Below are 54,008 nucleotides of genomic sequence, written 5' to 3' on the forward strand. Positions count from 1 at the left end.
CGGCCAGCAGCTCGCGGAGGGTGTCACTGGCCGGGTCGTCGCCCAGCGCGGTGACGAGGGTGACCTCGCGGCCGTCGGCGGCGGCGAGGAAGGCGGCGAGGGCGGCGCCGCCCGGGCGGGTGGCACGCCGGACCCCGCTGACGACCGGTACGGGCGCGTCGGGGGCGAGGCGCTCGGCCCGGCCCGTCAGGTCGTGGTCGAGCAGCGCGTCCCCGACGACGAGCAGCGGTGCGGGGGCGGTCATACGGCGTCCTCCCCCGACGCCGTCCAGCGCCGTTGCCGCTTCCGCCCGGCGGCGCACCGCTCCCGGTCCCGCTGGGCGACGGCCTGGTCGAAGGCCTCGCACAGCATGTGCACGGTCACCAGGTGCAGTTCCTGGACGGTGGCGCCGGTCGCCGCCTCGACGCACAGGGCCTCGTCGGCGGCGGCCTGCAGCGGGTTGGGCGCGGGGCCGGTCAGGGCCCAGACGGTCATGCCGAGGCGGTGCGCCTCCTCCGCCGCGACCAGCAGGTTGGCGCTGGCGCCGCTGGTGGACAGCAGCATCAGTACGTCGCCGTCGCGGCCGTGGGCTGCGACCTGCCGGGCGAATATCTCCTGCACGCCGTAGTCGTTGGCGATGGCGGTGGTGGAGGAGGTGTCGGCGTGCAGCGCGAGCGCGGAGAACGCCGGGCGGTCCTCGCGGTAGCGGCCGACCAGTTCGGCGGTCAGGTGCTGGGCCTGGGCCGCGCTGCCGCCGTTGCCCGCGACCAGGAGCCGGGCGCCGCCACCGAGCCGGCCGGCCAGGGCGGTGCCCCAGCGCTGGATCAGCGGGGCGTCCTCGCGGAATCCTTCGAGGGCCTTCATCAGGTCGTCGCAGTGCGTGACATCGGTGACGAGTTTCATCGGACGACTCCCGAGAGCGAGGGGACGGAGGAGACGGCGCTGTAGACCCGGGCCACGCCGTCGGCCACGCGGTCCCAGGTGTAGCGGTCCAGGACGCGCTGCCGTCCCTGGGCCCCGTACCGGGCGAGCAGGGCCGGGTCGTCGAGCAGGCGGCGGATGGTCGCGCCGATGTCGTGATCCCCCTCGGCGGAGGCGTCGGCCGGGACCAGGACCCCGGTGTGACCGTCCACCACGGTGTCGAGCTGGCCGCCGACGGCGGTGGCGACCACGGGGGCCCGGCAGGCCATGGCTTCGACCGGGACGATGCCGAACGGCTCGTAGCGGGGCAGGGACAGCACCAGGTCGGCACTGGACATCAGGCGGGGCATCGCCTCGCGGCTCACCCCGCCCAGCAGCGTCACCCGGTCGGCGACCCCGTACTCCTCGGCGATCGCCCGGAGCCGCTCCGCCTCCGGTTCGGCGGCGAGCAGGGCCTGTTCGGGCCCGCCGGCGACGAGGAGTTCGGCCTCGGGAACGTCGGCCAGGGCGCGGATGGCACGGTCGAAGCCCTTGCGCGGGACGAGCCGGCCGACCGTCAGCAGCCGCCGGGGCGCGGACCTGTCGCGCTCGGCGCCGGGGACGGGGGCGAACTGGTCGGGGTCCACCCCGCAGGGCACGACGGAGATGGTGCGCCGGGACAGACCCATGGCCTCCAGTTCCGCCACCTCGTCCCGGCAGGTCGCGATGATGGCGTCGGCCTCGCGGCCCACGGCGGTCTCGATCGCGATGCGGTCGGCCGGGCTGGTGTCGGCGGCGCCCTGGTACCGCTTCTTCACGGTGCCCAGGGCGTGGTAGGTCTGCACGACCGGTATGCCCGGGTCGCGGGCTCCGGCGAGGGCGGCCATGCCGGACATCCAGAAGTGGGCGTGCACGACGTCAGGCGGGTCAGCCGCCCACTCCTGGGCCAGCCAGGCGCCGAACTCCGGCATGTAGGGCAGGAGTTCGTCCTTGGGTATCGGGGCCGGCGGTCCGGCCGGTACGTGCACGACCCTGACGCCGTCGGGCGTGGTGACCCGGTCCGGCAGCCGAGGGGCGTCCCGGCGTGTGTACACGACCACCTCGTGGCCGCGGCGGGCCAGTTGCCGGGCGACCTGGGCCACGTACACGTTCTGGCCGCCCGCGTCCGGTCCGCCGAGCTCGGCCAGCGGGCTGGCGTGCTCGGACACCATGGCTACGCGGCCGGCCGAGGGGTAGCTGTGGCTCATCGGGTGACCTCCTTGATCAGGCGCTCCCAGTCGTCGCGGAAGCGCCGCTCTCCGTAGCGGGCCTGTGCCGCAGCCCGGGCGGCCTCCCCTGTCTGCCGGGCGTGCGCGGGATCCGCGAGGAATCCCCGCACCGCGTCCTGAAGCACGTCGAACCGGTTGGAGACCACCCCCGCACCCTCGGGCACGGCCTCGCGCACCTCGGTGGTGTCCAGAGCCACCACGGGCATGCCGAGGAACATCGCCTCCAGCAGGGACAGTCCGAGCGAGGTCCAGCGGACGGGGTGGACGTAGAGGCGGCACCGGGCCATCGCCGGGTGCAGTTCGCCCTGGGGCAGGTCCCGGCTGCGGCAGCGGTCGGGCGGGAGTCCGAGGTGGTCGGCGAGTCGCTCGGTGCGCATGCCGAACACGTCCAGCGGCGCCCAGCGCGCGAACGCCGGCAACAGGTCCGTTCCGGTGGTACGGCCCCGCCGTACGGGCTCGTTGACGACGACCGCGGCGCGGGGCTCCTCGCCGGTCCACAGGGGGCCCGGGTCGATGATCCCGTGCTCGATCACCTCGGTCGGCGCCCGGCCGTTGTCCCACATCAGGCGGTTGAAGTGGGTGACGTGCACGAGGGTGACGTCGGTGCGGCCGGCGAGCGGGTGGCGGGTGCCGACGGGGGTCTCGTGCGGGCTGTTGTGCTCGACGTACACGGCGGGCACGTCGATGCCGGGACGGCGGCCGGTCCATCGGTGGGCCAGCTCCAGTTCGTGCGGCCGCTGGAGCACCATCAGGTCGATGCCGGCCTCCCGCAGCCCGGCCGGGCTCAGCTCCCGTACCGAGTCCGGCCACTGCCAGGTGCGGGCCCGCCCGAGGCCGTCCGGTCCGCGGTCGGGCAGTACCGGCACGAGGTAGGTGTACGGCCCCTGAACGAACGAAGTCAGCCACGAGCCGTGCACATGCCAGACAAGGACGTTCATGCGCTCTCCTTGTTCACGCGCTCCTTGAGGAGTTTCTGCACCGCGCGCACCACGTCCTGGGCCGTGACCTCCTCCAGGCACGGATGGCCGGGGACGGGACACTCCCGGGCCCTGCTGTCGGCGCACGGCGCCCGCTGGTCGCCGAGGAGCACGCACGGCACCCCGTACGGGGCCCACCGCCCGGCCGGGACGACCGGCGCGAACAGGGACACCACCGGCGTCCCGACGGCCGCCGCCAGGTGGGCGGGGCCGGTGTTGCCGCACACCACGGCGTCGGCCATGCGCAGCACGCCCGCCAGGGTGCGCGGGTCGGTGCGGCCACCGAGGTCCGCCCCGGTGTCGCCGCTGACCCGCCGGGTGAGCTCCCGCTCGCCGGGACCTCCGGTGACCACGACCCGGTGACCGGCGTCCGTGAGCAGGGCCACCGCCTCCGCGCAGCGCCCGGGGCTCCAGGCCCGGGCGGGCGCGCTCGCGCCGGGGTGGACGACGACGTACGGCCCGTCGCCGGTCAGCGCGACGGTGTCCGGTGGCGGCACGACCCGCAGCCGGCCGTCGTCGCCCGGCCGCGGCAGGAAGCCCATCGCCGCGGCGGTGTCGAGCGCGGCCTCGGCCTCGTGCCGGCCCGGCAGCCGCCGGTGCCGTACGTCGAGGAGCCGGCCGGGGTGGTCGACGCTGTCCGCGCCGATCCGCCCGACTCCGGCCAGCCGCAGCAGCAGGGCCGTGGGCAGCGGGCTCTGGTGGAAGGAGGTGAGGACGAGGGCGGTGTCGAAGGCGCCCTCCCTCAGGCGCCGGACGAGCCCGTCGACGTCCGCCTCGTCCACGGCGGGCGGGTCGAATCCCTCCCAGGGCGCCTCCCACACGATCACGTCGTCGACACCGGGGAGCAGCCGCGCGGCGGGCTCACCCTTCGGCCCGCAGACCATCGTGACGTGCGCACTGTGCGCGGCGACCGCCCGCACGGCGGGCCCGGCGAGCAGCACGTCGCCGAAGCTGTCGAGGCGTACGACCAGGGACTTCACGGGCGGTCACCTCGCTTCCCCGCGGTGAGGATCCGCCGTACGGCCGTGAGCACGTCGGTGGCGGTGCTGGGGGCCGCGGCGACCTCCTCGGGGCGGGTCGCGGCGTTGGGGACGAGCACGCCCTGTGCGCCCGCGGCCCGGGCGGCCAGGACGTCGCCCTCGATGTCGCCGATCACCGCGCACTCCCGCGGGTCCACGCCCAGGCGCCGGGCCGCCTCGAGGACCAGGCCCGGGCGGGGTTTGCGGCAGGCGCAGCCGGCCTCGGGCGGGTGCGGGCAGTAGACCCAGGTGCCGAGGCCGCCGAGCAGGGCGTCCGCCCGGTCGTTGACGCGGCGCACGTCGGCGTCGGTGAGCAGCCCGCGGCCGATGCCGGACTGGTTGCTGACCACCCCGGTGGGGATGCCCGCGGCCCGCAGCAGCGCCACGGCCTCCCGGGCGCCGGGGAGCAGCCGCACCCGGCCGGGGTCGCCGTTGTAGGGGACGTCCTCGACGAGGGTGCCGTCGCGGTCGAAGAGGACGGCGGCCACGGAGGTGTGGCCCGGGGGCCGGGGGTGCACGGGGTCCTCCACGGCGGCGGGGTCTTCCAGGACGGCCGGGTCCGCGGACCAGGCACGCGGGGTGTGCTCCCCGGCGGTGGCGTGCACGGTCCGCTCGATCACGGCGTGCTCCCCGGGCGAGTGCCGCGCGGTCCCGGCGTTCACGGCGTGCTCCCCGGCAGCGTCACCCGCGATCCCGGCGCCCGGGGCGTCATCGCCGACGGCTCGGCCCGCCGTTCCCGCGCTCGTGTCGCGCTGCCCAGCGGGGCGGCGCCCCGATGCCGTACCAGTCCGGTGAGCCAGTGGCGGACCGCGAGCGGGGGGATGACCACGCTGGTGGCGGCCATGGTGAGGATCTCGGACGTGGTGCGGGGCCCGGGGAGGATGCGGGCCAGCGCGAACTCGGCGGTGCCCAGGGCCCACAGGGCGCCCGCGGCTCCGGCGGCGCGGCGGCGGCCGGTCAGGGCGAGCACAGGGGCCGCGAGGGCGAGGGAGGTCACCAGGGCGTGCCGGGGCAGCCGGCCGCGCGGGGCGCGGGCGCGGTCCCACCAGTCGCGGCCATGGAGGTGGTTCATCAGCGCGTCGTCGGCGTTGCCGCGCTGGGCCCGTACCGACACCCACCGGTCGGCCGTGCGCACCGGGTGGCGGGTGGTGCGCCGCCCGCGGTGCAGCGACCAGCCGGCTGCCAGTACCCGCAGCGCCAGGTCGGCGTCCTCCCGGAAGGCGCTGCGGAACCGCTCGTCGAAGCCCTGGACGCCGGCCAGCGCCGCCGTCCGGTAGGCCATGTCGGCGGTGGCCCAGGCCGCCTGTTCCAGCCCGGCGGTGCCCCGCTCCCAGTCGGTGGGCCGGCGGTCGGCGGGCAGCGGTACGGTCAGGCGGCCCTGGATGCCGCCGGTGGTGGCGGAGGCCTCCGCGAGGTCCTCGGCGAGGCGGTCGGACCAGTCGGGCAGCACCTGGACGTCGTCGTCGAGGAAGACGGTCCAGGGCGTGGCTACCGTGCGCCACCCGGTGTTGCGGGCGGCGGCGGGTCCGCGTCCCCCGCTGCGCAGCGTGCGTACGCGGTCGAGCAGGACCCCGGCCCCGTCCAGGGGCAGCGGCGCGCCGGGATCCGGGCGGTCGTCGACGACCACGACCTCCTCGGGCGGACAGCCGGAGGTCGCCGCGGCGAGCGCGCGCAGGCAGCCGGCGAGGCAGTCGCGCCCGATCGTCGGGATGACGACGGAGTAGGCGGGGGTGCGCGTCGTGTGAGCGTCCGTCATGCGAACACCTTCTTCCGCCGGATCGCGAACGGGCCGAGGGCAAGCAGGTCGACGGGCGCGGAGCCGAAGCACTCCAGGGCGTCGCGCGGGTCGTCGACCATCGGCCGGCCCGCCGTGTTGAGGCTGGTGTTGACCACCACGGGCAGTCCGGTCCGCCGCTCGAACCCGTCGATCATCCGGGCCACCAGCGGCTCTTGCGTGCGGTCCACGGTCTGGATGCGGGCCGTACCGTCCACGTGGACGACGGCCGGGATCCTCTCACGCCACTCGTCGGCGACGTGATGGACGAACAGCATGTACGGGCTGGGCAGCGGCCCGTCGAACAGCTCGGCGGCCCGTTCCGTCAGCACCATGGGGGCGACGGGCCGGAACTCCTCGCGTCCCTTCACGGCGTTGAGGCGCTCCAGGTTCCCGGCGCGCCCGGGGTGGGCGAGCAGCGAGCGGTGGCCGAGGGCCCGGGGGCCGTACTCGCTGCGCCCCTGGAACCAGGCCACGATGCCGTCCCGGGCGAGCTCCTCGGCGACCGCCTCGGCGATGTCGTCGGGCTCCTCGTAGGGGACGGCCGCCCGCTCCAGCCGGGCGCGCAGTTCGTCGTCGCTCCAGCCCCGGCCGAGGGCGGCGGTCGGCATGGCCTCCACCGTCTCCTTCTGGTGGGCGACGTGCAGGGCGGCGCCCAGCGCGGTGCCCGCGTCGCCGGCGGCGGGCTGCACCCAGATCCGCTCGAAGGGGCCTTCGCGATACATCCGGGTGTTGGCCACGCAGTTGAGCGCCACACCGCCCGCCAGCGTCAGCACGTCCTCGCCGGTCCGGTCGTGCAGCCACCGCACCAGGCCGAGCAGGACCTCCTCCAGGCAGGCCTGGGCGCTGGCCGCGATGTCGGCGTGGTCCTGCGACCAGGGGCCCCCCGCCGGACGCGGCGGCACGAGCGACGCCCAGGGCACGGGCCGGGCCCGGAATCCGCCCCGGCCGTCGAGGTGGACGTACTCGCGCAGCCGGCCGAGGAAGCGCGGCTCGCCGTAGGAAGCGAGCGCCATCACCTTGAACTCGTCGCTGCTCCGCAGGAATCCGAGGTGCTGGGTGAGGTCCTCGTAGAACAGGCCCATGGAGTCGGGCAGCGACTGCGAACCCAGCACGGTCAGTTCGCGGTTGACATAGCGGCCGGCGAGATGGGAGCCGCATTCGCCGCGCCCGTCCAGTACCAGCACGGCGCAGTCCGGGTACGGCGAGGCCTGGCCGGCCGAGGCGGCGTGCGCGACGTGGTGGGCGACGAACCGGACCTTCTCAGGGCCGAGTCCGGGCAGCGCCTCGGCGAGGAACTCCGGTGCCCGGCGGGCGTATTCCTGGCGCAGGTGGTCCCAGGGGTCGTTCAGGCCCATCCGGTCGGCCGGCCGGGCGAGTTCGGGGTCGTAGGAGTAGGCGACCGCGTCCAGGTCGGACGGGGTCAGGCCGGCCTGGTCCAGGCACCATCGGGCGGACAGTTCGGGCAGTTCCCAGGCGGAGAAGGGGACGGGCCGCTTGCCGTGCTTGCGCCGGCTGAAGCGCTCCTCCTCCGCGGCGGCCACGATCCGGCCGTCCACGACGAGGGCCGCGGCGGGGTCGTGGAAGAGGGCGTTGATTCCCAGGACGCGCATGCAGTGCCTCCGTGGCGGCGTGGTGGGCGAGTTGCCGAAACGTGCGGGTGACCTCTCGAAAGCCGCGGCCGGTGCCTCAGAGCTGCGGGGCCGGTTCGCGGGCCGGATGGGCGGCGGCGAAGTAGGCGATGGTCTGCTTGATGCCCTCCTCCCAGGGCACGCGCGGCGTCCAGCCCAGCAGTTCACGGGCGAGGGTGGTGTCGGGGCGGCGGCGCTGCGGGTCGTCGACGGGGCGGTCCACGAACTCGATGCGGGAGGAGGAGCCGGTCAGTTCCACGATCCGGCGGGCGATGTCGCGGACCGGGACCTCGTCCGTGCCGCCGATGTTGACGGGGCGTACCGAGCGGCTCGCGGCGACCAGCAGGATGCCCTCGACGGTGTCGTCGACGTAGCACAGGGAGCGGGTCTGGCTGCCGTCGCCGGCCACGGTCAGCGGTTCGCCGGCCAGTGCCTGGCAGACGAAGGTGGGTACGGCGCGGCCGTCGTGGGCGCGCATGCGCGGGCCGTAGCTGTTGAACAGGCGGACGATTCCCGCGTCGGCGTCCTTGGCGCGCACATGGGCGGTGACCAGCGCCTCGGCGAACCGTTTGGACTCGTCGTACACGCTGCGCGGACCGACCGGGTTGACGTTGCCCCAGTAGTCCTCGCGCTGCGGGTGGACGAGGGGATCGCCGTACACCTCGGATGTCGAGGCGAGCAGGAAACGTGCCCCGTCGCGCTCGGCGAGGGCCAGCATGTTGCGGGTGCCGACGCTGCCGGCGTCGAGTGTCTCCAGGGGCAGGCGGAGGTAGTCGGCGGGTGAGGCGCAGCAGGCGAAGTGCAGGACCAGGTCGTACGGTCCCGCGAGCCGCCGCGGCGCGTCGGGCGCGCAGACGTCGCACTCGACGAACCGGAAGCCGGGGCGGCCGTCGAGGTGGGCGATGTTCTCGCGCGAACCGGACAGCAGATTGTCGACACAGTCGACTTCGACCCCTGCATTCAGCAGGTGCTCGCACAGGTGGCTGCCGAGGAAACCGGCTCCGCCGGTCACCACGGCCCGTCGCCAGGGGGCGCGCGTCGGCACTTCGTTCATGGAAGCTCCTTCGTCCGCGTCACGGGCCCCGCCGAACGCGCAGGGGCGCACGAGGCCGGCAGCCGGGCGCACCGCGCCCGGAGCGGGAAAGAAGACTGTGGGGAAAGTGAAAGAACCGGTCTTGGGGTCAGGGGTGTGGCAGTGCCACCGCTGTGGCCGCCGTGGTTCCGACGGCACTGACACGGGGTTCCCGTATGAGTAGTTTTCACACCTTGATGCCTATTGTGCGAAACCCCGGCGGTACACGCGATTCGTGTGAGTTCGCTGCGGCCGGGCACTCGGGGGCTGGAGGTGAAGGACATGGGACACGGTGGAAACGTCGTCGACGAACTGGTGACCGATCACCGGGAGGTCGAGGAGCTCTTCGGCAAGATCGAGGCGCTGCCGTCCGGTGACAAGAAGCGCAAGGTGTACGCCGACCAGGCCACGATGGAGCTGGTGAGGCACTCGGTGGCCGAGGAGGCCTATCTGTACCCGGCGGTGCGGGAGCACGTGGACGGCGGGGACGCCCTGGCCGACAAGGAGCTCGAGGACCACGCCAAGGCCGAGCAGATCATGAAGGATCTGGAGAGCTGTGACGCGGACCACCCCGACTTCGACCGGCTGATGACCTCGCTGATGAGCGAGATCCGCATGCACGTGGCGGACGAGGAGCAGAACCTCTTCCCCAGGCTGCGCGCGGCCTGCTCCGCGGACGCGCTGAACGAACTGGGGGACAAGGTCCGTCAGGCGAAGAAGACGGCGCCGACCCGGCCCCACCCGGCCGCCCCGGACAAGCCCCCGGCCAACAAGATGCTGGCACCGGGTGCCGGGCTGGTCGACCGGCTGCGCGACGCGCTGTCGGGGCGCGGCAAGATGGACTGACGTCCCGGCGTCCGGCCGGTCTTCGGCCGGTGCGGAGACGGGCCCGTCGCTTTGCGGCGGGCCTTTTCCACGCGTCTCCCGCGTGCCCCGCAGTCGGCTTCACCCCTTGAATCCAGCAGCGGGGCGTTTTTGTGAGCAAACGCACTCGGTGGGGCAAGTACCGTGCGACCCCGTGCAGTTGGCCCTTTCGCCGGCTGGACGCGGGTGGGCGGTGTCATCGACTCGGCCGTCCCGTCTGCCACCATGGTCGGCGCCGTGACCGACTCGGTGGAGCGGCCGCGCAGCGCAGCCGGCGCCCTTGAAATTCCGCCGGTCCCCACCGACTCCCGTCTGCCGAGTACCGCACTGTGCCTACCACCCCTGCCCTGCCCTCCCCTGCGCCGAGAACCGCCCCCGTGCCGCCCCGGAGCCCGTCGCGCTCCCCGTGGCGGTCGCTGAGACACCGGAGCATGCGCTGGTGGTCGGCCGCGAACTTCGTGTCCAACGCCGGTACGTGGATGCAGCTGACGGTGCAGAACCTGCTGGTGCTCCAGATCACCGGATCCGCCGCGGCGACCGGTCTGTCGATGTCCGTGCAGGCCGCTCCCGCGCTGTTCATGAGCCTGCTGGGCGGCGCGGCCGTCGACCGGTGGCCGCGGAAGCTGACGGTCGCCGTGAGCCAGGCCCTCCTCGGCGCGGTCGCCTTCACGACAGCCCTGCTCGTGGCGCTGGACCAGCTCGACATGACCGCCCTGCTGGTGCTGGCCGCCGTGACCGGCGTCATCGCCACCGTGGACGGACCGGCGTGCGCCCTGCTGGGCAACGACCTCGTACCGGCGGAGGACCTGCCCTCCGCCATCGGCGTGGGCGCGCTGGTGCACAGCTCGGGCCGGCTCGTCGGCACCGGCCTGGCGGGCCTGACGGTCGGCTTCCTCGGCACGGCCGCCGCGTACGCCGCCAACGGTCTGTCGTTCGTGTTCGTGGCGTCGGTCGTACCGTTCCTGCGCCCGAGGCAGGGCACGGCGACCCGCCCCACGGCCACCTCCGCACCCGCTGCCGCCGCGGACATGACCGTGCGCGAGGGCCTGTTCTTCTTCGCACGCCGGCCCCGCCTGGTCGCGCTCGCCGCCGTCACCGGGCTCAGCTCGGTCTTCGGCCGTAACTACGGGCTCACCCTGGCCGTGCTCGTCACCGGGCCGCTCGCGGGCGGCGCGGGGGCCTTCGGCACGGTGTCGACCGTCCTGGCGGTCGGCGGCATCCTCGGGGCGGTCCTCGGCGCCCGCATGCGCCGGCCGTCCGTCCGGCTGGTGGGCATGCTGGCGGCCTGTGGCGCCCTGCTCCAGGTGGCGGCCGGACTGTCCCCGTCGCTGGCCGTCCTGCTGGTACTGGTCCTGCCCATGGCCGTGGTGGAGTCCGTCTCCGACACCGCCGGCACGGCCGTCCTGCAGACCGACCCGCCCGCCCATCTGCGCGGTCGCGTCCTCGGTGTCTGGAGCAGCATCGGCACGCTCTGGAGCCTCGGCGGCCCGCCGGCCCTCGGCCTCCTCATGGAACACGCCGGCGCCCGGGGCGCCCTCATCACCGGCGGCCTCCTCGTCGCGGCCCCCATAGCCACCGGCCTGCTCCTCCGCACCCGCCGCACCCCGACCCCGGTCACTCTGCCGACCCGCGAGGGCGACGTCACGGGGAAGGCGGCCCTGGGGACGGCGGCCTGAGGGGCGCCTCCCGGGGATCTGCGGGCGGCGGCCCGGGCCTGCGGGGGCCGGTCAGGGACAGGCGCCTCGGGTCACGCCGCTACGGCCCGTCCCGGCCCGAGGCGGTGCAGGAGCTGGGCGTGGTGGAGGTCGGCGACGGGGGCGAGAAGGTCGGGGTGGCGCAGGAGGGCCGCGGCCCGGCGGTCGGCCTCGTCGGGGTCGATCAGGCGGCGGAACTCGACCGGAGTGCCGGTGGTGTGCTCCCCCTCGGTGAGCGCGGCCACCGCGAGGGAGGCCAGTCCGGGGTCGGTGAGCAGGCCGGCCGCCCAGCTGGCGACGACCTCGTCCACCCAGGTGCGCCAGGCCCACGTCTCCGGCGCGTCGGCGTCGGTGACCTCCGCGCCGGTGATCCAGTCCAGCGCGGCCGAGCCGCCGGGGCCCGCCATGCCGACGAGGGCGGCGTCCATGGCGGTGGGGTACCGCAGCCAGGCGGCGACCGTGACGGCCTGCCGCGCCTGCACCTCGCACAGGACGGAGGCCAGCGCACCTCCGCTGGGCGGGTAGGCGCGCGTCAGCCACTGGGTGGTCGCCGCTATGAGCGGGGAGAGGTCTGCGAGCACTGCGGGGCCGTCCGAGGTGATATCGGGGGAACTACCGGGGAGAGGGGACTCCTTGAAACGGTAGCCCGGCCGGGCCTCGACCGATGACGTGTTGTCGGCCACACCGGACGGCGAGCGGAGCACGCCGCGGCCGTCAGCCGGGTGACGTACCGTCCGGCACCCCGCCGCCCGCCGGCACCGGCGCCGGCTCGCGTTCCGGCAGGTGGTAGACGTGGAAGGCCCGCCCGATGACCGGCTGCGCCACGTTGCGCACCTTCACGCCCCCGCCGGTCATCCCGTGCTCCGTACCGGCGTGCGCGTGCCCGTGCACCGCGAGGTCGGCGCCGGCGGTGTCGATCGCCTCGGCCAGCAGGTAGCTGCCGAGGAAGGGATATATCTCCAGCGGCTCCCCGGCGAGGGTGTCCGGCACGGGCGAGAAGTGCGTCAGCGCGATCCGCGCGTCGCACCCCCACGCGTCCAGCTCCCGCAGGGAGTCCCGCAGCGCGTCGGCGCACCGCCGCGAGTACCGGACGAACTCCTTCATGAGCGGCTCGCCGAACTCCCCGGCGCACCGCCCCACGAAGCCGCCGCCGAACCCCTTGGTCCCGGCCACACCGATCCGGTACCCGTCACCGCCGGTCACGACGGCCGCCTGCCCTTCGAGCACATGGGCGCCCGCGTCCCGGAGGATGGCGGAGACCTCGTCGGGCCGGTCGTCGTGGTGGTCGTGGTTGCCCAGCACCGCGACGACCGGGACCCCGAGGTCCTTGATCTCCCGGGCGACCACCTGCGCCTCGTCCGGCGTGCCGTGCCGGGTGAGGTCCCCGGCCAGCAGCAGCACGTCGGCGCAATCGGGCAGCGTTTCGAACGAGGGCCGGAGCACTCCCTGGCTCTCGGGCCCCATGTGGATGTCTCCGACGGCCGCGACGCGGATCATGCGAGTTCCTCCGCCTCGCCGGGCGAGGAGGTCCCCGCGACACAGATGTCCGAGTGGACCGGGTGCCCCGCCAGCGCCTCTCGGGCCTGGCTGAGGATGTCGTCGCGGCACTGCGCGGACGGCACCGTGCCGGTCAGCAGGACGGCCTCGCCCCGGATCTCGGCGCGGACGCCCAGCTCGCCGAGGGGCCCGGCGGCCAGTCGCTCGGCGAGGTGGGCGACACGGTAGTCCAGGTGCTCGGCCACCGGAGCGCCAGGCGCGTGGACGGCGCCTTGCTCGGTCATGGCTGCTCCTCTTGCGGTTCGATGACGTGCAGGCGTTCGAGGAGGAAGAGGAAGGCCGCGGGCATCGGCTCGTCCCCGCAGCTCTTGCGTACGTCCTCCCAGTCGACCTTCTCGCGCAGCACGCGGGCCACGGGCAGCACCGAACCGAAGTCGCAGTGGTGCTCGGAGAAGGCGGTGATGAGGCTGCGCATGAGGTCGGTCGGCGCCAGGACCGGCATGTGCACCGAGTCGACCGGGATGTCCTGCGCCCGCTGCAGCAGGTCCGGGGTGACCGGCCGGTGCGCCAGCTCGAAGATGATGTCGACGTCCTGCCCGAAACAGGTCGCTTTCAGCAGCCAGTCCTCCGGCGGCGTACGGACACCGAGCCCGGCCTCGCGCAGCGTCTCGGCGACCGCGTCCGCGTCCTCGGGCAGGATGCAGAAGTCGGCGTCGTGCTGGAGGTGCCGGTTGCCGCCGTGGGCGTAGACGGCCACGCTTCCGGCCAGCGCGAAGGCGTGTCCCTTCTTCTTCAGGACGGCGCCCACCCGCTTGGCCGCCTCGAGGATCGCCTGGCTGCGGTCCTGGGGCAGTTCCCGTGCCTGCGGGTGCGGTACCGGCTCGGGCGGCGGCGGTTTCTGTTCGGACCCCTCCGCCGCCAGCCGGAGTTCCGCCCGTCGCCGGGCGAGCGTCACGTCCTCCCCGTTCTGCGTCATGACCACTCCAATCGCCGCGCCCGGCCATGCCCCGCGCAGCCCCGTCCGGCCCCGGGCGTCGGCCGGGTACTCCTAGTACCCGACTCACCCCCGTCAAACCGCGGAACGCCCCAGGCCCCGGGCGGTGTCCCCGGCTGTGCCCCCGGGTGGTGGACTGGCAGGTCCCCGTGCGGGGGAAGAACATGGCCCAGGGGCGCACGAGCACTCGGGAGGCACCATGACCAGCCCGTCGACCAGCCCATCGGCTCCCCGGGTGACGGGGCTGGAGATCCGCTCCATCGACTACGTTCCGCTGGACGAGCGGCACGGCAAGCTGTGGCACCTGGGGCCCCTGTGGTTCATGTCCAACGCGCAGATCGCCACGCTCGCGGTGGGACTGATCAGCATCACCGAGGGCGGCAACCTCATCTGGTCGCTCCTCGCGATCGTCGCCGGAACGGTGATCGGCACGTTCTTCATGGCGTTCCACTCGGCCCAGGGCCCGCAGCTGGGACTGCCCCAGATGATCCAGTCGCGGCCCCAGTTCGGCTACGTCGGCGCCCTGCTGGTCTGGCTCTTCGCCTATGTGCAGTACGCGGGGTTCAACGTCTTCAACACCATCCTCGCCGGAGACGCTCTGCACAGCACGCTGCACGGCGGCGTCAAGCTGTGGGTGGTCGTGGTCACCGCCGTCGCGTTCGTCATCGCGCTGGTGGGCTACGACATCATTCACAAGGCCGAGCGCGTACTGACGTACATCTTCCTCGTCATCTTCGGTGTCTTCACCGTGGGCGTCCTGGTCACCCTGCACTACCCGCCGGGCTCCTTCGACCTCGGCCGCTTCGCCTGGACACCGTTCCTCGCCCAGTTCGGCGTGGTCGCCGGCTACCAGATCAGCTGGGCCATCTACGTCTCGGACTACTCCCGCTACCTCCCGCCGGACGTCACCGTCCGCAAGACCTTCTACTGGACCTACTTCGGCTCCGCGCTGGGCGGCATCTGGCTGATGGTCCTCGGGACGCTGCTCGCCGCCTGGGCGGGCAAGGACTTCGAGACGATCCGCTCGATCAACGCGGCGGGCGACAAGGTGTTCAGCGGGTTCGGCGCGATCGTGCTGCTCTTCGCCACCCTCGGCCTGATCTCCGTCACCGCGCTGAACATGTACGGCGGCTCGCTCACCCTCATCAGCGCCATCGACTCCTTCCGGCGGGTGCGGCCGACCCTGGCCGTCCGGCTGGTGACCATCGGGCTGACCGCGGCCCTCTCCCTGGTCGGCGCGCTGGCCGCGACCTCGAACTTCCTGGAGAACTTCAACAACTTCCTGTTGCTGGTGCTCTACCTCTTCATCCCGTGGACCGCGGTGAACCTGACGGACTACTACGTGGTGCGCCGCGGGCACTACGCCATCGCCGAGATCTTCCACCCGCACGGCATCTACGGGCGCTGGGGCTGGCACGGGATCATCGCCTACCTGGTGGGCTTCGCGGTCATGGTGCCGTTCTTCTCCGTGGGCACCCTGTACGTCGGCCCGGTCGCCCACGCGCTCGACGGAGCCGACATCTCCCTCTTCGTCGGCCTTCCGGTCTCCGCGGTGCTCTACTGGCTGCTGACCCGTTCGATCGACGTGGCGGCGGAGACACGCCTGGCCGAGGCGGAGGCCCAGGAGCTGGAGCGGGCGGCGCACGAACACCGCGAACCGTGAAGACCGTGCGCAGCGGCCCGGAGGGGCATCACTCCGTGCGGTGCCGGTGGGCCGCCTTTTCCGTCTCTTCCCTTTCGGCCTCTTCCCTTTCCGTCTCTTCCATGCGCCGCTGTTCCTCCTCGCTCCAGGCGCGGGTGTCCCGGGGCGGCAGATAGGGTTCCGCGTTCTCCGGCAGCCCGCCGGCGACCGCACGCTGTCGGGCCAGTTCCGCGTCGAACTCGAGGCCGAGCAGGATCGCGATGTTGCTGATCCACAACCACACCAGGAAGACGATCACGCCGGCGAGCGTGCCGTAGGTCTTGTTGTACGAGGCGAAGTTCGCGACGTAGAAGGCGAACCCGGCCGAGGCGATCATCCAGATCACCAGCGCCAGCACGCTCCCCGGCGTGATCCACCGGAAACCGCGGCTCTTCACGTTCGGCGTCGCCCAGTACAGCAGCGCGATCATGATCGTGACCAGCACGACCAGCACCGGCCACTTGGCGACCGACCACGCCGTCAGGGCCGTGTCGCCGATCCCCAGCGCCGCACCGGCCTGGCGGGCGATGCCGCCGGTGAACACCACGATCAGGGCGCTGATCACCGCCAGCACCAGCAGCACCACCGTCACGCCGACCCGGACGGGCAGGACCTTCCACACCGGGCGGCCCTCGGGGATGTCGTACACGGCGTTGGCCGAGCGGATGAACGCCCCGATGTAGCCGGAGGCCGACCAGACCGCCAGCAGGATGCCCGCGACCGCCATGATCGACCCGATGCCGCCCCGGCCCTGCAACTCGTGCACCGCGTTGCCGATGATGTTCCGGGCCGAGCCGGGGGCCAGTTTCCTGATGTTGTCCATGACCTGCTGGGTCGCCGACTGCCCGGCGATGCCCAGCAGGGAGACGAGTACCAGCAGCGCCGGGAACAGCGACAGCACGCCGTAGTAGGTCAGTGCCGCGGCCCGGTCGGTGAGCTCGTCGTCCTGGAACTCCTTCACCGTGCCCTTCAGTACCGCCAGCCAGGACCGCTTCGGCAGTTGCGCCGGCTCCTCCGGCTCAGTCGTTTGAGATGTCCGTGTCATACCTCCGGGGTAACCCGACCGGCCCGGGACATGCCGATCTTGAGGGTCCTCACACTGTCTTGAGGTGACCGGGCCGGATAGGGTGAAAGAGGTGTGCCGGGAAGTCTGGTCGGCCGGGAGTCACAGGGGCTCCCGTGAGGCCCCAGGGGGACGGCATGCGCAGCGTAGGGACGGTTCTCGCACTGGTCGTCCTGGGCACCGTCGTGGCGACCTTCGCCCGCCGGTGGCGTATCCCCGCGCCCTCCCTGCTCGTCGTCGCCGGTCTCGCCGTCGCCCTGCTGCCGGGCACCCCGCAGATCGAGATCAGCCCCGAGATCATCGGCCTCGTCGTCCTGCCGCCCCTGCTGTACGCCAGTGCCGAGGAGCTGCCCTGGCGCGAGCTGAAGGCGGTCTGGAAACCGGTCGGCGTCCTCGCCATCGGCCTGGTGCTGGCGTCGGCCGCGGCGGTCGGCGCGGTCGCCTCGCTGGTCACCCCGCTGTCCTGGCGGATGGCCTTCGTGCTGGGCGCGGTCCTGGCCAGCACCGATCCGGTGGCGGTGACCGCGCTGGGCCGGCGCCTCGCGCTGCCGCCGAGGGTGCAGATGCTGGTGCAGGCGGAGAGCCTGTTCAACGACGCGACCTCATTGGTGCTCTTCCGCGTGGCGGTGAGCATCGCCGTGGCGTCGGCGGCGGCCGACTGGGGCGCGGCGGGCGGTGAGTTCGCGGTGCTCGCCGGCGGCGGCACGCTCATCGGGGCCGCGGTGGCGGGCGTGGTCACGTTGATCCGGCGGCGTACCGAGGACCCGGTCCTCGAGACGGTGATCGCCCTGGTGACGCCGTACGCGGCCTACGTCCTCGCGGAGGCCGCGCACACCTCCGGCGTCACCTCGGTCGTGGTCGCGGGCGTCGTCCTGGGCGGGAGCGGCGACCGGCTCACCAACGCGCGCATCCGCCTCCAGCTGCACGCCGTGTACGGCACCGTGGTGTTCCTGCTGGAGAGCGTGGTGTTCTCCCTCATCGGGCTGGCGCTGCCCGCACAGGTCCGCACGCTGTCCGACGGCGACCGGGCGTGGCCGCTGTACGCGCTGGCGGTGGCGGGCACGCTGATCGCCGTACGGCTGCTGTGGCTGGCGCCGCTGTCCGCGGTCGTCCAGCGCAAGGGCGGCATGAAGCGCATGAACTGGCGGGTGCCGCTCGTGCTGACCTGGGCGGGCACCCGCGGGGTCGTACCGCTGGCGGCCGCCCTGTCCGTCCCGGAGACCACCAAGCACGGCGCCGCCCTCGCGGACCGTTCGCTCGTCCTGGTCCTGACCACCTCCGTCGTGGTCGTCACCCTGGTCGTGCAGGGCTTCACCCTGGCCCCGGTCGTCCGCCGCTCCGGCATCGCCCTGGAGCCCGACCACACGGAGCGGGAGGAGGCCGCGGCCCGCTGCAGGCTGGCGGACGCGGGCATCCGGCGCCTGGAGGAGCTCTCCGCGGTGGAGGCCGCTCCGGCCGTGGTCCTCGACCGGCTGCGCCGCGGCCTGACCGCACGCCTCGACGACGCCCGCGACCGCCTGGCCGACAGCGACGGCACCGGCGCCGTTCCCGCCGATTCGGCCGACCTCGTCTACCGTCGGCTGCGCAGGGACCTGATCGCCGTGGAGGCGGCGGAACTGCAGCGCCTGTACGACGAGCACGCGATCAGCGACACGACCCGCAGGCGGCTCCAGCGGTCCCTGGACCTGGAAGAGGCGAGGCTGGCGGACCTCTGAGGGCGGCCCCCTGCGGCCCAGTCCGCACCCGCCGGCTCGGAGCCTGTCCCTCCTGACGTACCGCCGGCAGGCACGCGGCCTGTCTCAACGGAAGATTGACGCCGTCGGGCGCTGGTACCGGGTGATGTGCATGACCGGTGTCGACTACTTCTCCACCCTCGGCTACCAGCCGGGTATCGCCGCCCTGGCGGCCGGCCTGCTGTCACCCGTCGCACCGTCGTGCTGGTGATCGTCACCGGGACATGTCCCACCGCCGTATCCGCTTCATCGCCAACGAGCCCGGGCGGCGCGACAAGGCGGAGTACCGCGACAAGATCGAACAGATGCGCAACGACAACGAGGTCCCCGAAGCCGAGGACTTCGTCTTCGTGGAGGTCACGGTCACCGACCCCTCCGAGTTCGAGGCCGGCCTGACGGTGCGCGGCGAGGTCCTGCACGACCGCTACCGCGTCCTGACCCTGGAGTCGTCCTCGATCCCCAACGCGCTGCGGCCCTGCTCCTGCACGTGCGGGACAAGACCCGGTGCATCCCGCACCTCTACTCCGTAAGAGTGGTCCGCCGCCGCGTAAGAGGACCGTCAGCGGCAGGTGCTCACGCCCCGCGCCCGCCTACCGTCGACCGTTGTGCGCGGCAGCAGTCCACACGACTCGGCCGGCGACCGCCACTGGCGCGGCAGCGCCCGGCTCGCGGCCGTCTGCGCCTTCGCGTTCGCCGCCCTGACCCTGCTCGTCGACTGGGACGCCGGCACCCTGACGGCGGCCCGCGCCCTGCTGTGGACCACCCTGTCCGCCGCGCTCTTCGCCGTCCTGCTGCCGCAGCGCGTCAGCGCGGGCCCCGGCCGGCTGACCGTGAGCGGCCGCCTGCGCCGGCAGGCGGTACGGACCGACGCGCTGACATCCGCATGGCACTACGGTGACGTCGGCACCCGCCTCGTTTTGCGGGACATCTACGGTCACCGTCTGGCACTCGACCCCCGCGTGCTCGCCGCCGACCCCCTCCTCTGGCACGAACTCGACGCCGGCGCCCGCCGCGCCCGTGAGCGCGGGACACTCCGGCAGGGAACGGAGGTCCTGGAACGCCTGGGCCACCGGATCGACGACGAGACGGCACGGGCCGTGCTGCGGGCATCGGGGCTGTACTGAGGCCTCAGCACGCGGCGGCTGGTGCCGGCCGGTGGTGACGCGGCGTCATGCCGCGAACGTGGCGACGTCCAGCGCCGGCAGGACGACCGCCTTGGCCGACTCGCAGGCCACGTACCGCAGGTGCGCGCGCGAACGGCCGGGTGTTCCGCACCCGCGAGGACCCGATCGGACCGCCGGTTGGGAACGGGGCGGATCACCGCGACCCGCACCGCCGGCGATCCCGCGGCCAGGCCCGTCAGGACCGCCACCGGAGCCGGAGGCGTGCCGACGGCGACAGCCGTGACCACGGCGGCCGCCAGGAGGTATCGACTAGGTTGAGCGCCCGGAAGACGAGCCGGCCGATGCCGCGTCCGACGCGCACGCTCACGTCGGGGGCCCGGAACCTCAGCGGCGCCTCCAGGAAGGAGACTGCGAGCACCATCCCGAGCCGGACGAACGTGACCGCAGCGGCTACGGCAGCCGGCCTGGTCGCCATGCGATTGCCCCCTCGTTCCGCTCTCTTCCCGCCCGTCCGGGACATCAAATACGCATGCTAGATTCTAATTTACGCAGCGGTGGACCAGAGCCACGGAGGAGGTCGGCACCGGATGACGGGTGAAGACAGCGCCCCCCGCCACCCGGCCGGCGACGCGCCGGGCCCGCGGATCCTGTGCGACACCGGGGCACTCACCGAGCCCGGTGACGGGTCGGCCGGCGCGCTGTGGCGACTGGCGGAACCCGGACGCCAACTCGACGCCAACATCGTCCGCCTCCCGCCCGCCCGGCGGGTCGACACCCACACGGAGCCGGACCTCGACGTCCTCCTGCTGGTCGTCGCCGGCGCGGGCACGCTGATCTCCCCCGACGGCCCCCAGCCCCTGGCCGAGGGAAGCATGGCCTGGCTGCCGCACGGCAGCAGCCGCGGCCTGATGGCGGGCGCGGACGGCATGTCGTACCTGACCGTCCACCGGCGCCGGCCCGGGATGCGGATCCAGTCCGCCGGCATCGGCACGCGGCACGTCTCCCCCGCGCCCCCTCGCTGACCCGCGCGGTGCTCCCGCTCAGGGCGCACACTTGAATTCGCTGGTCCAGCCGCACCGGCCAGGAGGAGTCATGCCGCTGTCCAGTACCCTCCCCCCGCGTCGCCGTCGCTCCGCTCCCGCCCGCCTCCCGTACCCGGCCCAGGTGCGGGCGCTGCTCGCGGTCCTGGACGAGGCGGTGACCGCCCAGCGGTTCGCCGACGAGGCGGTGGGCGCCTGCGGTGAGCCGGGTCCGGTGCCGGGCCGGGCCGCCCAGGACTGCCGGCGGGCCGGCTCGGCCTTCCATCGGCTGCGGGCACGGCTGGAGGAGCTGCCGCTCACCGACGCCGGCCTGGTGGAGGTCCAGGCGTACGCCGGGCGGCTGCTGGCATACGACCAGTGGATGCTGCGCCAGTCGCTCGACCTCGCCTTCCGCGCGCACCCGGACCCGCGCACCGAGGCGGCCCGGCTGAGGATCAACGGCCTGGGCAGGCCCGCGGACGATCTGCGGCGGTTGCGCGACGCCCTGCGACAGACTGGGGCCGGCCCGGTCCCGGCGGCCCCGGCATGAGCCGTCCGGCGGCGAGACCACGAGGCAAGGAGCCCGTTGTGGAGTTCGATGTGATCGTGGAGATCCCCCAGGGATCCCGCAACAAGTACGAGATGGACCACCGATTGCACCGCATCCGCCTGGACCGGATGCTGTTCACCTCCACCCAGTACCCCGCCGACTACGGCTACATCGACGGCACCCTGGGGGGTGACGACGACCCGCTCGACGCCCTCGTCCTGACCGGTGAGCCCACCTTCCCGGGTTGCACCGTCGAATGCCGGGCCGTCGGCATGTTCTGCATGAGGGACGAACACGGCCCGGACGAGAAGATCCTGTGCGTGCCCGCCCACGACCCGCGCTGGGCGGGCGTGCAGGACATCGGTGACATCCCGGAGTTCGACCGGCTGGAGATCACCCACTTCTTCGAGGTCTACAAGGATCTCGAACCCGGCAAGTCCGTCGAGGGCTCGCACTGGGAGGGCCGCGACGCGGCGTACGCGGAGATCGACACCTCCCGCCGGCGCGCCGCCGACGCCCGGCGCTGATCGCCGGCCGAGCCCGCCCGGGGTGCGGCTCGGGCCCAGGCGGCCACCGGCACGAGCGATGCCGGAACAGGTCCGTCCCGTCGGACGTGTCGACGCGCAGCTGGTAGTCGTAATGGCGCAGGTAACGGCCGGGACAGTTGTACGACGCGAGGCGGACCGAGCCGCCGGCCGTGCCGGTGCGGGCTACGAAGGTGGCGTCCCTGGCGGCCGCGGCCGCAGCCCAGCAGTCCGGGCAGTTCGCCCAGGAGGACCGCCGAGGCGGGCAGGACGGCCGACGCGCGCAGGAGGGTGCACGGGACGGGGCGGGCGGTGGTGTGGTCACGGGCACAGCTGTCCTATGTGTCGAACACGGTTCGAGAAGGCGGTCAGAAGGCAGGGGCGAGGCAGGTGCACGCCAATGGTCCCGACGTGGCTGGACGCCACCCGGGGAAAAGCTGTCCGTCGCGCCCCGCGGACGTTACCGTTCGGTAGACGACGTGCTCCCGGAGGTGTCCCGCAATGACGCTCGACCGTGCCGCAGGCCTGGCGGAGTCCGCTCGCGCGCTGGCCGACGGGGAGGTGACCTCCCGGGCGCTCGTCGAGGCGGCCCTGGCGCGGATCGAGGCCACCCAGGGGACGCTGAACGCCTTCCGTATCGTCCGGGCCGAGGCCGCGCTCGCCGAGGCGGACGCCGCCGACCGGGAGCTGGCCACCGGAGCGCGGCGTCCGCTGCTCGGGGTGCCCGTCGCGGTGAAGGACGACATGGACGTGGCGGGTGAGCCCACCGCGTTCGGCTGCCGGGGCACGTTCCCGCCGGTACCCGAGGACGGCGAGGCGGTACGGCGGCTGCGGGCGGCCGGGGCCGTGATCGTCGGCAAGACGAACACCTGCGAGTTCGGGCAGTGGCCGTTCACCGAGGGACCCGCGTTCGGCGAGACCCGGAACCCGTGGAACACCGACCACACGCCGGGCGGGTCGTCCGGGGGTTCGGCCGCCGCCGTCGCGGCCGGTCTGGTCCCGGCCGCGCTCGGCTCCGACGGCGCCGGGTCGGTGCGGATCCCGGCCTCCTGGACCCACCTGGTCGGCGTCAAACCGCAGCGCGGCCGCATCTCCACCTGGCCGCGCGGCGAGTCCTTCCAGGGCATCACGGTCAACGGCACGCTGGCCCGTACGGTCGCCGACGCCGCCCTGCTGCTGGACGCGGCGAGCGGCAACCACCCGCAGGACCCGCACCGCCCGCCGGCCGTCGACGCCACCGCCGCGGTCCGGCGCGACCCCGGCCGGCTGCGCGTCGCGCTCTCCCTCAAACCGCCGTTCACCGCCGTGCCCGCCCGTCTCCAGCCGGAGGTACGGGCCCGGGTCGTGGAACTCGCCGAGAAGCTGGCCGCCTTGGGACACGGTGTCGAGGAGGCCGACCCGCCCTACGGGCAGATCGGGCTGACCTTCGTCCCGCGCGCCACGGCCGGCATCGCCGAGCGGGTCCTCGAGGCGCCCGAGCCCACGCTGCTCGACCGGCGCACCCACGGCGCCGCCCGTCTGGGCCGGCTGCTCGGCGGGGCCCCGCTCAGGGTGGCCCGGCGCGCCGAGGCGGTGATGCACCGCAGGATCGGCGCGTTCTTCGCGTCGTACGACGTCGTCCTCGCGCCCACGACGGCCGCTCCCCCGCCCCGGATCGGCGCGTTCCACGACCTCGGCGGACTGGCCACCGACCGCGCCATGATCGCCGCCTGCCCCTACGCCTGGCCGTGGAACGTCCTGGGCTGGCCCGGCGTCAACGTCCCGGCCGGTTTCCTCGACGGCGGTCTGCCGGTCGGCGCCCAGCTGCTGGGCCCGGCGGGCAGCGAGCCGCTGCTGCTCTCCCTCGCCGCCCAGCTGGAGGCGGAGCTGCGGTGGTACGAGCTGTGGCCGCCGGAGCCGAGCGCCGCCGCCGTCGAGGCGGTGTGAGACAACCGCGTCGCGGCGTGACACATGGGTGTTACCGGCAGCCGTTCTCTGTCGACATCGTGTCAAGACGGAGCGAACGGGGCGCGGGGTGTCGCAGTCGATCAAGGAATCATGGCGTACGCCTTCTCGGCGCGGACGGTCGGCTCGGGTGGTTCGGGGGGCATCTTCGGGCCCTGCATGGTGGTGGGCGCCGGGGTCGGCGCGGCGCCGTGGCGGCTGGCGGAGCCGCTCGGGCTCGCCCCCGGCAGTCCGCTGGTCGCCTTGGCGGCGGGCACGGCCGCCTTCCTGGGCGCGGTGGCCCACGCCCCGCTGGGCGTGCTGGTGATGGCCGCGGAGATGCTGGGGGACGCCTCGCTGCTCGGCCCGGGCATCCTGGCGGTGCTGTGCGCACGGGCGGTCACCGGGGGCGTGACGCTGTACCGCAGCCAGCCGGACCGTATCGAGGACGGGCCGGCCCCCGTCGAGTTGCTGCCGCCCGGCCGCATCAGGCCGGCGGAGCGCCGCACCACGGTCACACTGGTACGGCGCGAGCCGGCACCCGGCGCGGACCCGGTGGCGGTCAACTCGACGGACCGGACGTCCCGCTGAATTGCCGGCCCGGCCCCCGTGCCGCCGTGAGGACCTACCCTGTGACCATGGACGACGCGTCGATGGTCGGGCTCATGGGGCGGGTCACCGGGACGATCGGGCCCGGGCTGGTCGGCGAGGTGATCGTCCGGGTGCGGGGCGGGGCGGAGCACTTCCTCGCGTACGCGGCCGACGGCGGCGGCCGGATCGAGCCGGGCACGGTGGTGATGGTGGTCGAGTACCTGCCGCCGAGGACGGTGTACGTGGCTGCCGCGTACGACAGTTGAGCATGCTCCGCCGCAGGTGAGGGTCTTACGCGTCAAGATTGCGACAAGGATCCGCCAGTGTCTTCTCCCTGGAGTCGCCAAGGAGCACACTCCCTTCGTTCGGTGCCGAGAGGGCACCATGCAAAGGGGGCGTATGCCGATGGTTGTCGGCGTCGTTGCGGGGGCGGCAGTCGCTGCCGTTCTCGTACTGATCGGTCTGTTCAAGATGATGTGGCGGGTCGCCGAACCGAACGAGGCGCTCATCATCTCCGGTTCCAAGCACCGCACCGAGGGCCTCGAGGAGGGCATGGGTTTCCGCATCGTCACCGGGCGCGGCACGCTGGTGCTGCCCGGTGTGCAGGCGGTGCGCAAGCTCTCCCTGGACCTGAACGAGACCGAACTGCACGTGGACTGCGTGACCCACCAGGGCATCCCGCTGAAGGTGCGGGGCGTGGTCATCTTCAAGGTGGGCGACGACTTCGTGTCGATCGCCAACGCGGCGCGCCGTTTCCTGGACCAGCAGAAGCTGATGGCGGAGCGGGTGCACAACGTCTTCGCCGGTCATCTCCGCTCCATCGTGGGCGGTCTGACGGTCGAGGACATGATCCGCGACCGGGAGAAGCTGACCGGGCAGACCCGGGCGGCCTGCGGTACGGAGATGGAGAAACTCGGTCTGATCGTCGACTCGCTGCAGATCCACGAGATCGAGGACCCGACCGGCTACATCCAGAACCTGGCGATGCCGCACGCGGCGGCCGTGCAACGGGACGCGCGCATCGCCCAGGCTGAGGCGAATCGTCTCGCCACGGAGGCGGAGCAGCAGTCGTTCGCCCGGATGGCAGAGGCCACCCGGGACAGCGAGATCCTCCAGGCCGGTTACCAGGCCGAGCGGGACAAGGCGGGGGCGAAGGCCCGGCAGGCCGGTCCGCTGGCCGACGCGGCCGCCCGGCAGGAGGTCGTCGTCCAGGAGACGCGGGTCGCCGAGCTGGAGGCGCACCGGCGCGAGCAGCAGCTCCAGGCGGACGTCCGCAAGCCCGCCGACGCCAAGGCGTACGAGAAGCGCACGCTGGCCGAGGCCGAGCGGGACGCCCGCATCTCGGCGGCGCAGGCCAAGGCGAAGGAGACGGAACTCGCGGCGGCGGCCGAGGCGACCCGGGTCAAGACGGCCGCGGGCGCCGAGGCCGAGGCGACGAAGACCCGGGGTGCGGCCACCGCGGCGGCGACCCGGGCCACCGGTGAGGCCGAGGCGGCCGCGGCGCAGGCGAAGGGGCTGGCCGAGGCCGAGGCGACGAAGGCCCAGGGTCTCGCCGAGGCGGAGGCGATCAAGGCCCGCGCCGCCGCCCTCGCCGAGAACCAGGAGGCGGTCGTCGCCCAGCAACTCGCCGAGAACTGGCCGGAGATCGTCCGGGCGGGCGCGTCCGCCTTCGGCAACGTCGACAACATGGTGCTGCTCAACGGGGCCGACGGCATGGCCGAGTTGTTCGCCAAGGCGCTCACGCTGGGCGGCACCGGTCTGGGGCTGGCCCGCCAGTTGCTCGCCTCGATGAACACCAACGGGCAGAGCCCGGCGGCGACTTCGTCCCTCAACGGGGCCGTGACGCCTCCTCCGGCGCAGAAGGTGCCGGTGGAGGGCGACGGGAGGTAGGCCCGGGGCCGGGTCACGGGGACCGGGGCGACGCACGCGGTCAGCGTGCGTCGCCTTCTTCGTCGCCTGCTGCGTTGAGGCGCCGGAGCAGGTCCAGCAGGGTGGCGCGGTCCGCGCCGGACAGGGCGGAGAAGCACGCGGCGAGCACATCGTCGGCGACCGAGTGGCCGGCGGCCAGGATCCGCTCGCCGGCCGGCGTGAGATGGTGCTCGATGCGCCGGCCGTGCCCCGGCCGGCGTTCGACCAGGTCCCGTGCGGCCAGTCGGCCCACGAGCGCGCCGAAGGCCTGCTCGCTCTGGAAGGTGGCCGCGGCCAGCTCGCGCGCCGACGCGCCGGGCGAGCGGTCGATCGCGCGCAGCGCGTCCCACTGGGCGAGGGTGGTGCCGACGGCGGCGAGGGCGCTGTCGAGGGCCCGGTGCTGCCGGTACTGAGCCTGTTTGACCGCCCGGCCGAGAAGTTGCAGGTCATGGCGCATGAACCGAGCCTACCCGACGACTAAGCTAGTTTATACAAATAGATTTAGTTACAGTCGCGGCATGCTGACCGACCAGAGCGCACACGTGTACGCCGACCTGCCCCTCACCCTCGCCGAAGCCGGAACCGGCCGGCCTGTTCTCGTCCTGCACGGCGGCGGGGGCCGGGCCACCGTCGCCGGCCTCGCCGACCGGCTGTCCGCGACCGCGCGCACCCTCACGCCCGTACACCCGGGCTGGGACGGCACCCCTCGCCCCGACTGGCTGACCGGCATCGACGACCTCGCCCTCGCCTACCTTCACCTGCTCCACGACCGCGGACTGGACGACGTCCTGGTCGTCGGATCCTCGCTCGGCGGCTGGATCGGCGCCGAGATGGCCGTACGGGACACGGCGGGGCTGATCAGCGGCCTCGTCCTGATCGACGCCGTCGGCGTGCACGTCCCTTCCGAGCCGATCACGGACTTCTTCGCACTCGACGCCCGCGGTGTCGCGGAGCACTCCTGGCACGACCCGGACCGCTTCCACGTCGACGCCGCCGATGTCCCCGCCGACGAACTCACGCGCCGCCAGGGCAACATGGCGACCATGCGGCTCCTGGCCGCGGACCCGTACATGCACGACCCCAAACTCCTGCGCCGGCTGGCCCGTGTCCGGCAACCCGCCCTGCTGGTGTGGGGCGCGAGCGACCGCGTCGTCACCCCCGCCTACGGAGCCGCCTACGCGGCCGCGTTCCACCGGGGGCGACTCGAGGTCGTCCCCGGGGCGGGTCACCTCCCGCAGCTCGAACAGCCCGATGCCACCTTCGCCCTGATAGAGACCCACCTGCGCCGGACGAGTGCGCACGCCGTGTCCGACGCCCCGTAAGGTGCCCCCCGTGACCGCGTTTACCGATGAGAACGTCCCCGGCCGCCACGGGCCCCGCGCCACCACCGAGGCCGACCCCCGCGAGGTGGGCCGGGTGCGCACCGAGTACTCCCCCGCGCACGACGGCGACCCGGATCCCGGGGAGATCGTGTGGACCTGGGTGCCCTTCGAGGAGAACGACGGGCGGGGCAAGGACCGCCCCGTGCTGGTCGTGGCCCGGGAGGCCGCGGGGACGTTCCTCGCCGTGCAGCTGTCCAGCAAGCGGCACGACGGGGACCGGGAGTGGGTGCCGATCGGCAGCGGGCCCTGGGACCGGTCGGGGCGCGACTCGTGGGTCGACGTGGACCGGGTTCTGCGCCTCCACGAGGAGGGCATGCGCCGGGAGGCGTGCGCACTGGACCGGATGCGGTTCAACCTGGTGGTGCACCGGCTGCGGGAGCGCTACGGCTGGAAGTGAGGCGCCGGGAACGCCCGTACGAAGGCCGCTCGGACCGCGGCTCCCGGCGTACGGTCCAGCACACCGAACACCACATGCTCGAAGACTTGTGCGAACCGCCCGCCGGGTCCCAACAGCGCCCGGAAGGCACCCGCCACCTGCGCCGGGTCGTTCTGGAACACCCCGCAGCCCCAGGCGCCCAGCACCAGTCGCCGGTAGCCGTGGGCGGCGGCGGTCTCCAGGACCCGTTCCGCCCGGATCGCCAGGGCCTGCGGGAGGCCGGCCGCGCGGTCCGCGGCCGTACGGCGGACGACGCCCGCGTTGGGGGCCGCCGCGGTGAGGAAGCCGGCGGTGTACGGCTCCTCCAGCAGCGCGCCCCGGTCGTCACGGAAGACCGGCACGGCCGGCGCGTGGATGACCCGGTCGCTGTAGCACGGGTCGGGGTGGGTGCGGTGGTGGTCGTAGAAGGCGCGGGCCCGCAGCAGGCAGGTGTGCAGGGCCGAGGCACGGCACAGGGCCTCTTCCTGGGCCTGGGCGCCGTTGAGGTAGCCGCCGCCGGGGTTTCTGGCGGAGGCGAAGTTCAGGACCGCCACCGGGGCGAAGGCGAGCCGCCGGGCCGCCTCCAGGCTGCTCTCGCCGGTGACCTCGATCAGCGTGCCGGCCCCGGCGGCCGGGACCGGCACGGGGACCGGACCGGGGCCGTACAGCCGCGTACCGGCCCGGGCGGCCTCGATCGCCGCCGCGAGCGGAACCTCGCGGCCGCCGGGTGTGCGGTACGCGCCCGCCGCCACGATCTCCTCGGTCTGCCGGGCGATGCCGCGCAGGCGCGCGCTCATGGCACCACCCCCGTCGGTGCCATGACCGCGACCCGCGCGGTCTCCCCCGTCGTGCTCATGAACGCATCGTGAGCGATGCTGGTCCTGCGGTGCAACAGAGTTTCCCAGCCATGGGAAAGAGAGGCTCCGGCACCCGATTGTCATGGATTGCACCCTTGTACGAATCGGCGTGAGGGTCTTGGGTGGGACGGACAACGCCGTCCCGGCCCACCCCGGCCGGGCCGGTGGCATGGTGGAATCTCAGGAGGATCCCGACATGTCCGATTCGGTAAGTGACTGTGGCGGCTGTACGGAGCACCGCACCGCCGTCACCGAGGCCGAAGTGGAGGCCCTGGTCAGGGGCATCTGCTTCAAGACCGGACCGCCCCGCTCGCTCGGGGTCGAAGTGGAATGGCTCGTCCACGAGCTGCGGCTGCCGCAGCTCCCGGTGACACCCGAACGACTCGAAGCGGCCTATGCCGCACTGCGCACCGTCCCCCTGAGGTCGGCGCTCACCGTCGAACCCGGCGGCCAGCTGGAGCTGAGCTCGCCACCCGCCGCCTCCCTGATGGAGTGCGTGGACACCGTCTCCGCCGACCTGGACGCCGTCCGCGCGGTCCTCGCCGAGGACGGCCTCGGTCTCGTCGGCGTCGGCCACGATCCCTGGCACGCGCCCCGCAGGTTCCTGCACCAGCCGCGCTACGACGCCATGGAGGCATGCCTGGACCGCACGGGCCCGGCCGGCCGGCACATGATGTGCACCTCGGCCTCGGTCCAGGTGTGCGTCGACGCCGGTTACGAGGAGCCGGGCCCGCTCGGCCACGGGCGGCGCTGGTGGCTGGCGCACACGCTGGGCGCAGTCCTGGTGGCCTCGTTCGCCAACTCCCCGCTGGTCGGGCGGAAGCCCACGGGCTGGCTGTCCACCCGGCAGCTGCTGTGGACGGAGATCGGCGCGGACCGCGCGGGCGCGCCTCCGCTGGACGCCGAGCCGCGCACCGCGTGGGCCCGGCACGTCCTGGACGCGCCGGTGATGTGCGTACGGCGGGACGGCGCCCCCTGGGAGGTGCCCGAGGGGCTCACCTTCCGGGAGTGGACCCGCAACGGCACGCCTCGGCCGCCGACCCGCGCCGACCTCGACTACCACCTCACGACGCTGTTCCCGCCGGTCAGACCGCGCGGCCATCTGGAGCTGCGCATGATCGACGCGCAGCCCGGCGACGACGGATGGATCGTGCCGCTCGCGGTGACGGCCGCCCTCTTCGACGACCCGGAGGCCGCCGAGACCGCGTACCGCACCGTGAAGCCGCTGGCCGAGCGGGCGCTGGCGCTGCCGGCGCCGCACAACCCGCTGTGGACCGACGCGGCCCGGTACGCGCTGGCCGACCCCGAGCTGCGGGAGGCCGCCGTCGCCTGTTTCGCGACAGCCCTGGAGGCCCTGCCCCGGCTCGGCGCCACGAGCGAGGTCACGGACGCCGTCGCGGCGTACCTCGACCGCTACGTCGTCCAGGGCCGCTGCCCCGCCGACGACCTGCTGGACCGCATGCGCGGCACGGACCGCACCCACGGGAAGGACATCCGCCCATGACCACTCCCGAAGCCGACCCCATGACCGCCCCCGAGCTCGACCGCGAGGCCCTCCGCAGGCGGGCGCTGGCCTCCCTGACCACCGCGCGCGACCGGACCACCCTGCTGACCACCTGCGTGGACGAGCCCGACCTGACCGCCCAGCACTCACCGCTGATGTCCCCGCTGGTGTGGGACCTCGCCCACATCGGCAACCAGGAGGAGCTGTGGCTGCTGCGGGCGGTCGGCGGCCGGGAGCCGATGCGGCCCGAGATCGACGGCCTGTACGACGCCTTCGAGCACCCGCGCGCGGAACGGCCCTCGCTGCCGCTGCTGCCGCCCGGCGAGGCCCGCACATACGCGGCGGAGGTACGCGGCCGCGCCCTGGACCTGCTGGAGAGCCACGCCTTGCACGGCACGCGGCTGACCGAGGCGGGCTTCGCCTTCGGCATGATCGCCCAGCACGAACAGCAGCACGACGAGACGATGCTCATCACCCATCAGCTGCGCACGGGCCCGCAGGCCCTGACCGCGCCCGACCCGGACCCCGTGCCGCCGTTCACCGGACCGGCCGAAGTTCTCGTCCCCGGCGGCCCGTTCACCATGGGCACCTCCACCGAGCCGTGGGCGCTGGACAACGAACGCCCCGCGCACCGCGTCGAGGTGGCCCCCTTCCGCATCGACACCACACCGGTGACGAACGCCGCGTACCAGGCGTTCATCGAGGACGGCGGCTACGACACCGAGCGCTGGTGGACGCCGGACGGCTGGGCGCACATACGCCGGCACGGCATCACGGCCCCCCAGTTCTGGCGGCACGACGCCGGCCAGTGGCTGCGGCGCCGCTTCGGCGTCACCGAGGTCGTCCCACCCGACGAGCCGGTGCTGCACGTGTGCTGGTACGAGGCCGATGCCTACGCCCGCTGGGCCGGGCGCCGGCTGCCCACCGAGGCCGAGTGGGAGAAGGCGGCCCGGTACGACCCCGGCACCGGCCGCTCGACGCGCTACCCGTGGGGCGACGCCGACCCGGCGCCCGAGCACGCCAACCTGGGCCAGCGGCATCTGCGGCCCGCGCCCGTCGGCAGCTATCCGGCGGGTGAGTCGCCGCTGGGCGTACGGCAGTTGATCGGCGACGTGTGGGAGTGGACGGCGAGCGACTTCCTGCCGTACCCGGGGTTCACCGCCTTCCCGTACAAGGAGTACTCGCAGGTGTTCTTCGGGCCCGAGCACAAGGTGCTGCGCGGCGGTTCGTTCGCCGTGGACCCGGTGGCCTGCCGGGGCACGTTCCGCAACTGGGACTACCCGGTCCGGCGGCAGATCTTCTCCGGTTTCCGCACCGCCCGCTCGGAGGACGTCTGATGTGCCGTCACCTGGCGTACCTGGGGCCCGCGGAGCCGCTCGGCCGGGTGATCGTGGAGCCCCCGCACGGCCTGTACCGCCAGTCGTGGGCGCCACGGCGGCAGCGGTACGGCACGGTCAACGCCGATGGTTTCGGGGTGGGTTGGTACGCCTCCGAGGACCCGGTGCCGGCCCGTTACCGGCGGGCCGGGCCCATCTGGGCGGACCAGTCCTTCGCCGACCTGGCCCGGGTCGTGCGCACGGGCGCGCTGCTCGCAGCGGTGCGTGACGCGACACTGGCGGGCGCGGACGCGGAGGCCGCGGCGGCGCCGTTCGCGGCGGGCCGGTGGCTGTTCAGCCACAACGGCGCCGTCGCGGGCTGGCCGCAGTCGGCAGCGCCGCTCGCCCCGGCCCTGCCCCCGGTGGACCTGCTGTCCCTGGAGGCACGCACCGACTCCGCGTTCGTCTGGGCACTGGTCCTGCACCTGCTGCACTCCGGAGAAGACCCGGGCCGCGCCATGACGGAGACGGTTCTGCAGGTCGCCGAGGCGGCCCCCGCCTCCCGGCTCAACCTGCTGCTCACCGACGGCGAGACCGTCACCGCCACCGCCTGGGGCGACACCCTCTGGTACCTCGCGGAGCCCGGCCGCGCCGTCGTGGCCTCCGAGCCCTACGACGACGACCCGCGCTGGCAGGAGGTCCCCGACCACACGCTGCTCGCGGCGGACCGCGCCGGTGTGCGGCTGACTCCGCTGAAGGACCTGGCCCCCGTACCGCCGAAGGAGCCCTGCACGTGAGCCCCCTGCACGTCACCCGCACCCTCCCGGAGGACGCGACGGACGCCGCGCTGCGCGCCGATGTCCTGCGCGGCCTCACCGCCACCCCCAAGACGCTGCCGCCGAAGTGGTTCTACGACGCCCGGGGCAGCGAGCTGTTCGAGAAGATCACCGAACTGCCGGAGTACTACCCGACGCGCGCCGAGCGCGAGATCCTCGCCACCCGAGCCGGTGAGATCGCGGCGGCTGCCCGCGCCCGTACCCTGGTCGAACTGGGTTCCGGCTCCTCCGAGAAGACGCGGTATCTCATCGACGCCTTCCCCGACCTGCACACGTACGTCCCGGTCGACGTCAGCGAGAGCGCGCTCACCCAGGCCGGGAAGTCCCTCATCGAGGAACGGCCGGGGCTCGCCGTGCACGCCCTGATCGCCGACTTCACCGCCCGGCTGGCCCTGCCGGACACACCCGGGCCCCGGCTGCTCGCCTTCCTGGGCGGCACGATCGGCAATCTGCTGCCCGCCGAACGGGCCGGGTTCCTGGCCTCGGTGCGCGGGCTGCTGTCGCCGGGAGACGGCCTGCTGCTGGGCACGGACCTGGTCAAGGACGAACGGGTCCTGGTCCGGGCGTACGACGACGCGGCCGGAGTGACGGCCGAGTTCAACAAGAACGTCCTGGCCGTCGTCAACCGCGGGCTGGGCGCCGACTTCGATCCCGATGCCTTCGACCACGTCGCGTCGTGGGACGCGGAGAACGAGTGGATCGAGATGCGGCTGCGCTCCCTCACGCAGCAGACCGTGAAGATCCCGGCGCTCGGCCTCGCCGTCGACTTCGCGGCGGGCGAGGAACTGCGCACGGAGGTGTCGGCGAAGTTCCGCAGGGAGGGAGTGCGGACCGAACTGTCCGCGGCCGGCCTGGAGTTGACCCACTGGTGGACGGACGGCGAGGGCCGCTTCGCGCTGTCACTGAGCGTCGCGCGCTGAGAGAGGGCTCACCGCCGGCCGGCGTCCACGGCGCCGGCCGGCGGTGAGTGTCCTCGCCCTCGGCCGGCCGCCGTCGCGGCCGAGGGCGACGGGCTCGGGGCGGCCGCGGCCGTCCGCATGCGTAGGTCGTTCTTCTCACCCCTGCTGCCTCGCGTTCCGCCGCGGTCTGAGGCACGGTGGAGTGACGCATGGCATACGCGTCACGGTGGAGAGGAACACTCGCATGTCGAACCACACCTACCGGGTCACCGAGATCGTCGGCACCTCCCCCGAGGGCGTCGACCAGGCCATCCGCAATGGCATCGCGCGCGCCGGCCAGACCCTGCGCAATCTGGACTGGTTCGAGGTGACGCAGGTCAGGGGCCAGCTCGAGAACGGCGAGATCGGGCACTGGCAGGTCGGTCTGAAGGTGGGCTTCCGCATCGAGGACGAGAGCTGACCGCTTGCCCCTCCTCAGGTGCGCCCCTCCCGCTCCTGGGCGTCCGCCAGCGCGGCCGACCGCTCGGCCCAGCGGGCCCGTACGACGGTGAAGCCGGCCCGTTCGGCGTCGTCGCACACCAGTTCGTCGTCGTCCACGAGGACCCGGACCTCCCGGTCGCGGGCCAGGCGGCGCAGGATCTCGAGCTTGGTGTGCCGCGCGGGCCTGCGGTCGGCGTTGCGCCGCATGTGGACGCGCCCCTCGGGCAGGCCGTGCGCGGCGAGCCAGTCGAGCGTGTCGCGCCGGCAGCGCTCGGGCCGCCCGGTGAGGTAGACGACCTCGCACTCCTCGGCGCTGCTCCGGGCCAGCGCCACGCCCTCGGCGAGCGGCGGGTCCGCCGGCGCGGCGGCGAAGAAGGCGTCCCAGTCCCGCGGCCTGACCTCCAGGAACCGCTGCCGGTGCGCCGTGTCGGCGAGGGTGTTGTCGAGGTCGAACACGGCGAGCGGCCGGTTGCTGCTGTCTGTCACACGCCCAGCCTAATCAGCCCCCGGTACCCGGCGACCTCCCTGCCCCGGGCGGCCACTGCTGTGTGGCAGAGCCGACGGGCAGAGGCGGGAGACCCTGTGCGCGGCGACGCGGCGATCCGGACGGCGGCGATGAGTGCCGCGACGGCGGCGGCCCCGGCGGGACCGGTGACGCGGGCGTCGGCCGCGCCGACGCCGGTGGTGGCCACGACCGGGGGACGACGCGGCGCCGGGGAGCCCGTCACGCTGAGCGCCTGCCAGGGCGAACGCGCGGCGCCCGACGGCGAGGAACTGCCCGCCGGCCCCACCCCGGCCGGCGGCAGCATCCCGCGGGCCGAGCGCGGGACGATCCAGCGGGACTGACACCCCGTCTCCGGCCGGCAGTTGCGCCGACCCCGACCACCGCGAGAACGGCGAGAGCGCCGACGGCCCCGCCGTCAACGAAGGCAGCGGCACCGGCACGTCGTACGCGGCGCCCGTCCGTGGAACAACGTCGACGACGGCTTCGACGCCTGGAAGTTCGCCTCGCCGACCGGCTCGGCGACCGGCTCCCGCGGCAACTCGTGGGAGCAGGGGCGAACTTGGAACTGAATCCCCGGTCCTCGGCACGGACCCGGCCCCGTTCACCGGCCCGCGCGCGGGCGACGGGTCACCGCCGCCCGCGCCGTCGTTCCTCGTGCCGCGCAACAGGGGCGGGCATCGGGGCTCGGTTCTGATCAGTACGACCCGGTGACGAGGGCGCGCCGGGCCATGGATCATGCTTCTCCCATGCCATCCGCTCTCCCCGCCTCTCGTACGGCTCTGATCGGCGCCGCCGGACAGCGCCCCTGCACCCTCGTCGTGTGCCGGGGCTGCTGCTGCGGCAACCCGCGCAAGCACCCCGGCACCGACCACGCCTGGCAGTTGGACCGACTGCGCGCCGCGGCGGCCGAGCACGGCTTCCAGGTCCGTACCAGCGACTGCCTCGGCCCCTGCGACCAGGCGAACGTCATCGTCGTCCAGCCCTCGGCCGCGGGACGCCGGGCCGGCGCACGGGCCACCTGGGTCGGCTTCGCCACGGACGACGCCTGCACGGACGAGATCGTGAGCTGGGCGGCGGCGGGCGGACCGGGCGTGGCGCAGCCGCCCGTGACGCTGGAGTTGCAGTTCATCCGGCCACCGCGGGAGGCACGCGCGCGTACGCGTCGCTGAGCCCTCTCTTGCCCGCCCCCGCCCTGACGCTCGCCCGAGTGGGCCAACCTCGGTGGCCTCGGGAGGCCGTGTGGTGTGAGCGGTGTGACGCTGGTGGAAGGGATGGCCGGCGTGACAGGAGACAGGATGGTGGACGGTACCGCTCGGAACGGATGCACTGCGCTCGCATCACGTGACGAGGCGCTCCAGCGGCTGCGCTCGGTCGCAGACGCCGTGCTCTACGAGGGCTACCTGCTGTATCCGTACCGCCGGTCGTCCCCCAAGAACCGGGTGCGCTGGCAGTTCGGCGTCCTCACCCCACGGGAGTGGGCCGAGCGGGACGGGCCGGTGCCGCCGGGCGTCTCCGGCTCGGCGGACTCCTGGTACCAGCAGACCGAGTGCCTGCTGCGGGCGTCCGGTGACGCCCGGCTGCGGGTGACGGTGCGTTACCTGCAGCTCCAGCGCAAGCAGGTGGAGCAGTCCACCGGCGACGGCCTCCACCGGCCGGTGGAGGCGCTGGAGGTCGGTGCGGACGTCCACCTGACCTTCGACGAGGCGGTACCGCGCGAGGCGGAGATCGACGTCCCCCTGGCCCGGCTCCTCCAGGGCGCCCACCGTACGCCGGTCGGGTCGCCCGGCGGTACGGGAACGGAGCAACTCGGCGGCGGGGCCGGACGGGTGGTGCGCCACCGGGACCCGGTCCACGCCGTGACCACGGTCCGGGCCGAACGGCTCCGGGACGACGGGGACGGCACCGGGCTCTACCGGCTGCGGGTGCGCACCGAGAACACGGGGTCCTCGCCCGCCGCCACGGTGCCGCGCGGCCACGCTCTGCGGCACGCGCTCATGGCCACGCACACGCTGATCGGCGGTGACGGCGTCGGGTTCCTGTCACTGATCGAGCCGCCCGAGGCGGACGAAGGGTACGCCCGCGACTGCCGGAACCTGTTCACCTTCCCCGTCCTGGGCGGCGGACCGGGCTGCGGCGACGCGGTCCTTTCCTCGCCGATCATCCTGCCGGACCATCCGCAAGTGGCCCCGGAGAGCCCGGGTGACCTGCACGACGCCGCCGAGATCGACGAGATCCTGACCCTGCGCACGCTGCTGCTGACGGACGAGGAGAAGCGCGAGGCCCGGGCCACCGACCGGCGGGCGGCGGACATCCTCGACCGGGTCGAGACCATGCCCCCGGAGATGTTCGCCCGCCTCCACGGCGCGATCCGCTCCCTCGAGCCGGCCCCCTCAGGCACGGCCCTGCCGGGCCCGGCCTCGACCGGCTCCGCCGCGTCCGCATCCGCCCCACCGGACGCCGCCCCGACCGGCTCCACCCCGCCGGGCGCAGCCCCCTCCGCCCCGACCGCATCCCCTGCCGTCCTGGCAGACGGAGTCCTCTCCGCTCCACGCGGATCAGCCCCCTGGTGGCAGGAGAGCGGCCACGACGGACCGTCCCCCGCCACCGACACCGTGCTCGTGGACGGCGTACCCGTGGCGGCCGGGAGTGCCGTGCGGTTGCGGCCGGCCGGGCGGGGGGCCGATGCGCAGGACATGTTCCTGGCCGGGCGCACGGCCCGGGTGGCGGCGGTGTTCCACGACGTGGACGGCAGCCTGCACCTGGCCGTCACGCTCGACGACGATCCGGCCGCGGAGCTCAACGCCTGGTACGGCCGCTACTTCTACTTCCGCCCCCACGAACTGCAGCCACTGGACACCACCGTCGACGAGGGAGCGCCCGATGGACGCCCTTGAGCTACTGCGTCACGACCACCGCAGGGTGGAGCAGTTGTTCCGCGACTACCACACCGCCGCCAACGACCGGCAGCGCCGGGGCGTGGTCGAACTGCTGGTGCGCGAACTGTCCAGGCACGCCGCTCTGGAGGAGATGTTCGTCTACCCCCTGGCGAAGAAGGTCGTCGACGACGGCGGGCGCGAGGTCGACGAGCACCTCGGCGAGCACCTGGCGGTCAAGAAGACGCTGCTCGCCCTGGACCGGCTCGACGAGGGGGACGAGAGGACGGACGAACTCGTCGCGCAGCTGCGGCGCGAGGTCGAGGAGCACGTGCGCGAGGAGGAGGACGTGCTCATGCCCCGGCTGCGCGCGGCCGTCTCCCAGCCGGAACTGGACGACCTCGGGCAGCTGCTGACGAAGGCCAAGCAGAGCGCGCCGACCCGGCCCCATCCGCACGCGCCGGACCGGCCGCCCGCGCTCATCCTCGCCGGGCCGGTGGCCGCGGCGTACGACCGACTCAGGGACCGACTGCAGCGGAGGCCCAGGACATGACCACCCATAGCGCCACCACCGAAGTGAGCGAGGACCCCAGCCGGTCCGAACAGCGCGAAGGATTCGACGAGATCACCATCCTCTGGATCTCCGAGGGCATGAGCTGCGACGGCGACACCGTCTCGCTCACGGCCGCCGGGCAGCCCTCCATCGAGGACCTGGTGCTCGGACTGATCCCGGGCCTGCCGAAGGTGAACCTGGTCAACAAGGTGCTCTCCCCGAGCCTGGGCGGCGAGGACTTCCTCGCCCCGTACCGGGCGGCGGCGCGCGGCGAGCTGGCCCCGTTCGTCCTCGTCATCGAGGGCTCGATCCCCAACCAGAACATCATCAAGGGCGACGGCTACTGGACGTCGTTCGGCAACGACCCGGAGACGGGCGAGCCGCAGACCCTGAACTGGTGGATCGACCAACTGGCCCCCAAGGCCTGGGCGGTGGTGGCGGCCGGCACCTGCGCCACCTACGGCGGCATCCACGCGATGGCCGGCAACCCCACCGGCTGCATGGGCCTGGCGGACTACCTGGGCTGGGACTTCGCGTCGCAGGGCGGCCTGCCCATCGTCAACGTGCCCGGCTGCCCCATCCAGCCGGAGAACTTCATGGAGACCCTGGTCTGGGTGCTCTCCCACGCGGCCGGCGCCGCTCCCCCGCCGCCGCTGGACCACATGCTGCGTCCGCAGTGGCTGTTCGGCAAGACCGTGCACGAGGGCTGCGACCGGGGCTCGTACTACGAGCAGGCCAGCTTCGCCAGGGACTACAACTCCCCCAAGTGCCTGGTGAAGACGGGATGCTGGGGCCCGGTCGTCAACTGCAACGTGCCCAAGCGGGGCTGGATGGCCGGCATCGGCGGCTGCCCGAACGTCGGCGGCGTCTGCATCGGCTGCACGATGCCCGGCTTCCCCGACGCGTTCATGCCGTTCATGGACGAGCCCCCCGGCGGCACGCTGTCGTCGCTGGTCATCAAGCCGTACGGGGCGGTCGTGCGCCGGCTGCGCGGCCTGACCAACGACATCGTGAACCACGAGCCCAGGTGGCGCCACAACAAGCGCAAGCTGACCAGCGGTTACGACCCGCACTGGCGGCCCTGACACGACACCCGGGGGGGCCACCACTCACCGACGGAACCCGAGCAGCAAGGGGCAGTAAGCCAGATGACGACAACCGAGGCCCGGTCCACGGGACGCAAGCCCGCAGAGCTCGTGGACATGTCCTGGGATCCGATCACCCGGATCATCGGGAACCTGGGCATCTACACGAAGATCGACTTCGCCAACCGGGAAGTCGTCGAATGCCACAGCACCTCGTCGCTGTTCCGCGGCTACTCGGTGTTCATGAAGGGCAAGGACCCGCGTGACGCCGGCTTCATCACCTCGCGCATCTGCGGGATCTGCGGCGACAACCACACCACCTGCTCGAACTACGCCCAGCAGATGGCCTACGGCGTCAAACCACCGCGGCTGGCCGACTACATCACCAACCTCGGCGAAGCGGCCGAGTACATGTTCGACCACACGATCTTCCAGGACAACCTGGTGTTCGTGGACTTCTGCGAGGCCATGGTCAAGGCCACCAACCCCGGCCTGCTGGCCCGCGCCGAGCGCACGGACGCGCCGCGCGGCGAGATCCACGGCTACCGGACCATCGCCGACATCATGAAGGCCTTCAACCCCTTCGAGGGCGAGGTCTACAAGGAGGCGCTGAAGGTCAGCCGGGTCACCCGCGAGATGTTCTGCCTGATGGAGGGGCGGCACGTCCACCCGTCGACGCTGTACCCGGGCGGGGTCGGCACCATGCCCCAGCCGAACACCTTCACCGACTACCTCAGCCGGCTGATGCGGGTCATCGACTTCGTCAAGAAGGCCGTCGCGATGAACGACGACGTCTTCGACTTCTTCTACGAGGCGCTGCCCGGCTACGAGGAGGTCGGCCGCCGCCGCGTCCTGCTGGGCTGCTGGGGCGCCTGGCAGGACCCGAACGTCGTCGACTACCGCTACGAGACGATGAACCAGTGGGGCAAGGCGATGTTCGTCACCCCGGGCGTCATCGTCGACGGCGAGCTGGTCACCAACAACCTCGTCGACATCAACCTCGGCATGCGAATCATGCTCGGCAGCTCCTACTACGAGGACTGGGTCAACGAGCAGCCCTTCGTCACCCACGACCCGCTGGGCAACCCCGTCGACATGCGCCACCCGTGGAACCAGACCACCGTCCCGGTGCCGCAGAAGCGCGACTTCGGCGACAAGTACAGCTGGGTGATGAGCCCGCGCTGGTACGACAGCAGGAGCGGTGACCACCTCGCCCTCGACACCGGCGGCGGCCCGCTCGCCCGGCTGTGGTCGACCGCGCTGAGCGGCCTGGTGGACACCCCGTACATCAAGGCGACCGGCACCAGCGTGCGGATCTCGCTGCCCAAGGGCGAGACCCTGCCGGAGACGACCCTGGAGTGGCACATCCCGAAGTGGAGCAACACCATCGAACGGGACCGCGCCCGGCCCTACTTCATCGCCTACGCGGCCGCCATGGCCCTGCAGTTCCTGGACGAGGCGATGGGGCTGATCCGGGCCGGCGACACCAAGGTGTTCGAGAATTTCGAGGTGCCGGACGAGGCGATCGGCTGCGGCTTCCACGAGGCGGTACGCGGTGTGCTCTCCCACCACCTGGTGATCAAGGACAAGAAGATCGCCAACTACCACCCGTACCCGCCCACCCCGTGGAACGCCAGCCCCCGGGACATCTACGGCACCCCCGGCCCGTACGAGGACGCCGTGCAGGGCCAGCCGATCTTCGAGGAGAACGGCCCCGACGACTTCAAGGGCGTCGACATCATGCGCACCGTGCGCAGCTTCGACCCGTGCCTGCCGTGCGGGGTGCACATGTACGTCGGCAAGGGCAAGACGCTGACCACGCTGCACTCGCCGACGTACGGCGCGAGCCATGGCTGACGGCAACCGGCTCGACGAGGCGTCCCTCGCCGCGCGGCTGACCCGCCTCGACGGCCTGCTGGAGCGCCTGGAGGGCACCCCCGGGCCGACCGCCCGGGAGGCCGTCGAGGCGGTACGGGCGCTCACCGAGGTCTACGGCGAGGCGCTGGCCCGGATCCTGGACCGCGCCGACGCCGATCTGGCCGGGACGCTGGCCGACGATGAACTCCTCGCCCACCTGATGGTCCTGCACGGCATCCACCCCGAGCCGGTGGGACCCCGGGTGGCCCGGGCCGTGGAGCGGCTGCGCGCTCAGCTGCGCGAGCGGGGCGGCGACCTGGAACTGGTCGGTGTCGACGGGACGGTGGCCCGGGTCCGTCTGGCGGTCAAGGGCTGCGGCTCGTCGGCCGCCGGGATCCTGGAAGCGGTCCAGGAGGCGGTGCTCGGGGTGGCGCCCGAGCTGGAGACGGTGGAGCAGGTGCGGGACGCCGCCACCCCCGCGTTCGTGCCGCTGGACACGCTCACGCACCGGGTCCGGCAGCCGCAGGTGACACGGTGAACGGCGGCGCGCTGGCCCGGGTCATCCGCTCGGCCGCCGCCCGCCGGACGGCGACGGAGGAGCTGTGCGACCTGTGCGCGGCCCCGGTGCCGGACGACCACCGCCACCTGCACGACGGCGTTCGGGAGGAGGTGCTGTGCGCCTGCCGCCCCTGTGCGCTGCTGTTCACCGAGGGCCAGGAGAGCGACGGGCGCTACCGGCTGATCCCGCTGCGCCGTCTCCGGCTGCCCTCGGTGGACACCGAACCGCTGGGCGTGCCCGTCGGACTGGCCTTCTTCGTCCCCCGCCAGGACGGCACGGTCGTCGCGCACTATCCGAGCCCGGCGGGCGCCACCCGCTGGGAGGTGGACGCGGACGCCTGGCGCAAGGTCGTCGCGGACTGTCCGCCGCTGGTCACCCTGGTACCCGAGGTGGAGGCGCTGCTGGTGAACACCGCCCGGGGCCTCGCCCACCACTGGATCGTGCCGATCGACGACTGCTTCCGGATCGTCGGGGTGGTACGCCAGGAGTGGCAGGGGATGTCCGGCGGAGAGACGATTTGGCCGGCACTGGAACGCTTCTTCGCCGAGCTGGCCCCCGAGCGGCCGGTGGCACCGGCCGCCCAACCGTAAGGAGCACGCGATGGGCAGCATCAGGGTCGGAAGACCGCAAGCGAAGCCCGACACGCCCACCCATGTCTTCGGCCTCCACCAGGGCAACAAGGGTCCGTACGGGCACCAGACGGGGCATCACGAGGACGGCACCGCCGACGCGCGCCGGTCCACGGGCATCCACTGGAAGAAGCACAACGCGATCATGAAGATCATGCCGAACATTCCGCCGGGCTGAGCGACTCAGGGAGCAGAGATGGCAACGATGACGGCCAAACGCGTACTGACGGCGGAGGCGGTGCTCCTCGGGAGCGCGGTACTGGGCCTGCTGGTCTGGGAGCTCCCGGGGCTGAGGCGCGAGATCAAGATCTGGCGCATGGCCGGTTCCTCGTCCGGCACGCGGAGCGGCGGCTGAGCCCTCCCCGGGTCACCCGGCCGCGAGCGCGGCGCCGGCGTCGGCCAGCAGCTGCTCCACGACCCTGTGGAGCAGCGGCACGGCCCGTTCGACGGCGTCGCGCACCGGCGCGCTCAGACCGACGGTGACGTCCGTGTCGTCGCTCGGCAGCACTTGGGGCTCGCAGGCCAGCACGACGATGCGGGGCAGCGCGCCGTCGCCGAGGTGCGCGGCCAGCGCCAGTACCTTCACGGGGTCCATGCCGTGCGCCTCCGGGGCGTGCCGGGCGGTGTCCGTCGCGTCCGGGAGCTCGGGCTCGATCAGCGAGAGCGTGCCCGGTGGAAGGCCGCGCGGGGCCGCGTCGACGAACACGGCCGCGTCGTAGCCGTCCAGGAGCTGGTAGGCGAGGTCCATCCCGCGGATGCCGAAGTCCCGCACGTACACCTCGCCGGGCAGGGGCCGCCCGTTCAGGGCCTTGATCACCGCGGGTCCGAAGGCGTCGTCGGCGAGGAAGAGGTTGCCGATGCCGGCGACCAGCAGGCGCGGCGGCGTCATCGCGCCTCCCCCGGCAGGGGAGCGGGCGCGGGCGCGAGCGGCCGGGGCGAACCGCTCGGCACCTTACGGACGAACGCCGAGCGCAGGGCGTGGTAGGGCGCCCCGGGGTCGAAGAAGATGCCGTGCATGCGGGCGAGTTCCTCCTGCCGGTGGGCGGCGAGCGGCCGGCGCCTCTCATCGCGGTCCCGGGCGGCCGCCTTGGCCGCGATCCGCTCCCGCACGTCGGACGCCCCGGCGAGGGCGGCGGCCAGACGGCCCACCTCGTCGGGGAACGCGCCCGGGGAGGCCCGCAGCAGCCGGTCGGCCAGGCCCAGCCGGACGGCCTCGGCGGCACTCACCGGCAGCGCTTCCCGCGTCAGCCGCTCGGCGGTGCCGTCGCCGGCGCGCCGGGGCAGGCTGTACGTCCAGTACTCCGACCCGTACAGGCCCATGCGCCGGTAGTGCGGGTTCAGGACGACGCCGGAGCGGCACCAGACCTCGTCCGCCGCCAGCGCCAGCATGACCCCGCCCGCCGCCGCGTTGCCGCCCAGCGCGGCGACCACCAGCCGGTCCGTGGTCCGCAGCACCGCCTCGACCAGGTCGTTCAGGGCATTGAGGTTGGTCCACGACTCCTTGGCCGGATCGTCGGCGGCCTCGATCACGTTCAGGTGGATGCCGTTGGAGAAGAAGTCGCGCACTCCGCCGAGGACCAGGACCGGGGTGGGCCGGGCGAGGGCGTGCCGGTAGGCGGCGAGCAGGCGGCGGCACTGGGAGGTGCTCATCGCGCCGCCCGGGAAGGAGAAGGCCAGGAAGCCGACGTCGCCGTGCCGGCGGTAGCGGATGTCGCTCCAGGTGCGGTGGCCCGGGGGCGGCTCCAGGGGTGCGGGCAGCTCCGGCACGTCGCGCAGCCGGTCGCCGAGGACGTCGGCCGCCGGGCGCCGGAACGGCGCGGGGTCGCCGGAGCCGCGGCGCGGCCGGAGCTCGGGGATCCACACCGCCCCGTCACGGGTGGCCCGGCACACCGCGCCGTCGCGGGTGGCGAGCAGGTCGCCGGGGCGGCCCCGCAGTTCGTCCTCGGGGTGGCCGCCGTGCAGGAACACCTCCCGGCCGAGGAGTTCGTCGAGGACCCCCGGCTGGGAGTCGGCGCCGCGCAGCTTGCGCAGCACGGTGGCGGTGTCGTCGTACCGCCAGTCGACGCGTCGCCGTTCCTGCCGGAAGAAGTCGCGCCAGGTGACGGAGATCGCGGGGTCGCTCTGCGGCCGCGGTTTGAAGGAACCCTCGGCGTAGCGTTCCACCGCCAGCAGGACAGCGGTGAGCGCGGCGTCGGAGACCTCGCCCCGGTACAGGTCGCTCTTGCCGACGGGCGGCACGGTGAACGGCACCGAGGCCCAGATGTCACCGGCGTCCATGCCCGCCTCGGCCCGGAGCACGGTCACCCCCCACCGCTGCGCTCCCTCGGTGACGGCCCAGTCCAGGGACGACGGCCCCCGGTCGCCGGGCGGGCCGGGGTGCACGATCAGGCAGGTGTGCTCCCGCCACACGTCCTCCGGGAGGGCCGTCTTCAGCATCGGCGCGACGATCAGCTCGGGGGCGGTGTCCCGTACGGCGTCGCGGACCGCGTCGTCCCCGTGCGAGGCGAGTACCACCTCCACCCGGTGGCCGTGGTCGGTGAGTTCGGCGTGGACGCGCTGGCACAGGCTGTTGAAGGCGCTGGCGACGAGGAGGATGTCCATACGGCCCCAGCATCGTCCTCGGGCCGCGGCCCGGAAAGTACCGCAACGGCACGGTAGGGCAAGTTCCTCCGTACGGATGCGGCCACCGCGGCCCGTGACGCGGAACGACGTCGTATGACGTTGAACGATGTTGGATGCCGGGGAATGACGCGGAATAATGACGCGGAATAACGAATCCCCGTCCGGCGTCAGCATGACGTGTCCCTTCCGCAGAACGTGCGCTTCTCCGTCCTCGACCGCTCCCGCATCCGCGAGGGGCACCCGCCCGCCGAGGCGCTGCGCGACACCGTGGCGCTGGCCCGGGAGCTGGAGGCACTGGGCTACCACCGCTTCTGGGTCTCCGAACACCACGGGGTGCCCGGTGTGGCCGGATCCGCGCCGACGGTGCTGGCCGCCGCCGTGGCCGCCGCGACGCGCACCATCCGGGTCGGGACGGGCGGGGTGATGCTGCCCAACCACCAACCTCTTGTGGTCGCCGAGCAGTTCGGGGTGCTGGAGTCGCTTTTCCCGGGTCGGATCGACATGGGTCTGGGCCGCTCGGTGGGCTTCACCGACGGGGTGCGCCGGGCGCTGGGCCGGGACAAGGGCGACGCGGAGGACTTCGCCGCCCGGCTGCGGGAGCTGCTGGGCTGGTTCGCGGGCACCTCGCCGTCCGGGGTGCGGGCCCGCCCGGCGGAGGGCCTGCGCGTGCCCCCGTTCGTGCTCGCCCTGGGCGAGGGCGCCGGAATCGCCGCCCGCGCGGGACTGCCGATGGTCATCGGGGACCTCCGCGGCCGCGAGAGGATGCTGCGCGGCATCGACCACTACCGCGCCCACTTCCAGCCCTCCCCCTGGGCCGCGGAGCCGTACGTCGTCGTCTCCGGCACGGTCGCGGTGGCCGCCACCCCGGAGGCGGCCCGGCGCCTGCTCGTCCCGGAGGCCTGGTCCATGGCGTACTCCCGCACCCACGGCACCTTCCCGCCCCTGCCTCCGGCCGAGGACGTCGAGACCCGCACGATGACCGCGAAGGAGCGCGGCTTCTACGAGGCCGGACTCGCCGGACACATCGCCGGCACCGAGGAGCGGGTCGCCCACGAGCTGGAGACGCTGCTGAAGGAGACGGGCGCGCAGGAGGTCCTGGTCACCACCAGCACGTACGACCGTGCGGCCCTGCTGGACTCCTACCGGCGGCTGGCCGGGATCGTGAACCAGCCCTGAGCACCGAGGAGTTGCGCGCCGCACAGGAGAAGCAGGCGCGCGGTGCGGCTTCCCCGGGGCTGCCGTTCGGGCCGCGGGGCGTGGCGGCCGAGGCGGGAGGCCCTCCTCCTGGAGCATGAGGGACGGCCCTGGGCGTGTTGCGGCTGGAGGCCATGCGGGGTTCGGACTTCACCGCGATCGGCGGGATGACCGGCCCGTGTCCCGAACTACTCGGTGGCGCGGCCGAGTTCGCGCCCCGGTGGCCGTCCGGTCGACCCGTCTCGTCGCCGGGGCATCCGAGGCCTTCGTGCCGGTCCACCTCGGCGCGGGCTTCCACGAGGCGGCCCGGGTCACCACGTACCGCTGGGCGCCGAGGTCGACAAGGTCGTCGCGCGCGGGCTGCGGCCCTGGGCTGCCCCGCTGGGTCGGCTACTCCTTCCGGTGCCGCCCGGCTTTCGCGCGACCGGTGCCGGGAAAGGGGATGTGCGGTTGTGGAACGACGCGGGTCGCGCGGCGCGGGGCTGTGTCCGTGTGCGGCCCCGCCGCACGGCTCCATCGGTCCAGGACCTTGATCCGGCCGGCTTCCATAGCGGATGGCTATGGTGGGCGCGTGCAGTTCCAGCAGCTCCAGTACTTCGTCGCCGTCGCCGAGACCCGGCACTTCACCCGCGCCGCCGATCTGGTCCACGTGGCCCAGCCGTCGCTGTCGCAGCAGATCAAGGCGCTGGAGCGAGAGCTCGGGGCGGATCTGTTCCGGCGGGCGCGGGGCAACATCACGCTCACCGACGCGGGCATGGCGCTGCTGCCCCTGGCCCGGCGGATCCTGGCCGACGCGGACACCGCCCGGCACGAGGTGCAGGAACTGGCGCAGCTGCGCCGGGGCCGGGTCCGCCTCGGGGCCACCCCGAGCCTGTGCACCGGCCTGGTCCCGGACGTGCTGCGCGCCTTCCACGACCGGTATCCCGGCATCCGGCTGCTGATCGAGGAGGGCGGCTCCCACGACCTCGTACGGGAACTCGCGCGCGGCGCCCTCGACCTCGCCCTCGTCGTACTCCCCCTGCCGACGCCGTCCCCCGCGCTGACGACGGTGGAGCTGCTGCGCGAGGACCTGGTGGTCGTGTCGTCGCCGGAGGCGCCGGCGCCGGGGCGGGACGGCCGGCACGTCCGGATCGCCGACCTGGAGGGCGAGCGGCTGGTGATGTTCCGGCACGGCTACGACCTGCGGGAGCTGACGGTGGCCGCGTGCCGGGCGGAGGGCTTCGATCCGGACTTCGCGGTGGAGGGGGGCGAGATGGACGCGGTGCTGGGGTTCGTGCGGGCGGGGCTCGGGGTGGCCGTCGTACCGCGCATGGTCGCGACGAGGTCCGGGCACGGGCTTCGGGTGACGCCGCTGGCCCGGCCCGGACTCCACCGGACGATCGCCCTGGCCCACCGCAGTGATGTGGCTCCGCCGCGGGCGGCCAGGGAGTTGCAGCGGATGCTGCTGGAGCGGTGAGGTACGGGGGGCGGTGCACCCGCGGGGCCGGCGCCGCGCCGGCCGCCCGGATCACCAAGAGCTCGGTTACCGCGGGACAGCCGCACGGCGGCGGAACGGGCGGCCGCGCGTCCGCCCGCCCGTTCCGTCAGCCCGTCGCGTCCACCAGCGCCAGGTCGTGCAGCCGCTCGGGCGGGCCCGGGCGGGCGTAGTACCAGCCCTGCGCGGTGTCGCAGCCCAGTATCCGCAGCTGTTCGGCCTGCGCGCCGGTCTCCACGCCCTCCACGGTGACGGCGAGGTCGAGGCTGTGGGCGAGCGAGACGATCCCCTCGACGATCTTCAGGTCGACGGGGTCGGCCGGGAACTGCTGCATGCTCTGGGTGAAGGAGCGGTCCAGCTTGAGGATGCTCACCGGCAGCCGGCGCAGGTTGGCGAGGTTGGAGTACCCCGTGCCGAAGTCGTCCAGGGCGATGTCGACGCCCATCTCGTGCAGCCGGCGCAGCGGCTTGAGCAGGTCGTCGTCGGCCCCGATCAGGGCGGACTCGGTGACCTCCAGGCACAGCGAGTCCGGGGCGATGCCGACCCGCTCGAGGATGTCCACCGTGTCCTGCACCAGGCCGGGGTGGGTCAGCTGGCACGGCGAGAGGTTGACGTTGATGCGCAGCGGCCCGGCGGCCGTCCGCTCGCCGTACCGTTCTCGCCACTCGCGGGCCTGCCGGACGGACTCCTCCAGCACCCAGCGGCCGAGCGGCACGATCAGTCCGGTGTGCTCGGCGAGCGGGATGAACCGGTCCGGGCCGAGCACCCCGTGCTGCGGGTGCAGCCAGCGCACGAGCGCCTCCGCGCCGCGCACGCTGCCGTCGCCGAGATGCACCAGCGGCTGGTACTCGATGAAGAACTCGCCCCGGTCCAGAGCCGTCGGCAGGGCCGTGGTCAGCCCGTGCCGGGTGATGGCACGGGCGTCGGCCTCCGGGTCGGCCAGCTCACAGCGGTTGCCGCCCGCCGACTTCGCCCGGTACATCGTGATGTCGGCGCTGCGCAGCACCTCCGCCGGGGTGCGCTCCCCCGCCGGGCCCTCGACGATGCCGATGCTGCCGCGCACCAGCAGATCGCGGCCGTCGATGCTGATGGGGGTGACCAGCGCGTTCATGATGCGCTCGGCGAGCTCGTCGACCTCCCGCTCGGTGCCGGGCCCGGTGGTCAGCGCCACGAACTCGTCGCCGCCGAGCCGGGCCACCATCTCGCCGGGCGCCGTCGCGCAGGACTGCAGCCGGTCGGCGACCTCCACCAGCAGCCGGTCGCCGGCCGCGTGGCCGAGGCTGTCGTTGATGGTCTTGAACCCGTCCAGGTCCAGGTAGCACAGCCCGAAACGCTGGCCCTCGCCCGCGTTCAGCGCCTTCTCCAGGCGCTCGAAGAACAGCGTGCGGTTGGGCAGGCCGGTGAGCGCGTCGTGCGTGGCCTCGTAGCGCAGCCGGAGGTTGAGCAGCCGGCGCTCGGTGGTGTCCTCCATGAGGGCGAGCTGGTACTGCGGGTTGCCGTCGGCGTCGCGCAGCAGGGAGACCGTCAGGTTGGTCCACAGCACCGTGCCGTCGGGGCGGTAGAAGGCCTTCTCCACGTGGTAGTGCTCGCGCTCGCCGCGCACGAGCTCGTCGTACAGCTTCCAGGTCTGGGGCGCGTCCTCGGGGTGCGTCCACTCCATGACGTTGCGGCCGCGCACCGCCTGCTCGGAGCCGCCGAACATGCGCAGCAGCGCCCTGTTGACCTGCAGGACGTTGCCGTCCAGGTCGGCGATGCCGATCCCTATCGCGGCGCCCTCGAAGACCGCGCGGAAGCGGGCCTCGCTGGCGTGCAGCGCCTGCGCCACGACGCCCTGGGCGCGCAGCGCCGCCTGGGCGATGGCCTCCTGCTCGGCCAGGGTGCGCTCCCGCAGTGCCTGCGCGAACCCGGCGGCCATCGCGTGCTGCAGCCGCGAGGAACGCATCCTGAGCTCGTCCTGGGGGCCGTTCTCGCCGCAGTAGAGCACCAGGTAGGCGTCGACGCAGTCCAGGGTGCGGCTGAGCGCCTCCGGGTCGGTGCAGTGCGCGCCGATCAGCGCGGCGCCGACCGCCCTGGCCTCGTCGGCGTCGAAGCTGCGCGCCCGCACCACCTCGCTCAACCGGCGTGCGAGCGGGAGCAGTTCCTCCTCGAACTCCGCCCGGGTCAGCGACGTCGAGGTCACCGGGAAGACCGCCCGGCTCCAGATCGTCGCGAACCGGCGCAGTCTGTCCTCCGGCCCGTCCTGCTCCGCGCTCACGCCGTACGCCCCACGCCGGCGAATCCGGAGAAGGCATACGGATCCTCGTCCTCCGGCGCCGCCTGCGGCCGCCAGAGCGGCATCGGCACCAGCCCGGGTTCCACCATGTCGTACCCCTCGAAGAACCGCGCGATCTCGTCGCGCGAGCGCATGATGAGCGGATTGCGAATGCCCTTGTATACGTCCACCGCGCCCTCGGCCCGCTCCGGGGGCAGCGGGATTCCCTCGTACGAGGCATGGGTGAGGATCAGCAGGCTGCCGGGCGCGAGCGCCGCGCTCAACTGAGCCACCGCACCGTAGGGGTCGTCCACGTCTTCCACGAAGTGCAGTATGGCAACGAGGAGAAGGGCCACTGGCCGGTTCAGGTCGATGAGGCGCTCGACCTGGGGGCCGGCCAGGATCTCGTGGGGCTTGCGGAGATCGGCGGCGACGACGTCCGCGTCCGCGTTGCCCGCCAGGACCGCCTCGGTGTGCGCCACGGCCACCGGGTCGTGGTCGACGTACACCACGTGCGCGCCCGGGGTCGCCTCCTGAGCCACCTCGTGGACATTGCCGAAGGTGGGGATGCCGGAGCCGATGTCGAGGAACTGGGTGATGCCCTCGGCGGCGGCGAAACGCACGGCGCGGCGCATGAACGCCCGGTTCGCCTGCATGATCTTGGGGAGTCCCGGCATGAACTCCAGGGCCCTGCGGGCCGCTTGCCGGTCGACCTCGAAGTTGAACGAACCGCCCAGGTAGTAGTCGTAGATACGCGCGACGCTCGGCACCGAGATGTCGATGCTCCGTGGAGCCCAGGCGGGACGTTCCATGATCTCTCCAAGGCGTAGGCGATCCGGTGTTCGAGCAGAGGCTACTGATCGCCTGCCAAAGGAGCGAGCAGAACCGGAAATTGACCATCCGTTCCCGGTCACTGCCTGCGGTATGTGCCAGAGCGGCACCGCTGTGTGACGGCTCTCCGCAGCACAGCGGTCCGCCCCCTCCGTGCGGTGCGGAGGGGGCGGACCTGTGGCCGGGCGCCGGTTGTCGTCGTGCGATCAACCCTGGGGAGGTGACTACTTCGACGGGGCGCCGACCAGCTTGCCGGCGGGCGAGACGGCGTACCAAGTACCGCCCACGCCCTGGCCGTTGGTGTCTCCGGGTGCCTTGTCGCCGGAGAAGGTGTAGATCGGCCAGCAATCGACCGTCATCTGCTTCTGGCCGTTGTCGGAACGGGTGAAGCCCATCAGGCCCTTCTTCTCGACGCCCTTGGTGTCACCGGCGTCGACCTCCGCGACGGCCGGCCACTTCTCCAGGCAGGCACCGGTGCAGTTCGAGACGGACTTCGGCCATGCCTTGTCCTTGATGAATCGGTAGACCGTCATGCCGTTCTTGTCGACGACGATGTCGCCGAGCTTGGCGTCCTTGCGCACGGACAGACCGGGCAGGTCGGAGAGGGTCGCCTTCTTGCCGTCGGGGGCCAGCGCGAACCACTTGCCGCCCACGCCCTGGCCGTTGACGTCACCGGCGTTGACGTCCTTGGCGTAGCGGTAGGCCGGCCAGCCGGCGATGGTGAGCTGCTTGGTGCCGTCGGAACGGGTGACCTCGCCCAGCAGCGCCTTGTCGATGCCGGCGCCGGCCTCGGCGTCGTCCGCGGGAACCGGCGGCCAGGTGGTGGCACAGTCGCCGTCGCAGTTCGACTTGGGCGGATTGGCGGTGTCCGTGTCGAAACGGTAGAGGGTGAGACCGGCACCGTCGGTCAGCACTTTGCCGAGGTCGGGGTTGCTGGCCACCGACAGCTTGCCCGCGGGCTCCGCCGGGCTCGGGGAGGCGCTGCTCTGCTGTCCGTCGGCGCCGTAACCGTTGCCGGCGCCCGTCCCGGTACCGGTTCCCGCGGCGCCGACGCCGCCCGCCGGTGCCGTGGCGCCGACATTCTGGGCCGCCGACGACGGGGTGGTGGCATTGTCCTGACCGCACGCCGTCGTCAGCGCCAGCACCGACGCGGCTGTCGCCACCAGTGAGGCGGTCCGCCAGGTGGTCTTCATCGCTAACTCCCCATAATCGCCTGGATATTGCAGCGCCTGCTGCGCCGCCGCACGACACTGGGTACGGACGGGAGTGGCGGAAGTGTTCAATCGGCGCACAAATTTCTTTCGGAAACCTGTGTCCGCGGCGGCCCGTCGCCGGTTCGTACCCGGTCCGCCGCGTCGCGCTGTCGGACCTCGATCGGCGGGACCGGCGGTTCGCATCTGAAACACACGTGCGAGTGGGGTACACCGGCCGGTCCCGGCGGTCGGTCCGCCGCGCACCGCCCGACTCCCCTTCGAGCCGATCCGCTGCCCCCGCGGGACGCGATGCCCCCAGCCCGCCCGTAGGTCCGTACGTCCGTACGCGTCGGCCGCGCCCCGCGCCACCGGTGATCAAACCGTCCTGCGCCGTTTGTCCCCCCTTCGGGGCAATCCGCCCGGTCGGGGGCGTGCGGCGGGTCGGGGCGCCACATGATCTCGGTCGTGCAAGGAACCGAACCGACCCGACTCGCGCCCGTCGCACGGGGGTTGGCCCTGGCGGCCCTGACGTGGGGCCTCGTGGGCTGTCCGGTCGGCACGGCGGCGGCCGACGCCTGTGCGTCCGCTTCGACGGGCCCGGACGGCACGCGGGCGGTGGCCGTCGCAGGTGGCTCCTGGCCGGGCTCCTGGCCGACGCCCCCGGCCTGTCCGACGCCCACTCCCCCGCCCTGCCCGACACCGACACCGACCCCCACGCCGACCCCCACGCCGCCCGAGCCGAGCCCGCCGAAGCCGAAGCCCACCCCGACTCCGAAGCCGCCGCCACCGCCCGCCCCGGCGCCGGCCCCGCCGAAGCCCGTCCCCACTCCGACACCCACACCGCCCCCGCCGCACCCGGCCCCGCCGCACCCGTCCCCGCCGCCGGAGCCGACCCCGCCGCCCAGGCCCAGCCCGCGGCCCTCGCTGAGCCCGGTGAGCTATCCGCGGTACCGGCCCCAGCCGCCCCGCCACCCGTCGCACGGCGGCACGTCTCCCGTCACCTACGTCCTGCTCATCACCGCGCCCGCGGTGGTCGCCGTCGCCGCGCTGCGCCCGCGCTGATGCGCCGAACTCCCGGAGGAATCCGTTGTCGGAATGGCTTGTTCTCGCCCTCGCGATGCTCGCCGCCTGCGCCGTGGTGGTCGTCATCACCCTCGTACGGCACCGCAGGGCGCCGGAGGACGAGGACCCCAGCGAGACCCCGGACGTCATCGAGTACATGACGATGTGGATCGGTGTCGTGTACGCCATCGTCCTGGGCCTGGCCATCGCCGGGGTGTGGGAGGCGCGCAGCGCCGCCCAGGACCACGTCCAGGCGGAGGCCCAGGCGCTGCACGAGATCGCGGAGCGGGTCCGGGTCTACCCGCCCGACGTCCGCGACCGCATTCGGGCCGATGTCAACGCCTATGTCGGACACGTCGTCACCACCGAGTGGAAGACCATGGCCGACCACGGCCACCTCACCGGGCGCGGCACCGAGCTGCTGCGGCGCGTCCGCGAGGACGTCACGGACTACCGGACGAAGACGGACTTCCAGGCGCAGGCCTACCAGCCGCTCGTCGACCAGGTGGCCGCCGCCGACCAGGCGCGCAACGCCCGGGCCGACTCGACCGGGGCCACCATGCCGGGTGTGGTGTGGTTCGGGCTGCTGACCGGGGCCGTGGTCACCATCTGCATGGTCTTCGCGCTGCAGATCCGGCGTACGGCCCGTGAACTGATCCTCGCCGGGCTGTTCTCCGCGCTGATCGCCTTCCTGCTCTTCCTGATCTGGGACTTCGACGCGCCCTACAGCCGGGGCATCGCGGCGACGGCGGAACCCTTCCTGAACCTCTTCCCGCACGCCGGGGGATGACCCCCGGCCTCCTGGGAGCCGGGGGTCGGCACCCTCACTGGTCGTCGGTCAGATCCGCCTCTCATGCCGTCGGCGCAGCCAGACCGCGCCGCCGCCGATCAGGGCCGCGGCCACCAGCCCGCCCCCGATGGCCATGTCGGCCGGCGTCGCCCCGGAGGAGATGCTGCCGCCGAGGCCGCCCTTCACACCGCCGAGCACGGTGAAGGCGGCCGGGCGGGTCAGGGTACGGCCGTTGCAGGTGACCGTGATGTCGAACGAGCCGGGCCGGGCGTCGCGGTCGATCGTCACGACGCCTCTGGAGACGTTGCCGCTCGGTGTGAGCGTGGCGGAGCGAAAGGCGCGGGAGGAGACGGTGCCGTTACCGCATCCTTCCACCGTGACGGTGAGCCGGCCGCCGCGGGCCAGTGCACCGGGGGTGGCGACGATGTTGCTGAGGCTGCTGGGACCCCCACCGAGGTTGCTACGGTTCGGGTCACCCCAGTTGTTGTTGCCCGGATCGCTCCAGTTGTGGTTCTGGTTGGCGCCGTTGTTGTTGCCCGGATCGCTCCAGTTGTGGTTCTGGTTGGCACCGTTGTTGTTGCCCGGATCGCCCCCGTTGTCGTGGAAATTGCCGCGGTTGTTGAAGGTGCCTTGGTTGTTGAAGGTGCCTTGGTTGTTGAAGGTGCCGAAGTTGTTGAAGTCGTCGCGGTTGTTGAAGTTGTCACGGTTGTTGAAGTTGTCCCGGTTGTTGAAGTTGTCACGACCCTGACCGCCGACGTTGTTACGCCCCTGACCGCCGACGTTGTTACGCCCCTGGCCGGCGAACGGGTCGATGACCACACCGCTCACACCGCCCAGGTCATTGCTGCTCGGTCCGCCCCCGTTGCCCATGCCGTCCGCGACGGCCACGGGAGCGGCGAGCCCGATGACGGCGACCGCGGTGCACGCAGCCGCCGTGGCACGAGAGTTGCGCATGTGATCCTCCGCGGGAGGCGCCCCGGGATCCGTCCCCGGACGATCGGCGAGATAGCGCCTCCCGTACAGACCCTGGGGCGCGCGGAACACGCCCGCATGTCG

General features: G+C 73.1%; 55 protein-coding genes and 4 pseudogenes (1 of these 59 running past the window's edge). 34 read left to right on the forward strand and 25 right to left on the reverse strand.

What is annotated here, in order from left to right; all coding sequences use genetic code 11:
* The 9 genes from rfaE2 to ACIBBH_RS06325 form a co-directional block, all read right to left on the reverse strand.
* Nucleotides 1–244, reverse strand: the 5' portion of a protein-coding gene (rfaE2, locus tag ACIBBH_RS06285) for a D-glycero-beta-D-manno-heptose 1-phosphate adenylyltransferase (protein WP_399402440.1). It extends 1,202 nt beyond the left edge of the window; only the first 244 of its 1,446 coding nucleotides appear in the window; its start codon is at nucleotides 242–244; the stop codon falls past the left edge of the window.
* Nucleotides 241–882, reverse strand: coding sequence for an SIS domain-containing protein (locus ACIBBH_RS06290; protein WP_399402442.1), 642 nt, complete (start codon nucleotides 880–882; stop codon nucleotides 241–243). The genes rfaE2 and ACIBBH_RS06290 overlap by 4 nt, the downstream gene beginning before the upstream one ends.
* A complete protein-coding gene (locus ACIBBH_RS06295; RefSeq protein WP_399402444.1) occupies nucleotides 879–2,126 on the reverse strand; it encodes a glycosyltransferase in 1,248 nt (415 codons plus the stop codon). Before ACIBBH_RS06295 ends, ACIBBH_RS06290 begins: the two co-directional genes overlap by 4 nt.
* A complete protein-coding gene (locus ACIBBH_RS06300; protein WP_399402446.1) occupies nucleotides 2,123–3,085 on the reverse strand; it encodes a glycosyltransferase in 963 nt (320 codons plus the stop codon). Before ACIBBH_RS06300 ends, ACIBBH_RS06295 begins: the two co-directional genes overlap by 4 nt.
* Nucleotides 3,082–4,104, reverse strand: a complete 1,023-nt coding sequence (locus ACIBBH_RS06305) for a glycosyltransferase family 9 protein (RefSeq protein WP_399402448.1) — start codon at nucleotides 4,102–4,104, stop codon at nucleotides 3,082–3,084. The genes ACIBBH_RS06300 and ACIBBH_RS06305 overlap by 4 nt, the downstream gene beginning before the upstream one ends.
* Nucleotides 4,101–4,805, reverse strand: coding sequence for a D-glycero-alpha-D-manno-heptose-1,7-bisphosphate 7-phosphatase (locus tag ACIBBH_RS06310; RefSeq protein WP_399402449.1), 705 nt, complete (start codon nucleotides 4,803–4,805; stop codon nucleotides 4,101–4,103). The genes ACIBBH_RS06305 and ACIBBH_RS06310 overlap by 4 nt, the downstream gene beginning before the upstream one ends.
* Nucleotides 4,802–5,899: a glycosyltransferase family 2 protein gene (locus tag ACIBBH_RS06315; protein ID WP_399402451.1), complete on the reverse strand. Its 1,098-nt coding sequence runs from the start codon at nucleotides 5,897–5,899 to the stop codon at nucleotides 4,802–4,804. The genes ACIBBH_RS06310 and ACIBBH_RS06315 overlap by 4 nt, the downstream gene beginning before the upstream one ends.
* Nucleotides 5,896–7,530: a carbamoyltransferase gene (locus tag ACIBBH_RS06320; RefSeq protein ID WP_399402453.1), complete on the reverse strand. Its 1,635-nt coding sequence runs from the start codon at nucleotides 7,528–7,530 to the stop codon at nucleotides 5,896–5,898. Before ACIBBH_RS06320 ends, ACIBBH_RS06315 begins: the two co-directional genes overlap by 4 nt.
* A gap of 76 nt (nucleotides 7,531–7,606) precedes the next feature.
* A complete protein-coding gene (locus ACIBBH_RS06325) occupies nucleotides 7,607–8,602 on the reverse strand; it encodes an NAD-dependent epimerase/dehydratase family protein (RefSeq protein ID WP_399402455.1) in 996 nt (331 codons plus the stop codon).
* A gap of 300 nt (nucleotides 8,603–8,902) precedes the next feature.
* On the opposite strand from ACIBBH_RS06325, the gene ACIBBH_RS06330 reads away from it, so the two are divergent.
* Both ACIBBH_RS06330 and ACIBBH_RS06335 read left to right on the forward strand, forming a co-directional pair.
* Nucleotides 8,903–9,466 (forward strand): hemerythrin domain-containing protein, encoded by a 564-nt coding sequence (locus ACIBBH_RS06330; protein ID WP_399402457.1) that lies wholly within the window; start codon nucleotides 8,903–8,905, stop codon nucleotides 9,464–9,466.
* A 449-nt stretch (nucleotides 9,467–9,915) separates the two neighbouring features.
* Nucleotides 9,916–11,160, forward strand: a complete 1,245-nt coding sequence (locus ACIBBH_RS06335) for an MFS transporter (protein WP_399402459.1) — start codon at nucleotides 9,916–9,918, stop codon at nucleotides 11,158–11,160.
* Between the two features lie 71 nt (nucleotides 11,161–11,231).
* Here ACIBBH_RS06335 and ACIBBH_RS06340 read toward each other — a convergent pair whose 3' ends face one another.
* From ACIBBH_RS06340 to ACIBBH_RS06355, 4 genes are all read right to left on the reverse strand, one after another.
* Entirely contained in the window at nucleotides 11,232–11,759 is a 528-nt protein-coding gene (locus ACIBBH_RS06340; protein ID WP_399402727.1) for a hypothetical protein, read from the reverse strand.
* A gap of 133 nt (nucleotides 11,760–11,892) precedes the next feature.
* Nucleotides 11,893–12,675 carry a metallophosphoesterase gene (locus ACIBBH_RS06345; RefSeq protein WP_399402461.1) on the reverse strand — a complete coding sequence of 261 codons (783 nt, stop codon included), beginning with the start codon at nucleotides 12,673–12,675 and terminating at the stop codon, nucleotides 11,893–11,895.
* Nucleotides 12,672–12,959, reverse strand: coding sequence for a BON domain-containing protein (locus tag ACIBBH_RS06350; RefSeq protein ID WP_399402463.1), 288 nt, complete (start codon nucleotides 12,957–12,959; stop codon nucleotides 12,672–12,674). Before ACIBBH_RS06350 ends, ACIBBH_RS06345 begins: the two co-directional genes overlap by 4 nt.
* Nucleotides 12,956–13,651, reverse strand: a complete 696-nt coding sequence (locus ACIBBH_RS06355; protein ID WP_399402465.1) for a nucleotidyltransferase family protein — start codon at nucleotides 13,649–13,651, stop codon at nucleotides 12,956–12,958. Before ACIBBH_RS06355 ends, ACIBBH_RS06350 begins: the two co-directional genes overlap by 4 nt.
* A 217-nt stretch (nucleotides 13,652–13,868) precedes the next feature.
* Between ACIBBH_RS06355 and ACIBBH_RS06360 the strand changes: the two genes are divergently transcribed.
* A complete protein-coding gene (locus tag ACIBBH_RS06360) occupies nucleotides 13,869–15,332 on the forward strand; it encodes a purine-cytosine permease family protein (protein WP_399402467.1) in 1,464 nt (487 codons plus the stop codon).
* Between the two features lie 28 nt (nucleotides 15,333–15,360).
* On the opposite strand, the gene ACIBBH_RS06365 is transcribed toward ACIBBH_RS06360, so the two are convergent.
* Nucleotides 15,361–16,395, reverse strand: a complete 1,035-nt coding sequence (locus tag ACIBBH_RS06365; RefSeq protein ID WP_399402469.1) for a YihY/virulence factor BrkB family protein — start codon at nucleotides 16,393–16,395, stop codon at nucleotides 15,361–15,363.
* A gap of 155 nt (nucleotides 16,396–16,550) precedes the next feature.
* On the opposite strand from ACIBBH_RS06365, the gene ACIBBH_RS06370 reads away from it, so the two are divergent.
* The 3 genes and pseudogenes from ACIBBH_RS06370 (at nucleotide 16,551) to ACIBBH_RS06380 (ending at nucleotide 19,270) form a co-directional block, all read left to right on the forward strand.
* Entirely contained in the window at nucleotides 16,551–18,128 is a 1,578-nt protein-coding gene (locus ACIBBH_RS06370; protein ID WP_399402471.1) for a Na+/H+ antiporter, read from the forward strand.
* A 236-nt stretch (nucleotides 18,129–18,364) separates the two neighbouring features.
* Nucleotides 18,365–18,669 (forward strand): annotated as a pseudogene (locus ACIBBH_RS06375) (amino acid transporter); the annotation flags it as partial.
* A gap of 82 nt (nucleotides 18,670–18,751) precedes the next feature.
* Nucleotides 18,752–19,270, forward strand: coding sequence for a hypothetical protein (locus ACIBBH_RS06380; protein ID WP_399402473.1), 519 nt, complete (start codon nucleotides 18,752–18,754; stop codon nucleotides 19,268–19,270).
* A 45-nt stretch (nucleotides 19,271–19,315) separates the two neighbouring features.
* Here ACIBBH_RS06380 and ACIBBH_RS06385 read toward each other — a convergent pair.
* Nucleotides 19,316–19,745, reverse strand: a pseudogene (locus ACIBBH_RS06385) (hypothetical protein).
* Nucleotides 19,746–19,857: 112 nt separating this feature from the next.
* On the opposite strand from ACIBBH_RS06385, the gene ACIBBH_RS06390 reads away from it, so the two are divergent.
* The 3 genes from ACIBBH_RS06390 to ACIBBH_RS06400 all read left to right on the forward strand — a co-directional run bounded on the left by ACIBBH_RS06390 (nucleotide 19,858) and on the right by ACIBBH_RS06400 (nucleotide 21,366).
* Nucleotides 19,858–20,292 (forward strand): hypothetical protein, encoded by a 435-nt coding sequence (locus ACIBBH_RS06390; RefSeq protein WP_399402475.1) that lies wholly within the window; start codon nucleotides 19,858–19,860, stop codon nucleotides 20,290–20,292.
* Between the two features lie 70 nt (nucleotides 20,293–20,362).
* Entirely contained in the window at nucleotides 20,363–20,839 is a 477-nt protein-coding gene (locus tag ACIBBH_RS06395; protein ID WP_399402477.1) for a hypothetical protein, read from the forward strand.
* A gap of 38 nt (nucleotides 20,840–20,877) precedes the next feature.
* Nucleotides 20,878–21,366, forward strand: a complete 489-nt coding sequence (locus tag ACIBBH_RS06400) for an inorganic diphosphatase (protein ID WP_399402479.1) — start codon at nucleotides 20,878–20,880, stop codon at nucleotides 21,364–21,366.
* Between the two features lie 32 nt (nucleotides 21,367–21,398).
* Here ACIBBH_RS06400 and ACIBBH_RS06405 read toward each other — a convergent pair.
* Nucleotides 21,399–21,571, reverse strand: a pseudogene (locus ACIBBH_RS06405) (AbfB domain-containing protein); the annotation flags it as partial.
* Nucleotides 21,572–21,864: 293 nt separating this feature from the next.
* On the opposite strand from ACIBBH_RS06405, the gene ACIBBH_RS06410 reads away from it, so the two are divergent.
* The 4 genes from ACIBBH_RS06410 (at nucleotide 21,865) to ACIBBH_RS06425 (ending at nucleotide 25,767) form a co-directional block, all read left to right on the forward strand.
* Nucleotides 21,865–23,289, forward strand: coding sequence for an amidase (locus ACIBBH_RS06410; protein WP_399402481.1), 1,425 nt, complete (start codon nucleotides 21,865–21,867; stop codon nucleotides 23,287–23,289).
* A 111-nt stretch (nucleotides 23,290–23,400) separates the two neighbouring features.
* Entirely contained in the window at nucleotides 23,401–23,877 is a 477-nt protein-coding gene (locus ACIBBH_RS06415; protein WP_399402483.1) for a chloride channel protein, read from the forward strand.
* A 47-nt stretch (nucleotides 23,878–23,924) separates the two neighbouring features.
* Nucleotides 23,925–24,143, forward strand: coding sequence for a hypothetical protein (locus ACIBBH_RS06420; RefSeq protein ID WP_399402485.1), 219 nt, complete (start codon nucleotides 23,925–23,927; stop codon nucleotides 24,141–24,143).
* A gap of 133 nt (nucleotides 24,144–24,276) precedes the next feature.
* Nucleotides 24,277–25,767, forward strand: coding sequence for an SPFH domain-containing protein (locus ACIBBH_RS06425; protein ID WP_399402487.1), 1,491 nt, complete (start codon nucleotides 24,277–24,279; stop codon nucleotides 25,765–25,767).
* Nucleotides 25,768–25,807: 40 nt separating this feature from the next.
* On the opposite strand, the gene ACIBBH_RS06430 is transcribed toward ACIBBH_RS06425, so the two are convergent.
* Nucleotides 25,808–26,242 carry a MarR family winged helix-turn-helix transcriptional regulator gene (locus tag ACIBBH_RS06430; RefSeq protein ID WP_399402489.1) on the reverse strand — a complete coding sequence of 145 codons (435 nt, stop codon included), beginning with the start codon at nucleotides 26,240–26,242 and terminating at the stop codon, nucleotides 25,808–25,810.
* A gap of 61 nt (nucleotides 26,243–26,303) precedes the next feature.
* Here ACIBBH_RS06430 and ACIBBH_RS06435 point away from each other — a divergent pair, with 61 nt between their 5' ends.
* Nucleotides 26,304–27,107 (forward strand): alpha/beta fold hydrolase, encoded by an 804-nt coding sequence (locus ACIBBH_RS06435; RefSeq protein WP_399402491.1) that lies wholly within the window; start codon nucleotides 26,304–26,306, stop codon nucleotides 27,105–27,107.
* Nucleotides 27,108–27,117: 10 nt separating this feature from the next.
* Nucleotides 27,118–27,564 (forward strand): type II toxin-antitoxin system PemK/MazF family toxin, encoded by a 447-nt coding sequence (locus tag ACIBBH_RS06440; protein ID WP_399402493.1) that lies wholly within the window; start codon nucleotides 27,118–27,120, stop codon nucleotides 27,562–27,564.
* Here ACIBBH_RS06440 and ACIBBH_RS06445 read toward each other — a convergent pair.
* Complete coding sequence (locus ACIBBH_RS06445; RefSeq protein ID WP_399402495.1) at nucleotides 27,549–28,379, reverse strand: TIGR02452 family protein; 831 nt, start codon at nucleotides 28,377–28,379, stop codon at nucleotides 27,549–27,551. The two genes, ACIBBH_RS06440 and ACIBBH_RS06445, sit on opposite strands and share 16 nt — an antisense overlap.
* Before the next feature lie 256 nt (nucleotides 28,380–28,635).
* Between ACIBBH_RS06445 and egtA the strand changes: the two genes are divergently transcribed.
* The 5 genes from egtA to ACIBBH_RS06470 all read left to right on the forward strand — a co-directional run bounded on the left by egtA (nucleotide 28,636) and on the right by ACIBBH_RS06470 (nucleotide 33,454).
* The gene (gene egtA / locus ACIBBH_RS06450; protein ID WP_399402497.1) at nucleotides 28,636–29,943 is read left to right on the forward strand and encodes an ergothioneine biosynthesis glutamate--cysteine ligase EgtA; all 1,308 of its coding nucleotides are present in this window, start codon (nucleotides 28,636–28,638) and stop codon (nucleotides 29,941–29,943) included.
* Nucleotides 29,940–31,280, forward strand: coding sequence for an ergothioneine biosynthesis protein EgtB (gene egtB / locus ACIBBH_RS06455; protein ID WP_399402499.1), 1,341 nt, complete (start codon nucleotides 29,940–29,942; stop codon nucleotides 31,278–31,280). Before egtA ends, egtB begins: the two co-directional genes overlap by 4 nt.
* Nucleotides 31,280–32,056 carry an ergothioneine biosynthesis protein EgtC gene (gene egtC / locus ACIBBH_RS06460; RefSeq protein ID WP_399402501.1) on the forward strand — a complete coding sequence of 259 codons (777 nt, stop codon included), beginning with the start codon at nucleotides 31,280–31,282 and terminating at the stop codon, nucleotides 32,054–32,056. The genes egtB and egtC overlap by 1 nt, the downstream gene beginning before the upstream one ends.
* On the forward strand, nucleotides 32,053–33,015 hold the full coding sequence (gene egtD, locus ACIBBH_RS06465; protein ID WP_399402502.1) for an L-histidine N(alpha)-methyltransferase: 963 nt from the start codon (nucleotides 32,053–32,055) through the stop codon (nucleotides 33,013–33,015). Before egtC ends, egtD begins: the two co-directional genes overlap by 4 nt.
* A gap of 223 nt (nucleotides 33,016–33,238) precedes the next feature.
* The gene (locus ACIBBH_RS06470) at nucleotides 33,239–33,454 is read left to right on the forward strand and encodes a dodecin (protein ID WP_399402504.1); all 216 of its coding nucleotides are present in this window, start codon (nucleotides 33,239–33,241) and stop codon (nucleotides 33,452–33,454) included.
* Nucleotides 33,455–33,468: 14 nt separating this feature from the next.
* Here the strand turns inward: ACIBBH_RS06470 and ACIBBH_RS06475 are convergent, their stop codons facing one another.
* A complete protein-coding gene (locus ACIBBH_RS06475; RefSeq protein WP_399402506.1) occupies nucleotides 33,469–33,960 on the reverse strand; it encodes a hypothetical protein in 492 nt (163 codons plus the stop codon).
* Nucleotides 33,961–34,056: 96 nt separating this feature from the next.
* Between ACIBBH_RS06475 and ACIBBH_RS06480 the strand changes: the two genes are divergently transcribed.
* The 10 genes from ACIBBH_RS06480 (at nucleotide 34,057) to ACIBBH_RS06525 (ending at nucleotide 41,890) form a co-directional block, all read left to right on the forward strand.
* Nucleotides 34,057–34,320, forward strand: a complete 264-nt coding sequence (locus tag ACIBBH_RS06480; protein WP_399402508.1) for a hypothetical protein — start codon at nucleotides 34,057–34,059, stop codon at nucleotides 34,318–34,320.
* Between the two features lie 405 nt (nucleotides 34,321–34,725).
* A complete protein-coding gene (locus ACIBBH_RS06485) occupies nucleotides 34,726–35,148 on the forward strand; it encodes a (2Fe-2S) ferredoxin domain-containing protein (protein ID WP_399402510.1) in 423 nt (140 codons plus the stop codon).
* 126 nt (nucleotides 35,149–35,274) lie between these two features.
* Complete coding sequence (locus ACIBBH_RS06490) at nucleotides 35,275–36,873, forward strand: hypothetical protein (protein ID WP_399402512.1); 1,599 nt, start codon at nucleotides 35,275–35,277, stop codon at nucleotides 36,871–36,873.
* Nucleotides 36,860–37,405, forward strand: a complete 546-nt coding sequence (locus ACIBBH_RS06495; RefSeq protein WP_399402514.1) for a hemerythrin domain-containing protein — start codon at nucleotides 36,860–36,862, stop codon at nucleotides 37,403–37,405. Before ACIBBH_RS06490 ends, ACIBBH_RS06495 begins: the two co-directional genes overlap by 14 nt.
* Nucleotides 37,402–38,490, forward strand: coding sequence for a hydrogenase expression protein HypE (locus ACIBBH_RS06500; RefSeq protein ID WP_399402516.1), 1,089 nt, complete (start codon nucleotides 37,402–37,404; stop codon nucleotides 38,488–38,490). Before ACIBBH_RS06495 ends, ACIBBH_RS06500 begins: the two co-directional genes overlap by 4 nt.
* A gap of 63 nt (nucleotides 38,491–38,553) precedes the next feature.
* Nucleotides 38,554–40,347, forward strand: a complete 1,794-nt coding sequence (locus tag ACIBBH_RS06505) for a nickel-dependent hydrogenase large subunit (RefSeq protein WP_399402518.1) — start codon at nucleotides 38,554–38,556, stop codon at nucleotides 40,345–40,347.
* A complete protein-coding gene (locus ACIBBH_RS06510) occupies nucleotides 40,340–40,885 on the forward strand; it encodes a NifU family protein (RefSeq protein ID WP_399402519.1) in 546 nt (181 codons plus the stop codon). Before ACIBBH_RS06505 ends, ACIBBH_RS06510 begins: the two co-directional genes overlap by 8 nt.
* Nucleotides 40,882–41,496 carry a DUF5947 family protein gene (locus ACIBBH_RS06515; protein WP_399402521.1) on the forward strand — a complete coding sequence of 205 codons (615 nt, stop codon included), beginning with the start codon at nucleotides 40,882–40,884 and terminating at the stop codon, nucleotides 41,494–41,496. The genes ACIBBH_RS06510 and ACIBBH_RS06515 overlap by 4 nt, the downstream gene beginning before the upstream one ends.
* 10 nt (nucleotides 41,497–41,506) lie before the next feature.
* Complete coding sequence (locus tag ACIBBH_RS06520; protein ID WP_399402523.1) at nucleotides 41,507–41,713, forward strand: hypothetical protein; 207 nt, start codon at nucleotides 41,507–41,509, stop codon at nucleotides 41,711–41,713.
* Between the two features lie 18 nt (nucleotides 41,714–41,731).
* The gene (locus tag ACIBBH_RS06525; RefSeq protein ID WP_399402525.1) at nucleotides 41,732–41,890 is read left to right on the forward strand and encodes a hypothetical protein; all 159 of its coding nucleotides are present in this window, start codon (nucleotides 41,732–41,734) and stop codon (nucleotides 41,888–41,890) included.
* Between the two features lie 12 nt (nucleotides 41,891–41,902).
* Here the strand turns inward: ACIBBH_RS06525 and ACIBBH_RS06530 are convergent, their stop codons facing one another.
* Nucleotides 41,903–42,424, reverse strand: a complete 522-nt coding sequence (locus ACIBBH_RS06530; RefSeq protein ID WP_399402527.1) for a hydrogenase maturation protease — start codon at nucleotides 42,422–42,424, stop codon at nucleotides 41,903–41,905.
* Complete coding sequence (locus ACIBBH_RS06535; RefSeq protein WP_399402529.1) at nucleotides 42,421–44,136, reverse strand: hydrogenase maturation protein; 1,716 nt, start codon at nucleotides 44,134–44,136, stop codon at nucleotides 42,421–42,423. The genes ACIBBH_RS06530 and ACIBBH_RS06535 overlap by 4 nt, the downstream gene beginning before the upstream one ends.
* A gap of 198 nt (nucleotides 44,137–44,334) precedes the next feature.
* Between ACIBBH_RS06535 and ACIBBH_RS06540 the strand changes: the two genes are divergently transcribed.
* The gene (locus ACIBBH_RS06540; RefSeq protein WP_399402531.1) at nucleotides 44,335–45,333 is read left to right on the forward strand and encodes an LLM class flavin-dependent oxidoreductase; all 999 of its coding nucleotides are present in this window, start codon (nucleotides 44,335–44,337) and stop codon (nucleotides 45,331–45,333) included.
* 589 nt (nucleotides 45,334–45,922) lie between these two features.
* Complete coding sequence (locus ACIBBH_RS06545) at nucleotides 45,923–46,807, forward strand: LysR family transcriptional regulator (RefSeq protein ID WP_399402533.1); 885 nt, start codon at nucleotides 45,923–45,925, stop codon at nucleotides 46,805–46,807.
* 127 nt (nucleotides 46,808–46,934) lie between these two features.
* Here ACIBBH_RS06545 and ACIBBH_RS06550 read toward each other — a convergent pair whose 3' ends face one another.
* From ACIBBH_RS06550 to ACIBBH_RS06560, 3 genes are all read right to left on the reverse strand, one after another.
* Nucleotides 46,935–49,079: a putative bifunctional diguanylate cyclase/phosphodiesterase gene (locus ACIBBH_RS06550; protein ID WP_399402535.1), complete on the reverse strand. Its 2,145-nt coding sequence runs from the start codon at nucleotides 49,077–49,079 to the stop codon at nucleotides 46,935–46,937.
* Nucleotides 49,076–49,888 (reverse strand): SAM-dependent methyltransferase, encoded by an 813-nt coding sequence (locus ACIBBH_RS06555; protein WP_399402537.1) that lies wholly within the window; start codon nucleotides 49,886–49,888, stop codon nucleotides 49,076–49,078. Before ACIBBH_RS06555 ends, ACIBBH_RS06550 begins: the two co-directional genes overlap by 4 nt.
* A 243-nt stretch (nucleotides 49,889–50,131) precedes the next feature.
* Nucleotides 50,132–51,100 (reverse strand): SCO0930 family lipoprotein, encoded by a 969-nt coding sequence (locus tag ACIBBH_RS06560; protein ID WP_399402539.1) that lies wholly within the window; start codon nucleotides 51,098–51,100, stop codon nucleotides 50,132–50,134.
* Nucleotides 51,101–52,033: 933 nt separating this feature from the next.
* On the opposite strand from ACIBBH_RS06560, the gene ACIBBH_RS06565 reads away from it, so the two are divergent.
* Together ACIBBH_RS06565 and ACIBBH_RS06570 are read left to right on the forward strand one after the other, a co-directional pair.
* Entirely contained in the window at nucleotides 52,034–52,162 is a 129-nt protein-coding gene (locus ACIBBH_RS06565; RefSeq protein ID WP_399402541.1) for a hypothetical protein, read from the forward strand.
* Nucleotides 52,163–52,187: 25 nt separating this feature from the next.
* On the forward strand, nucleotides 52,188–52,952 hold the full coding sequence (locus tag ACIBBH_RS06570) for a DUF4239 domain-containing protein (protein WP_399402543.1): 765 nt from the start codon (nucleotides 52,188–52,190) through the stop codon (nucleotides 52,950–52,952).
* Between the two features lie 48 nt (nucleotides 52,953–53,000).
* On the opposite strand, the pseudogene ACIBBH_RS06575 reads toward ACIBBH_RS06570, so the two are convergent.
* Nucleotides 53,001–53,405: pseudogene (locus ACIBBH_RS06575) on the reverse strand (hypothetical protein); the annotation flags it as partial.
* Nucleotides 53,406–54,008: the final 603 nt, after the last annotated feature.

Origin of the sequence: Streptomyces sp. NPDC051636 (genome assembly GCF_044453765.1) — a bacterium.
Lineage (GTDB): Bacteria > Actinomycetota > Actinomycetes > Streptomycetales > Streptomycetaceae > Streptomyces.

What these genes read in the sequence shown, in the direction of transcription:
- ACIBBH_RS06290 (WP_399402442.1), bottom strand. Translation starts at nt 882, where the DNA reads ATGAAACTCGTCACCGATGTCACGCACTGCGACGACCTGATGAAGGCC.
- ACIBBH_RS06295 (WP_399402444.1), bottom strand. Translation starts at nt 2,126, where the DNA reads ATGAGCCACAGCTACCCCTCGGCCGGCCGCGTAGCCATGGTGTCCGAG.
- ACIBBH_RS06300 (WP_399402446.1), bottom strand. Translation starts at nt 3,085, where the DNA reads ATGAACGTCCTTGTCTGGCATGTGCACGGCTCGTGGCTGACTTCGTTC.
- ACIBBH_RS06315 (WP_399402451.1), bottom strand. Translation starts at nt 5,899, where the DNA reads ATGACGGACGCTCACACGACGCGCACCCCCGCCTACTCCGTCGTCATC.
- ACIBBH_RS06320 (WP_399402453.1), bottom strand. Translation starts at nt 7,530, where the DNA reads ATGCGCGTCCTGGGAATCAACGCCCTCTTCCACGACCCCGCCGCGGCC.
- ACIBBH_RS06325 (WP_399402455.1), bottom strand. Translation starts at nt 8,602, where the DNA reads ATGAACGAAGTGCCGACGCGCGCCCCCTGGCGACGGGCCGTGGTGACC.
- ACIBBH_RS06330 (WP_399402457.1), top strand. Translation starts at nt 8,903, where the DNA reads ATGGGACACGGTGGAAACGTCGTCGACGAACTGGTGACCGATCACCGG.
- ACIBBH_RS06335 (WP_399402459.1), top strand. Translation starts at nt 9,916, where the DNA reads ATGCGCTGGTGGTCGGCCGCGAACTTCGTGTCCAACGCCGGTACGTGG.
- ACIBBH_RS06345 (WP_399402461.1), bottom strand. Translation starts at nt 12,675, where the DNA reads ATGATCCGCGTCGCGGCCGTCGGAGACATCCACATGGGGCCCGAGAGC.
- ACIBBH_RS06350 (WP_399402463.1), bottom strand. Translation starts at nt 12,959, where the DNA reads ATGACCGAGCAAGGCGCCGTCCACGCGCCTGGCGCTCCGGTGGCCGAG.
- ACIBBH_RS06355 (WP_399402465.1), bottom strand. Translation starts at nt 13,651, where the DNA reads ATGACGCAGAACGGGGAGGACGTGACGCTCGCCCGGCGACGGGCGGAA.
- ACIBBH_RS06360 (WP_399402467.1), top strand. Translation starts at nt 13,869, where the DNA reads ATGACCAGCCCGTCGACCAGCCCATCGGCTCCCCGGGTGACGGGGCTG.
- ACIBBH_RS06365 (WP_399402469.1), bottom strand. Translation starts at nt 16,395, where the DNA reads ATGACACGGACATCTCAAACGACTGAGCCGGAGGAGCCGGCGCAACTG.
- ACIBBH_RS06370 (WP_399402471.1), top strand. Translation starts at nt 16,551, where the DNA reads ATGCGCAGCGTAGGGACGGTTCTCGCACTGGTCGTCCTGGGCACCGTC.
- ACIBBH_RS06390 (WP_399402475.1), top strand. Translation starts at nt 19,858, where the DNA reads ATGACGGGTGAAGACAGCGCCCCCCGCCACCCGGCCGGCGACGCGCCG.
- ACIBBH_RS06395 (WP_399402477.1), top strand. Translation starts at nt 20,363, where the DNA reads ATGCCGCTGTCCAGTACCCTCCCCCCGCGTCGCCGTCGCTCCGCTCCC.
- ACIBBH_RS06410 (WP_399402481.1), top strand. Translation starts at nt 21,865, where the DNA reads ATGACGCTCGACCGTGCCGCAGGCCTGGCGGAGTCCGCTCGCGCGCTG.
- ACIBBH_RS06415 (WP_399402483.1), top strand. Translation starts at nt 23,401, where the DNA reads ATGGCGTACGCCTTCTCGGCGCGGACGGTCGGCTCGGGTGGTTCGGGG.
- ACIBBH_RS06420 (WP_399402485.1), top strand. Translation starts at nt 23,925, where the DNA reads ATGGACGACGCGTCGATGGTCGGGCTCATGGGGCGGGTCACCGGGACG.
- ACIBBH_RS06425 (WP_399402487.1), top strand. Translation starts at nt 24,277, where the DNA reads ATGCCGATGGTTGTCGGCGTCGTTGCGGGGGCGGCAGTCGCTGCCGTT.
- ACIBBH_RS06430 (WP_399402489.1), bottom strand. Translation starts at nt 26,242, where the DNA reads ATGCGCCATGACCTGCAACTTCTCGGCCGGGCGGTCAAACAGGCTCAG.
- ACIBBH_RS06435 (WP_399402491.1), top strand. Translation starts at nt 26,304, where the DNA reads ATGCTGACCGACCAGAGCGCACACGTGTACGCCGACCTGCCCCTCACC.
- ACIBBH_RS06445 (WP_399402495.1), bottom strand. Translation starts at nt 28,379, where the DNA reads ATGAGCGCGCGCCTGCGCGGCATCGCCCGGCAGACCGAGGAGATCGTG.
- egtA (WP_399402497.1), top strand. Translation starts at nt 28,636, where the DNA reads ATGTCCGATTCGGTAAGTGACTGTGGCGGCTGTACGGAGCACCGCACC.
- egtB (WP_399402499.1), top strand. Translation starts at nt 29,940, where the DNA reads ATGACCACTCCCGAAGCCGACCCCATGACCGCCCCCGAGCTCGACCGC.
- egtC (WP_399402501.1), top strand. Translation starts at nt 31,280, where the DNA reads ATGTGCCGTCACCTGGCGTACCTGGGGCCCGCGGAGCCGCTCGGCCGG.
- ACIBBH_RS06470 (WP_399402504.1), top strand. Translation starts at nt 33,239, where the DNA reads ATGTCGAACCACACCTACCGGGTCACCGAGATCGTCGGCACCTCCCCC.
- ACIBBH_RS06485 (WP_399402510.1), top strand. Translation starts at nt 34,726, where the DNA reads ATGCCATCCGCTCTCCCCGCCTCTCGTACGGCTCTGATCGGCGCCGCC.
- ACIBBH_RS06490 (WP_399402512.1), top strand. Translation starts at nt 35,275, where the DNA reads ATGGTGGACGGTACCGCTCGGAACGGATGCACTGCGCTCGCATCACGT.
- ACIBBH_RS06495 (WP_399402514.1), top strand. Translation starts at nt 36,860, where the DNA reads ATGGACGCCCTTGAGCTACTGCGTCACGACCACCGCAGGGTGGAGCAG.
- ACIBBH_RS06500 (WP_399402516.1), top strand. Translation starts at nt 37,402, where the DNA reads ATGACCACCCATAGCGCCACCACCGAAGTGAGCGAGGACCCCAGCCGG.
- ACIBBH_RS06505 (WP_399402518.1), top strand. Translation starts at nt 38,554, where the DNA reads ATGACGACAACCGAGGCCCGGTCCACGGGACGCAAGCCCGCAGAGCTC.
- ACIBBH_RS06510 (WP_399402519.1), top strand. Translation starts at nt 40,340, where the DNA reads ATGGCTGACGGCAACCGGCTCGACGAGGCGTCCCTCGCCGCGCGGCTG.
- ACIBBH_RS06520 (WP_399402523.1), top strand. Translation starts at nt 41,507, where the DNA reads ATGGGCAGCATCAGGGTCGGAAGACCGCAAGCGAAGCCCGACACGCCC.
- ACIBBH_RS06525 (WP_399402525.1), top strand. Translation starts at nt 41,732, where the DNA reads ATGGCAACGATGACGGCCAAACGCGTACTGACGGCGGAGGCGGTGCTC.
- ACIBBH_RS06530 (WP_399402527.1), bottom strand. Translation starts at nt 42,424, where the DNA reads ATGACGCCGCCGCGCCTGCTGGTCGCCGGCATCGGCAACCTCTTCCTC.
- ACIBBH_RS06535 (WP_399402529.1), bottom strand. Translation starts at nt 44,136, where the DNA reads ATGGACATCCTCCTCGTCGCCAGCGCCTTCAACAGCCTGTGCCAGCGC.
- ACIBBH_RS06555 (WP_399402537.1), bottom strand. Translation starts at nt 49,888, where the DNA reads ATGGAACGTCCCGCCTGGGCTCCACGGAGCATCGACATCTCGGTGCCG.
- ACIBBH_RS06560 (WP_399402539.1), bottom strand. Translation starts at nt 51,100, where the DNA reads ATGAAGACCACCTGGCGGACCGCCTCACTGGTGGCGACAGCCGCGTCG.